Origin of the sequence: Bradyrhizobium monzae, from assembly GCF_021458635.1 — a bacterium.
GTDB lineage: Bacteria > Pseudomonadota > Alphaproteobacteria > Rhizobiales > Xanthobacteraceae > Bradyrhizobium.
This window is the reverse complement of sequence record NZ_JAIRDQ010000009.1, coordinates 1-55021: the sequence shown is the minus strand read 5'-3', so window position 1 is coordinate 55021 and position 55021 is coordinate 1. Positions and strand designations below refer to the sequence as shown.

The following is a 55021-nucleotide window of genomic DNA, read 5'->3' as shown; positions in this document are numbered from 1 at the left end:
GACTTTCGCCCGCGATATCACCTCTCGCGATCCGAACTGGAAGCTGGTTGGCACCGGAAGCGCGAATTAAGAGTTTCCTGAAGAACAGCGCGACGGCGCTTTGCGCAGGTGTCGTCGTGCTGGCTTCGTTTTCGCTTGGCGCCGAGGCTGCGCGGCGCCACTACCGCAGCCATTCTCATCGCCTTCCCGAATTGGCTGCGATCCCCCCCCGCGCGCTTCCCTACCCGCAGCTCCCTCTCCCGTTCGAGATTCCCGGCGCGCAATATCTGCCGCTGGCCTGGTCCGACGTGAAGGGCTGGAGCGACGACGATCATCTCGCGGCCTACAAGACCTTTCGCAGCAGCTGCCGCTCGATCAATGCGCAGACCGGCGCTCCGGACCAGAAGGCACTGGGCGGCTCGTTGGGCGAACCGTGCCGGGCCGCCAAATCGCTCGAGCAGGCCGACGACGCCCAGGCGAAGACGTTCTTCGAGGACAATTTTTCGCCGCTGCGCATTTCGCGCCTCGGCGAGCCCGACGGTTTCGTCACCGGCTATTACGAGCCGGTGCTGGAGGGATCGCGTACGCAGACCGAAGTCTACAACGTTCCGGTCTATCGCCGGCCCTCTAACCTGTTCGTGCGCGGCTACAATCAGGCCTCCGTCAGCCTGCCCAACAAGGGATCGGTCTACCGCAAGATCGGCCGTCGCAAGCTCGTGCCCTATTACGATCGTGGCGAGATCGAAGACGGCAAGATCGCCGGACGCGGGCTGGAGGTTGCCTGGCTGAAAGACCCGACCGATCTGCTGTTCGCCCAGATCCAGGGCTCGGCGCGAATCAAGTTCGACGACGGCAGCACCCTCCGACTCAACTACGATTCCTACAACGGCTATCCCTACACCGCCGTCGGGCGCGTCCTGATCGAGCGCGGCATCATTCCGAAGGAAGAGATGTCGATGCAGAAGATCAGGGAGTGGATGGCCCAAAACCCCGACGGCGCCAAGGAGCTGCGGCGCCAGAACCGCTCGTACATTTTCTTCCGTGAGGTCAATCTGTCCGACAAGGACGAGGCGGTGGGTGCGCAGGGCATCCCGCTGACCGCGGGCCGCTCGATCGCGGTGGACAAATCGCTCCATGTCTACGGCACGCCGTTCTTCATCGAGGGCGAGCTGCCGATCGAGTCCGACCGCGCCAAGACGCCGTTCCATCGCCTCATGATCGCGCAGGATACCGGCTCCGCCATTATCGGGCCGGCCCGCGCGGATCTCTATTTTGGCGCGGGCGCGGATGCCGGCCGCGTCTCGGGCCGGCTGCGCCACCCCATGCATTTCGTGATGCTGGTGCCGAAGAGCCTCGATCCCGGCCTGCGCGCCGTGCGGCTGCCGGTGCCGGATCCACGGCCGTCGGAGAAGATCGCAAAGCTGTTTCCGCAGACCGATCCGAAGAACCCGGCGAAGGGCGAGACTGTCGCAATTGCCGGCCCGGTGCCACTGCCGGCGCCGCGTCCTGTGATAGAACCGGTCCGCGAACCGCGCAGGCACATCAAAAGTCGTCCCCACCAGCAATGAAGCGATCGTCCCGTCCGCCGGTGCTGGATCCGCCGCGTCCCTCGCAGCGCCGTCGCGTGCTCAGCGAGGAAGATCGCGAGCTGTGGGAGCTGGTCGCAAAGCAGGTCAAGCCGCTGCGAAAGCATCGCGCGACGAAGGTGCACACCGAACCGCGCGCCAAGCCAGCGCCTGCAGCGCATGTTGGCAAGCCCGCGCTGTCGCCGCGGCCATTGGCTGCCACGGCGGCCCCGCGCCCTTCAAAACCGGCAATGCCGCCGCTGGCCCCGCTCGGCAAGCGCGAGCGCACAAAACTGTCGCGCGGCCGCAGCGAGATCGAGGCGCGGCTTGATCTGCACGGCATGACCCAGATGCGCGCGCACCGTGCCTTGACCGGCTTCCTGCACCGCGCCCATCACGACGGCATGACCTTTGTGCTGGTCATCACCGGCAAGGGAAGAAGCGGCGGCGAAAGCGGCGTGCTGCGCCGCCAGGTGCCGGAATGGCTGAGCCTGCCGGAGTTTCGCAGCTTCGTCGTCGGATTCGAGGAAGCCGGCATCGGCCATGGCGGCGAGGGCGCGCTTTACGTGCGGATCAGGCGCGCGCGATTTTAGTGGCTCTACACCTCTCCCGCTTGCGGGAGAGGTCGTCGCGCGAAGCGCGGCGGGTGAGGGCTCTCTCCTCTTGGGGAATCTCTCTGCGGAGACACCCCCCACCCCAGCCCTCCCCCGCAAGCGGGAGAGGGAGCGCACCGTCTTCGTAGTCGGACTGAATCCTCTCAGAACGGCCGGACGATTCCGACGCGCGGGATCAAGGTGATGATCAGGCCGAAGATGTTGGTCTTCTGGTCCTCGGCCGGGATCAACAGCATCTCCTTGCTGGCCGGCAGCATCTTCACCGCATGCAGGATCAGGAACATGCAGACCGCCCAGTTCGAGATCCAGCGCGAATAGTCGAACACCATCGCAAACATCACGAGATAAGCGAGGCTGACGCCGATCAGCGCCGCGATCACGAGACGACGGTGCGCCTCGTTCGCGAGCCCGCTGATCAGGTTCGCGAAGAAGCGCCATAGCGGCGTGTGCAGCCAGATCAGCAGCGCGAACACGGGAATGCCGAGGCTGTTGTGCGGCAGCCGGCCCCAGGTATCCGAAATCTCCTTCGCCAGCGGCTGGTACCAGATGTAGCTGAATTGCAGGAGATCGGCGCGGGATGGATCGACCATCCGGGTCGTCAGATAGGCGACGAAATCCGCTTCCGGAATCGGCATCGTTCCGAGGAACTGCGCGGCGAAGAACAGTGCGACGACCGTGGCGAGGGCGACGAGGCCGAACGCGACATTGCGGCGCTTAAGGCCGTCAGCGAGATAGTGCCTGGTCACGACGACGGTGATGATCGTCGGCACATACATCAGGAGATGAATGTGATGGATCAGCACGAGAACGATCGAGAACAGCGCCGCCGTCGCCACGAACAGCAATGAGCGCGCGGGCATCAGCAGCAGGATGATCGCCAGCGCACAGCCATAGATGTCGAAATGGCCGAGCGTGTGCATGAAATTCTTCAGGAAGAACGGCGAGCCCGCGATGAAGACGAACAGCGGCAGCGTCTTCGCGGTGAAGCCGAACGTCTTCTGAAACAGTTTTGCGTAGAGCCCCAGCGTCACCAGCCACGTCACCCCGCCGAGTGCGTACACCAGCCACACCGGCACCTTGTCCGTGAACAGCGCGACGATCGCCCCGATCAGCGCGCGCTTGATGAAGCCGAAATGGTAGTCGACGAGGAGGTGGATGTAGGGGACGTAAGGCGGCAGCTGGATCTTGTGAACGAACACGCCGACGATCATTGCGGCGTTGATCGCGAGCAGGAGGCGCCAGGGATTTTGCAGGATGCGTGCGGTCACGCGGCACCAATAGCGCGACCGCGCGGAATCACAAAATAAACCGGCTCAAATCCGCGTTCTTGGCGAGGTCGCCGACGTGCTTCTGCACGAAATCGGCGTCGACCCGGACGGTCTCGCCATTGCGGTCGGGGGCGGTGAAGGAGATTTCGTCCAGCACCCGCTCCATCACGGTCTGGAGCCTGCGTGCGCCGATGTTCTCGACGGTGGAATTGACGGCGACCGCGACATCGGCGAGCGCGTCGATGGCGTCGTCGGTGATGTCGAGCGTGACGCCTTCCGTCAGCATTAGGGCGACATATTGCTTGATCAGCGAGGCCTCGGGCTCGGTCAGGATGCGGCGCATGTCGTCGCGGGTCAGTGCCTGCAGCTCGACGCGGATCGGCAGGCGGCCCTGCAATTCCGGTAACAGGTCGGACGGCTTTGCCACGTGGAAGGCGCCGGAGGCGATGAACAGGATGTGGTCGGTCTTCACCGCGCCGTGCTTGGTCGAGACCGTGGTGCCCTCGATCAGCGGCAGCAGATCGCGCTGCACGCCTTCGCGCGAGACGTCGCCGCCGACGCGGCCGTCGCGGGCGCAGATCTTGTCGATCTCATCCAGGAATACGATGCCGTTGTTCTCGACCGCGCTGATCGCCTCCAGCGTCAGCTGGTCGGTATCCAGCAGCTTGTCGGACTCTTCGTTGACGAGGATCTCGTGCGAGCCCTCGACCGTCAGCCGCCGCGTCTTGCTGCGGCCGCCCATCTTGCCAAAGATGTCGCCGATCGAGATCGCGCCCATCTGCGCGCCCGGCATCCCCGGGATTTCGAACATCGGCATGCCGCTGCCGGACGACTGCGTCTCGATCTCGATTTCCTTGTCGTTGAGCTCGCCCGCCCGCAGCCTCTTGCGGAAGGATTCGCGGGTTGCGGCGCTGGCATTGGCGCCGACCAGCGCATCGAGCACGCGCTCTTCCGCGGCAAGCTGGGCGCGCGCGTGCACGTCCTTGCGCTTCTTCTCACGGACCTGGGCAATCGCGACCTCGACGAGATCACGCACGATCTGCTCGACGTCGCGGCCGACATAGCCGACCTCGGTGAATTTCGTTGCTTCCACCTTCAGGAACGGCGCGTTCGCGAGTTTTGCCAATCGCCGCGCGATTTCCGTTTTGCCGACGCCGGTCGGGCCGATCATCAGGATGTTCTTCGGCAGCACTTCCTCACGCAAGGAACCGGTGAGCTGCTGCCGCCGCCAGCGGTTGCGCAGCGCGATCGAGACGGCGCGCTTGGCGTCGGCCTGGCCGACGATGAAACGGTCGAGTTCGGAAACGATTTCGCGGGGAGAGAAGTCTGTCATGGGACCTTAGCTAGGATTAGAAGCCGGCGGCGACAAGCCGCTTTTTTGACCGTCAGATGATCGGCGGACCGGATTGCCATTGCTTCACGGCCTCGATCGGATGGATCAGCATCAGGACGTTGAGCGTCAGATTGTCGCGAATGTGCAGCGCCAGCATGATCTCGAAGGCGAGCCCGAGGACGATTGTTGCGGGGATCGGCAGCACGCGCGCGATGAGGAACCCCAGCATCATGAACAACGTGTCCGAGACCGAGTTGACGATGCTGTCGCCAAAATAATCCAGCGAGATCGTGCCGGCGCGGTAGCGCTCGATGATGAACGGCGAGTTCTCGACGATCTCCCAGGCGCCCTCGATCAGCATCGCGATGATCAGCCGCGCCGGCCAGATGAGGCGCCGTGAGACCAAGAGCCATGTCAGTCCATAGAACAGGAAGCCGTGCAGCACGTGCGAGAAACTGTACCAGTCGGCGATATGCTGGGAGTTCTCCGAGCTGTTCACCACGCCATGCCAGAGCTTGACGTAGCCGCAGGTGCAGATCGGCACCCGCCCCATCGCAAACAGGATCGAGGCCTGCAGCGCCAGTAACAGCAGCGCGATGCCGACCCAATAGATCGCGGGGATCGCTGTCCTGGTGCTCTTGGCGGGCGGGAATGTCATGCCCAAGCGGCGGTCCGCTCCCTCTCCCGCTTGCGGGAGAGGGTGTCTCCGTTGGCGAGAACCCCCAAGGGGCGAGAGCCCTCACCCGCGCCTTCGGCGCGACCTCTCCCGCAAGCGGGAGAGGTTACAGTCAGTCCTGACCTCCGCTGTTCAGCCACAGATGAATCCTCAGCCGGCCGTCAGCGCTTCGATGGTGACGTTGCGGTTGGTGTAAACGCAGATGTCGGCGGCGATATCGAGCGAGCGGCGGACGATGGTCTCGGCGTCCTTGTCGGTGTCGATCAGGGCGCGGGCGGCAGCCAGCGCGTAATTGCCACCGGAGCCGATCGCCATGACGCCGGCCTCGGGCTCGAGCACGTCGCCGGTCCCGGTCAGGACCAGGGAGACGTCCTTGTCGGCCACGATCATCATGGCCTCCAGCCGCCGGAGGTAGCGGTCGGTGCGCCAGTCCTTGGCGAGCTCCACGGCGGCCCGAGTCAATTGCCCCGGATATTGCTCGAGCTTGCTCTCGAGTCGCTCGAACAGGGTGAAGGCGTCGGCCGTCGCACCGGCAAATCCGCCGATGACGTCGCCCTTGCCGAGTTTCCGGACCTTTTTGGCGTTGGACTTGATCACGGTCTGGCCGATCGAGACCTGGCCGTCGCCGCCGACCACCACCTTGCCGCCCTTGCGGACCGTCAAAATCGTGGTGCCGTGCCAGACCGGCGAGCTGTTCTGGGAATCCTGCATAATAACCCTCATTGTCCGGGCTGATTTAGGCGGTCGGGGGCAAAGGGACAACTGGCGCACAACGGGCCGTTCCGGCCTCAAATTCGCTCACCATAGGCAGAAGTAGAGGCCGGCCAGCCGTTCCCGCAGTAGCGAAGGCGGCATTTGGCTGTTAATAGACTGGCGTTTTCGGCCCTCAAGCCAGGATGGAAACCAACTTTCAATGCGCACCGCGACGATCAAGCGCAAGACCAAGGAAACCGACATCGAGGTCACCGTGAACCTCGATGGCACCGGCGTGGCCAATATCGCGACCGGCATCGGCTTTTTCGACCATATGCTCGATCTCCTCGCCCGCCATTCCCGCATCGACCTCACGGTCAAGGCGGTCGGCGACCTGCACATTGACCATCACCATACCACCGAAGACACCGGCATCGCACTCGGCCAGGCGGTCAAGCAGGCGCTCGGCAACATGGCGGGCATCACCCGCTATGCCGGCGTGCACATGCCCATGGACGAGACGCTGTCGCGCGTGGTCATCGACATTTCGGGCCGCCCGTTCCTGGTGTTCAAGGCCGACTTCCCCCGCGACAAGATCGGTGAGTTCGACACCGAGCTGGTGCGCGAGTGGTTCCAGGCCTTCGCCATGAATGCCGGCGTGACTCTCCACGTCGAGACCCTATATGGCGATAACAGCCACCATATCGCCGAGTCCTGCTTCAAGGGCCTGGCGCGGGCGCTGCGCACTGCCGTTGCGATCGATCCCAAGACGGCGGGCGAGATCCCGTCCACCAAGGGCTCGCTTGGTGGCTGACGTCTCCGTCTCGGTGGCCGAAGCGCTGCCGGCGGCACCTACTCAATTCTCGAGAACGGGGCATCGAAAATGCCTGTCTACACAGTTCATGCTCCCACCCCAGGCGGGGCCGACCTGCGCGCGACCGACAGATTCGTGTTCGTGCGCGACGGCTTCCATTTCTGGGCGATGGTGCTCGGCCCGTTCTGGCTGGCCTGGAACAGGCTTTGGCTGGCCCTGATCGGCTGGATCGTCTTCCTCGCGGCGTTCGATGCCGGGCTGCACAGCCTCGGCGTCGGCCGCAGCGCGATCTTCTTTGCCAACACCATCGTCGCGCTGCTGATGGGCTTCGAAGCCTCGAGCCTGCGGCGCTGGACATTGTCGCGCGGCAAATGGCGGCAGCTCGACGTCGTCGTCGCTGACGACGAAGACACCGCCGAGCGCCGCTTCTTCGAGCGCTGGAGCCAGAAGCAGCGCGGCATCGTCAACGATCAATGGGCTGTCGATCGCGGCGGGCCGCCGCCGACCCGCAATCTGCCGGGTCAGCAGTTTTCCAACCCGCCGCCGCTTCCGGCCGGCGGCATCATTGGATTGTTTCCAGAACCGGGAGGGTCAAGATGAGCGTCGCCATCATCGATTACGGTTCCGGGAATCTGCATTCCGCCGCCAAGGCTTTTGAGCGCGCTGCGCGCAGCATGGAGAATCCGCAAAAGGTCTTCGTGACCAGCGATCCGGACCAGGCCTACAGCGCCGACCGTTTGGTGCTGCCGGGCGTCGGCGCGTTCGCCGATTGCCGGCGCGGCCTGGACGCCGTTAACGGCATGGTCGAGGCGATCAACGAGGCCGTTCGCGTTAAGGCGCGGCCCTTCTTCGGCATTTGTGTCGGCATGCAGCTGATGGCGAGCCGCGGCAAGGAGCATGTCATCACCGAGGGCCTGAACTGGATCGGCGGCGATGTCGAAAAGATCACGCCACGCGATGAAAGCCTGAAGATCCCGCATATGGGCTGGAATACGCTCGATGTGCTGCAAGAGCATCCGGTGCTGAACAAGCTGCCGCTCGGCCCCAAGGGCCAGCACGCCTATTTCGTGCACTCCTACCACCTCAACGCCGCCAACGAAGCGGACGTGCTCGCGCGCGCCGACTATGGCGGGCCTGTCACCGCGATCGTCGGCAAGGACACCGCCATCGGCACGCAGTTTCACCCCGAGAAGAGCCAGCGTTTTGGCTTGGCCCTGATCTCGAACTTCTTGCGATGGAAACCGTGATGGTCGCTTCGCTCTCTCTTGTTACCTCCCCCCTTGTGGGGGAGGTCGAACGCGCAGCGTTCGGGAGGGGGGTAGCCCCAACGGCGGTGCCCGTGGCTTACCCCTCTCCCCAACCCTCCCCCACAAGGGGGGAGGGAGCGCACCGTGTGCGTGGAAAGATCCTGGCTCAATCATGATTCTCTTTCCTGCCATCGACCTCAAGAACGGCCAGTGCGTACGCCTCGAGCAAGGCGACATGGCGCGCGCGACCGTGTTCAATCTCGATCCTGCCGCGCAAGCCGAGAGCTTCGTCACGCAGGGCTTTGAGTATCTCCACGTCGTCGATCTCGACGGTGCCTTTGCCGGCAAGCCGGTGAACGCGCAGGCGGTTGAAGGGATGCTGAAGACCATCAATATCCCGGTGCAGCTCGGCGGCGGCATTCGTGATCTCGCGACCGTCGAAGCCTGGCTCGAGAAGGGTATCACCCGCGTCATCATCGGCACGGCTGCGGTGCGCGATCCGGAGCTGGTGAAGGCGGCCGCGAAAAAATTCCCCGGCCGCGTCGCAGTCGGGCTCGACGCGCGCGACGGCAAGGTCGCGGTCGAAGGTTGGGCCGAGACCTCGCAGGTCACGGTGCTGGAGATCGCGCAGCGTTTCGAGGATGCCGGCGTTGCCGCCATCATCTTCACCGACATCGCGCGCGACGGCCTGCTCAAGGGCTTGAACCTCGATGCGACCATTGCGCTCGCAGACGCCATCTCGATTCCCGTGATCGCCTCCGGCGGCCTCGCCTCGATCGAGGACGTCAAGGCGATGCTGACGCCGCGCGCGAAAAAGCTCGCCGGCGCGATCGCCGGCCGCGCGCTCTATGACGGCCGGCTCGATCCCGCCGCCGCCCTCACCTTGATCCGCAACGCGCCGCCCAGGAGCTGACACATGTTCAAGGTGCGCGTGATCCCCTGCCTCGACGTCAAGGACGGCCGCGTCGTCAAGGGCGTCAACTTCGTCGATTTGCGCGATGCCGGCGATCCCGTCGAGGCCGCGATCGCCTATGACGCCGCTGGCGCCGACGAGCTCACGTTTCTTGACATCACCGCGACCCATGAGAACCGCGGTATCATGCTGGACGTGGTCCGGCGCACGGCGGAAGCCTGCTTCATGCCGGTCACCGTCGGCGGCGGCGTCCGCAAGGTGGACGACATCAAGACGCTGCTGCGTGCCGGCGCCGACAAGGTCTCGATCAACAGCGCCGCGGTGTCGCGGCGCGAGTTCGTCAGGGAAGCCGCCGAAAAATTCGGCGAGCAGTGCGTCGTGGTCGCGATCGACGCCAAGCGGGTCAAGCGCGCGGGCGGCGGCGAGCGCTGGGAAATCTTCACCCATGGCGGCCGCAACTCGACCGGCATCGACGCCATCGAATATGCCCAGGAAGTGGTCTCGCTCGGCGCTGGTGAAATTCTGCTCACCTCGATGGATCGAGACGGCACCAGGCAGGGCTTTGATATCCCGCTGACCCGGGCCATCGCCGACAGTGTTGCCGTTCCCGTGATCGCCTCCGGCGGCGTCGGCAATCTCGACCACCTCGTCGATGGTATCCGCGATGGGCGTGCCACCGCCGTGCTGGCCGCCTCGATCTTCCACTTCGGGGAATTCACCATCCGCGAAGCCAAGGAGCACATGGCCCGGCGCGGACTACCCATGCGCCTGGATGCCTGACGACTCCCGTTCATAAAAGTGCTACATCAACGGCGGGGACTGGCCCACCCGGCCAGACGCGCGTTTCGAGTATTCAGTATGCCGCGTTTCACGATCCACGATCTCGCCGTCACCATCGACGCCCGCGCGGCCTCTGGTGGCGAGGGCTCCTATACCCGCAAGCTGCTCGACAAGGGCGCCGAACATTGCGCCAAGAAGTTCGGTGAGGAAGCAGTCGAAACCGTAATCGCAGCAGTCGAAAACGATCGCGATCATCTGATCGCCGAGAGCGCAGACCTGCTCTATCACTTCCTTGTGCTGCTCAAGGCGCGCGGGATAAAGCTGGAAGAGGTCGAAGCCACGCTGGACAAGCGGACGAATATGTCCGGGCTGGAAGAGAAGGCTTCGCGTAAGGGCTAGTAGATCCCAACGGAGAAGGTCGCGTCATGGATATCCGCGCACCCGAGCAGCAGTATAATCCGTACCGCGTCTATACGCGCGAAGAGTGGGCGCGGTTGCGCGACGATACGCCGATGACGCTGGAGCCGGGCGAGTTCGACCGGTTGCGTTCGCTGCACGACCGCCTCGATCTCAAGGAAGTCGAGGACATTTACCTGCCGCTGTCGCGCCTGCTCTCGATCTATGTCGATGCGATGCAGCGCCTGTATTACGCCGAGCGCCAGTTCCTCAATATCCGTGATCGCAAAGTCCCATACATCATCGGCGTTGCCGGCTCGGTCGCGGTTGGAAAGTCCACCACGGCCCGTGTGCTTCAGGCGCTGCTGGCGCGCTGGTCGCCGCGTCCGAAAGTCGAGCTGATCACCACCGACGGATTCCTCTACCCGAAGGCCCTGCTCGAGCAGCAAGGCATTTTGCAGAAGAAGGGCTTTCCGGAGAGCTACGACCTGCCGCTGCTGCTCAACTTCCTCTCCGACATCAAGGCGGGCCGCCGCCATGTGCGCTCGCCGGTCTATTCGCATTTGACCTACGACATCGTGCCGAACGAATGGGCCGAGGTCGACCAGCCCGACATTTTGATCGTCGAGGGCGTCAACGTGCTGCAGACCGGCAAGCTGCCGCGCGACGGCAAGGCGGTGCCGGTGGTTTCCGACTTCTTCGATTTCTCGGTCTATATCGACGCCGACGAGGCGGCGCTGCGGCGCTGGTACATCAAGCGCTTCCTGGCGCTGCGCGACACCGCGTTCACCAATCCAAAATCCTATTTCAACCGCTATGCGCTGCTGTCGGACGAGGAGGCCACCGCCACGGCCACCGCGATCTGGGAGCGCACCAACCTCGCCAACCTCGAGGACAACATTTTGCCGACCCGCCCGCGTGCGACGCTGATCCTGAAGAAGGCCGCGGATCATGCGGTGGAGAGCGTGGCGCTGCGAAGGCTGTAGTCCGCGGGGTCTCCCCGTCATTGCGAGCGTAGCGAAGCAATCCAGAGTCTTTCCGCGGAGGGATTCTGGATTGCTTCGTCGCAAGGACTCCTCGCAATGACGGAGGAGAGAACTTCCTACACCGCCAGCTGCCGCGCAGCGTTTTGTTGCTTACGCCGCGTAGGCCGCAACCCTCGTTGATGCGCATCGCCGGCACGTGACTCACCTGCCGGTCTTCATGGTCCAATCCACAGGCTTGAGACGCCCCGCAAAGATCGCGGCACCAGAGCCTTTGGCCTGATAAATGAAGGCCTCCCCTTCCTGCACGTCCCCAGCGTCCTTGCCGAAGGCATCGGCGAAGTTGGTCTTGTGGGTGACCAGGACCGTGTTCGTGCCTGGCTTCGGAGGCGCATCGACGAGCTGACGCATGGCCTGTCCGGCCTTTGCATTTGCACCGGCCGGGTTTGCCATCCCCGAGGCGCTGGCGTTGCTGCTGTCCGTCAACGCATCGACGGGTTGGACGTCGCGGCCGGAGATAAGCTTGCCGGCTTCGACCGCGCGATTCAGCCGGCTCGTGAAGACATCGCCGATCGGTATCGCGAATGTCTTGACCGCGGCGCCGATCTGGCGCGCCATGTCCCGGCCCTTTTCACTGAGCTGACGCTGAGCGCTCATGTCGTCGAACTTGAAAGGGTAGACGTCCTTTTGACTGTCATCGGTCGCGGTGTGCCGGAAAACCAGGACGTAGCCACCTTGCTTGAGCGACGCGATGAGCTGCGCCGGATCAGCCGCGGCGGATTGGGACGCTCCAGCGAGAAGGGCAATGAATGCGAGCCGGCAAAGCGCGTTCATACGCGAAATCCTCTTGCAAATGCCCCAGAGGATGGTGGCCCGCAATGCGGGCGGATTCAATCGTCGATTGTCGGTTCCCGTGAAGTTCTGAATCAGACCGCCAGCTGCCGCGCCGCGGCCAGCCCGGCCAGCGCCTCGTCCAGCTTCTCCCGATTGAGCGGCTTGATCAAAAATCCGTTCATGCCGGCCTCGAAGCAGGCGTAGCGATCTTCCACCAGCGTGTTCGCCGTGAGCGCGAGGATTGGTGTGTGGCGCCCGCCCGTGGAAGCTTCATGGGCGCGGATGCGTTTTGTTGCCTCGATGCCGTCGAGCTGCGGCATCTGGATGTCCATCACGACCAGATCATAGGGCGTGCCGGCGGAGCTCGCCGCGAGCCAGGATTCCAGCGCGGCCTCGCCATGGACCGCGATGACGACGCGGTGCCCGAGCTTTGTGAGGAGCGACCGCATCAAGAGCGCGTTGATCTCGTTGTCTTCGGCGACGAGGATCGAAAGACCTTTCGCGGGCGTTCCGACTGCGGCGGGCTCGACAGGCTCGGGCGCGAGATCGGGCGAGGCGACTTCCGGCGTCAGCGCGAGACGAGCGGCGAGGGAGGCCGCGCGCAACGGCTTGACCAGGAAGCCGGTGAAGGCCGGCGAAAGCTTGTCATGACGGGAGCTCGGCGTCAGCAGCACGAGCCGCTGCGTCGCGTGGGCGCGGGCGACTTCGCCCAGGCGGTCGGTGACTAACGGACCGAGGGCGCGATCGACCAACACCGCATGCCATGGGCGTTCCGGCAGCAGCGCCTCGGCCACGGCTGCGTCGGCGACCAGGCAGGTCTGGCCGCCCCAGCGTTCCAGCCGCCGCGCGATCAGCGACGCTTCGATGCCGTCGGCCACCAGCAGGATCGATTTGCCGGCGAGGTCCGGACTCGGAAACGCGGTTTGTCCGGCATCACCGTGCGATGGCGCGAGTGGGATTGCGACCTCGAAGGTCGAGCCCTGAGCCGGGGCGCTCTCCAAGGTGATCCGACCGCCCATCCGCTTGACGATGCGCTCGCTGATGGCGAGGCCAAGCCCGGTGCCGCCATAGGTGCGGGCGACGCGGTCGTCGGCCTGCTCGAATTCGCGGAAGATGCGCTGCTGCGCGTCGGGCGCGATGCCAATGCCGGTATCGCGGACCAGGAAGCTGATTTCGTTCGGCCAGATGCCGGGCTCGACGATCAGCGCCACGCCGCCGCTTGCCGTGAATTTGATGGCGTTGCCGGCGAGGTTGAGCAGCACTTGGCGCAGCCGTGCGGCATCGCCCACGACTTCCAGCGGAAGGCGCTCGTCGACATAGGCCGCGATCTCGAGGTTTTTCGCCTGCGCGCGCGGCGCCAGGAGCTCCGTGACCTCCTCGATCAAGGTCGAGAGCGCAAAGGGACGCTGGTCGAGATCGAGCTTGCCGGCTTCGATCTTGGAATAGTCGAGCAGCTCCTCGATCAGCGCCATCAGCGCTTCGCCCGAGGTTTTCACCGCCCTGGCGTAAGTCGTCTGCTCCGGCGTCAGCGCAGTGTCGAGCAGGAGCCCACCCATGCCGATGATGCCGTTCAGGGGGGTGCGGATCTCGTGCGAGGCCATCGCAAGGAAGCGCGATTTGGCGCGGTTGGCGGCGTCGGCCTGGTCGCGCGCATCCGACAGCGCGCGTTCGCTTTCGGTGCGGTCGGTGACGTCGCGGCCGACACTCTGCAGTTCGGCGGGCTGGCCGGCGTCGTGCCGCACAAACCCTTCGCGCCAGGCGATCCAGCGCGCGCCGAGCGGGGTGGAAATCCTCTGGTCGTGGATGCGCGTGCCGTTGCTCTCGCGCGCGCTGTCGCCCTGCTCCATCACGTCGAAGTCGAATCGCGTGCCGACCAGCGCGCTGCGCGTCTGCCCGGCTAGCGCGCAATAGGCGTCGTTGGCAAAAGTGATGCGACCCTCATGGTCGCGCAGCACGATCAGGTCGCTCTGCGATTCGAACAGGCTGCGGGCGCGCTCTTCGGCTTCCTTCAGCTCCCAATTGCGATCGATCAGCGCCTCGTTGTGGGCGGCGAGCTTCTTCATCCGCTTGTTGATGAAACGCAGCCGCATGCTGAGCGTCGCCAACCCAAGGCAGGCCAGCGCAAACAGGAAGCTCGCGCCGATCGCAAAATTGTTGGGATCGTAGCCTGAATTCGGCGCGCGGCTGCCGGTGACGAAGCCATAGGCGCCGCCGAACGTCGCCGAGAAAATCATGAAGGAGCGGATCGCGAAGGCAATTCGGGGGTGCTGTCGCCTGAAGCGGCGCATGCGCACCTTGATCCGGAACGTCCGACCCATTGCCACCGACCCCGACTCTTATCCGAAACCCGCCACCGCCGTTTGCGACGATGTCTCGCCGACCTTGCGAACAGCTTGAGGCTTTGCGGCGGCTTCGAAACAGGGTTGACGAGGTGTTAACGCCCTAAAGCATGATCCGGAAAAGTGTGTAGCGGTTTTCCCTCGCGACAAACGCGGAACGCGTTTGCGCGGAGATCATGCTCAAACAACAACCTGAAGGGCGATCGCGCTTCAGAGCGAGGCGGCCTGAAGGGGGAGCGGACGGTTGCCGCGGGCGCCGACGATCAGGGCTGCCGCTTCCTTCTGCGAGAATGTCTTCGAGCGCACATAGATGCGGTAATCAGCCGGGCCATCAGTGGAGAGATAGATCACCGGACCGCCATCGATCGGCTGCGAGGCAATCGTAATGAGGCGGGTCGACGGATTGCCCTGGCAGGCGCCCGGCTCGTCGCTTGCGCCATCGTCGACGACTGCGAAGTCAGCAGCATCGGCATCGTCGGTGATCTGAACCCGCACCGTGGCCCGCTCCGGATCTTCGGTGAAGGCGACGTGGACGCCGGCCGTCCAGAACAGGGATGTCAGCTCGACCGAGGTCTCGCCGAGGGCGATGCAGGGATGCGAGACCGATCCGATCTCGTTGCGGGCGAACACCGCAGCCGCCAACAGGGGAACCACCGAGGCCAGGATCTTGAAACGCAACATGACACGCTACTCGCCGGGCCCGAATGGAACTGATGGGCCGTATGGTTTGCAGAGCGTAAAGGAAACTCGTTACCGTCGGGTTGATGCGCTGGATGATCAGGCCATCTGGCGCACATCCTCCGCGAGTGCGCGGTAGGACAGCGCTTCGGCGAGATGCAGCCGGCCGATCCTGTCGGCACCGTCGAGGTCGGCGAGCGTGCGCGCCACCCGCAGCACGCGGTGATAGCCGCGCGCCGACAGCCGCATGGTCTCGGCGGCATCGCGCAGCAGCTTCTGTCCCTGCGCATCCGGCTTGGCGATGTCCTCCAGCACCGACGCCGGCGCCTCGGCATTGGTGCGGACCTGCGGCAGGCCGGCATCGGCGTAGCGCGCGAGCTGGATGTCGCGCGCGGCTGCCACGCGCGCGGCGACTTCGGCGGAGCCTTCCGCCGGCGGCGGCAGGATCAGATCGGCCGCGGTTACAGCCGGGACCTCGATGCGCAGGTCGATGCGGTCCATTAGCGGTCCGGAGATGCGTGCCTGGTAGTCGCCGGCGCAGCGGTCGATGCGGCCGCGCTTGCAGGCATAGCCCGGCTCGAACGCATTGCCGCAGCGGCACGGATTCATCGCTGCGATCAGCATGAAGCGCGCGGGGTAAGTCACGCGGTGATTGGCGCGGGAGACCGAGACCTCGCCGTTTTCCAGCGGCTGGCGCAGCGAATCCAGCACGCGCGGATCGAACTCGGGCAGCTCGTCGAGGAACAGCACGCCCTGATGCGCCAGCGATATCTCGCCGGGCCTTGCGCGCGCGCCGCCGCCGGTGAGCGCGGCCATGCTGGCGGAATGATGCGGCGAACGAAACGGCCGCCGCGATGTCAACGCGCCACCCTCGATCTCGCCGGCGACGGAGGCGATCATCGAGACCTCGAGCAACTCGCCCGGCGACAGCGGCGGCAGGATCGAGGGCAGGCGCGCCGCCAGCATCGATTTGCCGGCACCAGGCGCGCCGATCATCAGCAAATGATGTCCGCCCGCGGCCGCGATCTCCAGCGCGCGCTTGGCGCTCTCCTGGCCCTTGATGTCGCGCAGATCGAGCGGCGAGGTGGCTGCCTCGTGCACCTTCGGCACGGGCCGTGACAGCACTTGCGTGCCCTTGAAATGGTTGGCGATCTGAATCAGCGAATGCGCGGCGACGATCTGGATATCCGGGCTCGCCCATGCCGCTTCCGAGCCGCAGGCCGCCGGGCAGATCAGGCCTTCCTCGCGCACATTGGCGCCGATCGCGGCGGGCAGAACGCCGGCCACAGGCGCGATCGAGCCGTCGAGGCCGAGTTCGCCGAGCACGGTGAAGCCGGTCAGCGCATCGGGCGGGATCGCGCCGATCGCCGCCATCAGCCCGAGCGCAATCGGCAGGTCGTAATGGCTGCCTTCCTTGGGCAGGTCGGCCGGTGCGAGATTGACGATGATCCGCCGCGCCGGCAGCGCCAGCCCCGAGGCGATCAGCGCCGAGCGGACCCGCTCGCGCGCCTCCGACACCGCCTTGTCGGGAAGGCCGACGATGGCAAACGCCGGCAGGCCCGGCGCGACCTGCACCTGCACGTCGACCGCGCGGGCCTCGATCCCCTCAAAGGCGACTGTCGAAACCCGCTGAACCATGCTGCTCCCCTCGCACAATTAGGGGTAGCAGAGCCGGGCCGGCCTGACAAGAACAATACGGGAACAAAGTCGAGGGCGCCGCGAAGACCTAACCAATCGTAAACGGGGTCCCGAGACTACGCCTCGAATGCGACCGGCTCTCCTCAGCACATTCCAACGAATGTCCGCTACTCCTAGGGCTGCGGGATGGGCCGTGATCTAACGGGTGAACAATTCAAATGCTTGCAAATCGCCGCAGAAGCGAACGTCGGGTGTGCACGCGGCTCGCCAAGATCCATCTTGGTGCTGGCTCGCTGCCGCGGGACTGCACGATCACGGATATCTCGGATGGCGGCGTGAAGGTCGTGGCCGAATTCCTGGAAGTGCCGCCGCAATTCACCATCATTTTCGCACCCGACTATTCCCGCCAATGCCGCCTGCGCTGGCGCATCGGTTGCGAATTCGGTGCGGAATTCACCGATTAAGCCCAACAGGCACGCGTCCTTAACGGGAATTTAGCGTTAATCGGCAAAGCATCTCTGATCAGTCCGCCGGCGGTGATCAGAGTATGTCCAAGCGTTCGTGCCTTGCCTCTCCCCCGGCGAGATTCCTGCTTCCCGCGCTTCTGCTGCTTGCCCTCGGTGGCTGCCAGACCACGAGCCTGGAGGATGTGACCGGCGCGCTTGGCGTCGGTGGCAAGTCGGAGCCTGCCACTACGGCGGACGCCAAGCCTGACATGAATGGCTTGCGCGAGCGCTATCGCGCCAAGCCCAGCGACGCCAAAATCGCGCTCGACTACGGCATGGCATTGCGCGAGACCGGTCAGCGCGCCCAGGCGGTCGCGGTGATGGAGCAGGCCGTGCTCGCCCATCCCAGCAATAAGGCGCTGCTCGCCGGCTATGGCCGCGCGCTCGCCGACAATGGCAATTTCCAGCAGGCTTTCGATGTGCTCGGCCGTGCGCACACGCCCGAGGATCCGGACTGGCGCATCCTGTCGGCGCAGGGCGCGGCGCTCGATCAGCTCGGCCGCAACGAGGAAGCGCAGCAATATTATGCCGCCGCGCTGAAGATCGTGCCACACGAGCCGACCGTGCTGTCCAATCTGGGCCTATCCTACATGCTGCAAAACAATCTGGCGAAGGCCGAACAGGTGCTCGGCCGCGCTTATCAGCGCAATCAAAACGATGCGCGGGTCCGCGCCAATTTTGCGCTCGTGCTGGGATTGCAGGGCCGCGAGGCCGAGGCCGAGACCATCGTGAAGGCCGATCTGCCGCCGGATCAGGCGGCGGCAAAGGTCACGGCGCTGCGCCAGCTGCTGTCGAAGAAGCAGCAGCAGCGGGCGGAGAAGTAATCCGCCGCTGCTGAGAGTCCCGCTCGCGCGAAAACGCGCTCGCGTTACGACGCCTTGCGATGCGGAGCGTGTGCGCGTCCGGTCCTGCCCTTCAGCTTCTTCAAGAGCGGTCCGAGCAGCGAACGCTTCGGCTTCTTCACCTCGCCGCGTCCAGCGAGGCGGTTGGCCATGTTCTGGAACAGCTCGGTGGTGCGGTGGCTCTTGGAGACCTCGGCGATCATCTGGCCGTTGTTCGCGGCGGTCGAGAACAGCTTTGAATCGAACGGGATCACCGCGAGCGGCTGGCTCTCCATGGTCTTGGCGAACGATTTGACGTCGATCTCGGCGCGCTTGTGCATGCCGACCTGGTTGATGCAGTAGAGCGGCGGCCGGTCGTTCGGCCGCGCCGCCTTGAGCACGGTCAGCATGTTCTTGGTGTTGCGCAGGTTCGCGAGATCCGGCTCGGTCACGATGACGATGTCGTCGGCGTTGACCAGCGCGCGCTTGGTCCAGGCCGACCATTGATGCGGCACGTCGAGCACGATGCAGGGCGTGGTCATGCGCAGCGTGTCGAAGATCGCATCGAAGGCTTCCGCGCCGAAATCATAGACGCGATCAAGGGTGGCGGGTGCAGCAAGCAGGCTGAGGCGTTCGGTGCATTTGGCGAGCAGGCGCTCCATCAGCGCGGTGTCCGGCCGGTCCTGCGACAGCACCGCGTTGGCGATGCCCTGCGCCGGGTCCTGGTTGTAGTCGAGGCCGGCGGTGCCGAAGGCGAGATCGAGATCGATCACGACGGAATCGAGCGCGAGGTCGCGCGCGATGGTCCAGGCCACGTTATGCGCGACGGTGGAGGCGCCGACGCCGCCCTTGGCGCCGACCACCGCGATGACGCGGCCGGTGATGATGGCCTCGGACGCCGAGAACAGGCTGCAGATCGAGCGCACGACGTCGAGGGTTTCGACCGGCCCGACCACGTAATCGTTGACGCCGCGACGCACCAGCTCGCGATAGGGGGCGGTGTCGTTGGGATTGCCGATCACGACCACGCGGGTGCCGGGGTCGCAGACGCCGGCGAGGTCGTCGAGCCCTTCGAGGATGTCACGCGTGCCGTCGGACTCGATCACGATGACGTTCGGCGTCGGCATCGTGTCATAGACTTCGATCGCCGCGGCGAGGCCGCCGCTCTTGGCGGTGAGATGCGCCTTGGCGAGACGGCGGTCCTGGCCGGCCGCGGTCACCGCGGCGAGCGTCTGCTCGGTCTCGCAAAAGGCCTGCACCGAGATCCGGGGGACCGGCGCAATGTGTTCCTCGGGGTGCTGCGGATCGTCCGCCTCGTCGTCGTGGAAGTCCGTCATTTGCCTGTATCGCTGAGTTTGGCCTTGTCAGCCTCGGGATATGCGGTCGCCGTGGCCGTGCCCTTGCGGTAGCGGTCGAAGGCGATGTCGCGCCGTGCGGTATAGGCTGGCGTCTCCGCGCGCGGCTGCTCGAGGTCGGCGGGGTTGTCGATCATCGCGGCAAGATTGCGCTGGGTGGCGCAGCCGAGATTGAAATAGGGCTGGTTCTCGTTGTAGCCGGGGTCGAGGATCGACGGTCCCACGTCCTCGGGCCACAGCCCGCAGGGGCCGGCGACCGCGGCGATCTTGGAATAGCTCAGCCGGATGGTCGGCAGCAGGGCGGGATCTTCGGGCCGATAGGGATGCTGGACGATGGCGCGCGACGGCACGCCGCCCGAGCCCAGCACGGCGCGGATCTCGCGATAGGTCGCAGCAGCCGCGCGCGAATTCGCGGTGTCGATGGGCACGTCGACGACGACGGAGCCGGTGCCTTCGCGCACCCAGTCCTGGGCAATGCCCATCACGTCGGCGTGCTGCGCGGCCGAGAGTCCGCCGCGCGCCTTGCCGACGAAGATCACGATCGAGCGCTTGCCTTCCTGCACCGCGATCGGGTGACGCATGCGGTAATCGGTCGGCACCGTCTGGGTGGTGACGACGTCGCCCGTGGTGTTGCAGGCTCCCAGCATGACGGAGAGCCCCGCCAGCGCGAGCGCGATGCGCAAATTGCGACGTCGATCATTTGTCTTCGTCATCGCGTGGTCCCCTCTTGCCCGAATCTTGCCCCGGTCCCCAAACCGTTGGTGTCAGTCGATGATGAAGCCGAAATCACCGGCATTGCCGTCGATCGGATCGACCCGGCGTGCGATGCCGTAGAGGCGGTTCATGCGGCCGAGCAGCGCGGACTGCGCATCCGAGGACGGCGCGAAGCCGTCATCGGGCCGCGACAATTCCTTCTGGGCCACCGCGCGCACCACATAGGGTGTCACGATCACCATCAGCTCGGTCTCGTTGTTGACGAAGTCCTGGCTGCGGAACAGCGCGCCGAGGATCGGCACCTGGTCGAGGCCGGGCAGGCCGTTGACGGCCTGCTTGGTCTGCTGCTGGATCAGGCCGGCCATCGCCATCGAGCCGCCCGAGGGAATTTCCAGCGTCGTCTCGGCGCGACGGGTCTGGACCGAGGGGATGGTGATCGAGTTGGTCGTGCTCGCGGACAGCGCCTGCGACACCGTGATGGCGTTCTGGTTCGATAGCTCGGAGACCTCTGTCATCACCCGCAGGCTGATCCGGCCTTCGCTCAGCACGACCGGGGTGAAGTTCAGGGAGATGCCGAACTTCTTGTAGACGATCTGGGTGGTACAGACATGCGTGGTCGGATCGCAGGAATAGCCCCCGGGAATTGGAAATTCGCCGCCGGCGATGAAGGTCGCCGATTCACCGGAGATCGCCGTCAGGCTCGGCTCGGCCAGGGTGCGCATCACGCCGGCGGTTTCCATCGCGCGCATCGTGGCGCTGACGGTGGCAACGCCCTTGGCGAGGCCGGCAACCCCGAGCCCGTTGCCGCTGACCAGCGGTCCGCCGCTGGCCGAGAACGGGTTGGAATTGTTGAAATTCACCACCGCGGTGCCGGCATTCAGGCTGGCGCTGAGATCGACGCCCAATTGCTTGACGATGTCGCGGCGGACTTCGCCGACGACGACCTTCAGCATCACCTGGTCGCGGCCGCGCACGACGATGTTGTTGACGACCTTGTCGGCGCCGCCGACGAGCTTGGCGGCGACGTCGCCGGCCTGCTGGGCCTCGACCGGGCTCGACACCGAGCCGGTGAGCATCACGCTGTCGCCGACGCCCTCGATCTGCACACCCGGCAGCGATGAGCGCAGCGCCGTGCGCATGCCGTTGAGGTCGCGCTTGACCGCGATGTCGTAGGACGCAACTTGCTGGCCGTCGGCGGTGAAGAACACCACGTTGGTCTGGCCGACCTGGCCGCCGATGATGTAGGCGCGCTGCGCCGAGCGGATCACCGCATTGGCGATCTTGGGATCTGCCACCAGCACGTCCTTGACCTCGCGCGGCAGGTCGATGACGACCGACTTGCCGACGCCGAGCGACAGCGAACGCGTCCGCGCCGGCGCGATGGTCGCGACCGGCGACACGCCGAGATCCGGCGCCTGCATCGGCGCCTGGTCTCCGACCGGCGCATCCGCAGCGCGGACGAGATCGGGGGCTGCGACCAGCCCCAGTATCAGCATTGCCCCTGCCCAGAACGAGCCGGCGCGCTTCCCCCGAATGCGCAGGCCCATCCGATTGCCCCCGTAGTTCATCATGTCCCCATCACTTCTGTGACGTCATTTGTCGCGTTTGCACGCCGTAGCGGATCACGTTCACGCCGCTGCTCTGCCGCTGCTTGAGCGCCTGGTCCTCCGGCCCACCGTCGGAGGCGCTGGCATCGGCGATGCTGCGCAGTGCGAGTGTCAGCGAGCCGCCCTGGCGCGAGGCCGAGAGCGTCGCGACCTGATCGGGCCTGAGCTCGAGCGTGACTGTCTTGCCGACCACGGCGTTCTGGCCGTCCTTTTCCTTCGGCGCCTGGTCGATGGCGAGCACGCGGATATTGGTCAGGATGACCTCTGACAGGATCAGGTCATTGCCGCCGGTCGAGCCGTTGGCGCCGTCGGGATTCTTCAGGCGTCGCGTCAGGACGATGTCGACGTGGTCGTTCGGCAGGATGAAGCCGCCGGCGGCGGTCTCGGCCGAGATCTCGGTGGACACGGCGCGCATGCCGGACGGCAGGATCGCGGCCATGAAGCCGGAGCCGTCCGCCCTTACCAGCTTCTGCTCGCGGATCGGCTCGCCCTGCATCAGGGGTACGCGCGCGATCGAGCCGGCGATCTGGGTCTGTGCGTCGGGCCTGCTGTCGCGGCGGATAAAGGCGCTGCTTGCAGTCGATTGCGGCCAGGTCTGCCATTGCAGATCTTCGGCCTTCACGGCCTGGCCGAGCTGAATGTCGGATTTGGCGACGAGCACCTCGACCGTCGGCAGCTTCTCGGCCACCGGGAGCGCGGGCGCGGACTTGTTGTCGTAGCCGCTCGCCAGATACGCAGCGACGCCGCCGGCGCCCAGCGCGATGACGAGAACGACAATGCGTGCGGTGTTCATACGCTTCTACTCTTACGCGGGGCACTCGAACCGCACGTGGCGGGTTCCCCCGCATCGATGAGTAGGGAGTAAAGGTATAAGGGGTGTTGCGAGGCCGAGTGTGATGGTCAGTGACGGCGCGCGTTTTGGGCAGATGGTGAATGCCGCGTTAGCCGCGCGGCCGGTGAGCCCGTAGATTCACGCACGCGCGCTCATGCGTTCGCATGAGGCGCGCGGCGTCATGGTGAATGGGTGGTTAGTGGCGCGCGGGACGTTAGGAGCGCCGTCCGAAACGATGTTGGTGGCCCGTCATCCTGAGGTGCGAGCTCCTGCGAGCCTCGAAGGATGCACGGCCCCGATGCCTCGACGTCGCCACCAGCCGGGCCGTCGCCCTTCGAGGGCCGCTGAAGAAGCGGCCACCTCCAGCGACAGCGGCTTCGCCGTTGCGCGGGGGTGACGGTTATAGATTGGTGCGCCGAGCTGCGAAGACTACTTCGCCCGCTTCTGTTCGATCACGTCCCAGATTTTGGCCGCAACGTCCGGGCCGCCGAGCCGTGCGATGGCACGGATGCCGGTGGGCGAGGTCACGTTGATCTCGGTGAGGTTGCCGTTGATGACGTCGATGCCGACGAACAGCAGGCCGCGCTCGCGCAGTGCCGGGCCGACGGTGGCGCAGATCTCGCGCTCGCGCGGGGTCAGCTCGGTCTCCTTTGCCGCGCCGCCGCGCACCATGTTGGAGCGGAGGTCGTCGGCGGCCGGCACGCGGTTCACGGCGCCTGCGAACTCGCCATTGACCAGGATGATGCGCTTGTCGCCGAGCTTCACCTCGGGGATGAACTGCTGGATCACCCAGGCCTCCTTGAAGGTGACCGAGAACATGTCGAACAGCGAGCCGAAATTCATGTCCTGCGGCATCACGCGGAATACCGCGGCGCCGCCATGGCCGTGCAGCGGCTTCATCACGACGGCACCGTGCTTGTCGCGGAATGCGTTGATCTCATCCAGGTCGCGCGAGATCAGGGTCGGCGGCATCAGCTGCGGAAAATTCATCACGAACAGCTTCTCGGGCGCGTTGCGCACCGCAGCGGGATCGTTGACGACCAGCGTCTTCGGGTGAATGCGCTCGAGCAGATGCGTCGAAGTGATGTAGGCAAGATCGAACGGCGGATCCTGGCGCAGCAGCACCACGTCGAAGCCGTTCAGCGCCTCGCGCCTGGGCTCGCCGAGGGTGAAATGATCGCCGGGCTCGTCGCGCACGGTCAGGAGCTGGACCGGCGCGACGATCTCGTCGCCGACCATCGAGAGCTTGTCGGGCGTGTAATAGGACAGGCCGTGGCCGCGCTTCTGTGCCTCCAGAAGCAGCGCAAAGGTGGAGTCGCCCTTGATGTTGATGCGGGCGATGGGGTCCATCTGGACGGCGACGTTCAGTTTCATGGTCTGCCTTTCAGGTCGAGGCGTCGAATGCCGCCAACACATGGCGTGGAAGTGATCGCGGCGCAATCAGCATCGCGTCGAATCGCAATTCGAATTCCGCATGCTCGGGATGCGTGGCCAGCCAGCCCTGCGCGGCGTCGATGATGCGCCGCTGCTGGCGCTGCGTCACCGCGTAGGCGGCCTCATCGAGGCTGGCACGCGCCTTGACCTCGACGAATGCGATCAGGTTGCGACGCCGCGCCACCAGATCGATCTCGCCATGCGGTGTGCGGTAGCGCTTGGCCAGAATGCGATAGCCCTTCGCTATCAGGAAAGCCGCGGCGCGGCTCTCGGCCGAGATGCCGGTGCGGAACGCGGCGACGCGCTCGGGCGAGGCGATCTTCGGTTCCTGTTGCGGTTCTGGCTTGGGTTCCTGGACGCCCTTAGTCTTCGCCATCGCCGCCCCGCAAATCTTTTGCGAGCTCGAGCGCGCGGGCATAGACCTCGCGGCGGGGCCGGCCGGAGAGCGCGACCGCATGCGCGACGGCGTCCTTGACGCTGTGCGAGGCGAGCTGATCGCGCAGGAGATCGTCCAGCGCATCCGCTGTCAGCACGTCTGCATCCGCGGCAGGCGGAGCGATCACCAGCACGAATTCGCCGCGTGTCTCCAGCGTGTCTGCCTCGCGCGCCAGCTCGTCGAGCTTCGCGCGCGAAATCTCCTCATGCAGTTTTGTCAGCTCGCGGCAGATTGCGGCCTCGCGCGTGCCCATGATCTCGGCGAGCTCGGCAAGTGTGTCCTGCACCCGGTTGCCGGATTCGAACATCACCAGCGTCGCATCGATGCGGGCGAGCTCGGCCAGGCGCGACCGCCGCGCGGCGGATTTCGCCGGCAAAAAGCCCTCGAAGAAGAAGCGGTCGGTCGGCAGTGCCGCAACCGACAGCGCCGCCAGCACGGAGGACGGGCCCGGCAGTGCATAGACCGCATGGCCGGCGGCGCAGACCTCGCGCACCAGCTTGTAACCGGGATCTGAGATCAGCGGCGTGCCGGCGTCCGATACCAGCGCGACCGAACCGCCTGCGGCAAGCGCCTCCAGGATCTTTGGGCGGGCGGCCTCGGCATTGTGCTCATGATATTGCTTGAGCTGCGCCGAGATGTCGTAGCGTTCGGTCAGGCGCCGCGTGATGCGGGTGTCCTCGCAGGCGATGACGTCGACCCCGGCCAGCGTCTGCAGCGCGCGCAGGGTGATGTCGCCGAGATTGCCGATCGGGGTCGCGACCAGATAGAGGCCGGCCGCCGGCTTCGGCACCGCGAACCGATGGGCGTCGATCGAGAAACCGCGCGGGGCGGCGTCCGTAGCTTCAGTCGTATTTATCGGGGCCGGCTTTGCGCGCATAATGAATCGAACTTAGGCATGATCCCTGGGGCTGGGAACCGGTCCCTTGAAAAAGATCGTACCGGGGGGAAGGGGCGAGGAAGGACTGGAATGTGATCCATCCGGCATCACATTCTTTAGGGAAGTAAGCGTCAGCGCCATATTCGCGGCGGAAACACCGCCTTGATGCTCGAGTGACGGACGGTGGACAGCCAACCATGACGTGAAGGGTAGCTGCGTTAAGTGGTCGTTATCCTTTTGTTTTGGTTAACTATTTACCGACAATATGCCTGAATCCGCGGCTTCTGTCGCGGCAAGATTTGCTGTGATCGGCCGGCAACGGAAGATCAGAAGAAGAGTTGCCATGGTCGGCCCTCGTGATCCGAAGTCTCCCGTACAGGGCCCCCGATTAACAAGGGCGACCCGGCGGAGTGCGCTTGGTCTGCTGCTCGGCACGCCCTTGCTGTCGGCCTGCGCCGGCGTGCAGCAGAGCCTCAGCCAGTTTTCCAATCCGTTCTCAAGTTCCTCACCGACCCCGGCCCAGCCGGCCGGCCCGCCGCAGCAGGCGACCACCGCCGGCACCGGCGGCGTGAAGGTTGCCGTGATCCTGCCGCTCTCGGCCGCCGGCAATGCCGGGCTCGCCGCGCAATCCATGCGCAACGCCGCCGAGATGGCGCTGGCCGAGTTCCAGAACCCGAACATCCAGCTGCTGATCAAGGACGACAATGGCAGCCCGCAGGGCGCGCAAGCCGGCGCGCAGCAGGCGGTCGACGAAGGCGCCGAGATCATTCTGGGGCCGCTGTTCGCGCAGTCGGTCCCGGCCGTGGCCCAGGTCGCGCGGACGCGCGGCATCTCGGTGATGGCGTTCTCGACCGATTCGAGCATCGCCGGCCGCGGTGTCTACCTGCTGAGCTTCCTGCCGGAGTCCGACGTCAATCGTATCGTCGAATATTCCGCCAGCATCGGAAAACGCTCCGTCGCCGTGCTCGTGCCTGACAATGCATACGGCAATGTCGTCGAAGCCGCGGTGAAGGCCGCGGTGCCCCGGCGCGGCGGACGCATCGTCGCGTTCGAGAAATACGGCGCCGACCGCGCGACGGCGGCGCGCAACGTAGCGCAGCAACTCGGCAGTGCGGATGCGCTGTTCATTGCCGATGACGGCGATGCCGTCGTCTCGGTCGCGGATGCGTTGACCGCAGCGGGCGCGAATTTGCGCAACATCCAGCTGCTCGGCACTGGCCTGTGGGACAGCCCGCGTGTCTATGCCAGCCCAAGCTTGCAAGGCGGCCTCTATGCCGCGCCGGATCCAGCCGGCTTCCGCGCCTTCTCCGGCCGTTACCGCACCAAATACGGCGCCGATCCGATCCGCACCGCAACGCTCGCCTATGACGCAGTCGCGCTCGTGGCAGCGCTCGCGCGCACGCAGGGCACCACGCGCTTCTCGTCGGACGTGCTCACCAACCCGTCGGGCTTCGCCGGCATCGACGGCCTGTTCCGCTTCCGCGCCGACGGCACCAATGAACGCGGGCTCGCGGTGATGAAGGTCACGACGGGTGGCGGTGTCGCGGTGGCGGGTTCGCCGAAGAGCTTTGGCGCGTAACGAGTTCTCGTTACGCCGCGAGATCTGCGACTACGGCATCGAGCACCGGGAATCCGCTGCTCGTCACGCGCAAACGGCCTGTTGCATCCACCGTGATCGCGCCTTCCTCACGCAAGAGCGTGATGCGCTTGGGGTCGAGCGAGCGGCCCGACAGCGCCCTGTAGCGCTCGGGGTCGATACCTTCGGCCAAGCGCAGTCCCATCAGCAAAAATTCGTCGGCGCGCTCTTCGCTGTTGAGGAGATCGTCGGTGACCACGCCGTGGCCGCTGCTTTCGACGCGCATCAGCCAGGCTTCGGGGCGCTTCTCGGTGGCGGTGGCATGGCGCACGCCGTCGATGTCGAGGCGGCCATGCGCGCCGGGGCCGATGCCGGCATATTCTTCGCCGCGCCAGTAGACCAGATTGTGCCGGCACTCGGCACCGTGCCGCGCGTGGTTGGAAATCTCGTAAGCGGGCAGGCCAAGCTTGTCGCAGGTCTCCTGCGTCACGTCGTAAAGCGCGCGCGCGACGGCTTCGTCCGGCGTCTTCAGTTTCCCGGCCTGGTGCAGGCCGAAGAACGGCGTGCCTTCTTCGATCGTCAATTGATAGAGCGACAGATGCTCCGCCGCTTCGTCGATTGCGAGACGCAGTTCATCGGCCCACATCGCCGGCGTCTGGTCGGGACGGGCATAGATCAGGTCGAACGAGTAGCGGTCGAATGAGCGGCGCGCGATCGCGACGGCGTCGAGCGCCTCGCGCGCGCTGTGCATGCGGCCCAGCGCTTTCAGCGAGGCATCGTCGAGCGCCTGCACGCCGAGCGAGACGCGGTTGACGCCGGCGGTGCGATAACCGGCGAAGCGCGTAGCTTCGACACTGGTCGGATTTGCCTCGAGCGTCACTTCGACGTCGCTGGCAACTTTCCAGTGCTTGCCGATCGCGTCGAGCACGGCGCCAACGGTTGCCGGCTGCATCAGCGACGGCGTGCCGCCGCCGAGGAAGATCGAGGTGACCTCGCGGCCGGGCGAGCGCTGGGCCGTCGTTTCGATCTCGCGGGCGAAGGCGGATGCAAAGCGCGCCTCGTCGATCGCGGCGTGGCGGACATGGCTGTTGAAGTCGCAATAGGGGCACTTCGACAGGCAGAACGGCCAGTGCACGTAGACGCCAAAGGCTTCCTTAGCGCGGCTCAAGGCAGATCTCCGCCAGTTTCACGAAGGCGCGGGCGCGGTGCGACAGGCCGAGGCCAAGCGGCGGCAGGCCGTGCTTCTCGATGCTTTCCATCTCGCCGAAGGTGCGGTCGTATCCATCCGGCAGGAACATCGGATCGTAGCCGAAGCCGGCGGTGCCGCGCGGCGGCCAGACCAGCGTGCCGTCGACGCGCGCCTCGACCTCGTCGAGATGGCCGTCGGGCCAGGCGACGCAGAGCGCCGAGACGAAATGCGATTTACGTTTGTCGGGCGTGGTGGCGCCGCGCTCCTGCAACAGACGCTCGATCTGCGCCATCGCGGCAGCGAAGTCTTTGCTCGGACCAGCCCAGCGTGCGGAGAAAATGCCGGGCGCGCCGTCGAGCGCGTCGACCACGATGCCGGAATCATCGGCGAAAGCGGGAAGCCTGGTCGCCTGCGCCGCAGCGATCGCCTTGATCGCGGCGTTGCTGCGGAAATCGTTGCCGGTCTCGTCCGGCTCGGACAGGCCGAGCTCACCGGCCGACACCACCTCGATGCCGTGAGGCGCGAGCAGCTCCTTCATCTCGGCGAGCTTGCCGGGATTATGGGTCGCGATGACGAGCTTTCCGGTGATTCGGCGGTGCATGGGCCTATTGACTACGCGACAGCCAGTTTCTGCAAGTCCACGAGACGCGCGATGCCCTTTTGCGCCAGGGCGATCAGCGCCAGGAACTCGTCCTGCGTAAAGGGCTCGCGTTCCGCCGTGCCCTGCACCTCGATGATGCGGCCATCGCCGGTCATGACGAAATTGGCGTCGGTCTCGGCTTCCGAATCCTCGGCATAGTCGAGATCGAGCACCGGCTTGCCCTGATAGATGCCGCAGGAGATCGCGGCGACGTTGTCGCGCATCACGTTGGCCTTGATCATGTTGCGCGTCTTCATCCAGTTGATGCAGTCGGCGAGCGCGACCCAGGCACCGGTGATCGAGGCGGTGCGGGTGCCGCCGTCGGCCTGGAGCACGTCGCAATCGACCGTGATCTGGCGCTCGCCGAGCGCTTCGAGATCGACGATGGTGCGCAACGAGCGCCCGATCAGGCGCTGGATCTCGACGGTGCGGCCGCTCTGCTTGCCGGCGGCGGCTTCACGGCGGGTGCGTTCGGAGGTCGCGCGCGGCAGCATGCCGTATTCGGCGGTGACCCAGCCGCGGCCCTGGCCCTTCAGCCAGGGCGGCAAGCGGTCTTCCAGCGTGGCGGTGACCAGCACATGGGTGTCGCCGAATTTCACGAGGCAGGAGCCTTCCGCATATTTGACCACGCCACGCTCAAGCGTCACGGGGCGCAATTCGTCGGGCGCACGGCGGCTTGGCCGCATGGGGAATCCTCCAAAACTCTCGGAAAAGGGCTATTCGCGGTGCTTGTAGGTGGGGTGAGGGTGGGCGGCAAGGGGAAAGGACAAGGCTTTTTCACCCCCGTTTTTCCACCCCGCAAACGCCACGCTTGTCAGAACCCTCGGGGATGGACAAATTATGAGTATCTGAGAGGAGTTACCGTCTGTGGCCCATCACGATCCGATCCATCTGATCGCGCCGCGCGCAGGCCTCGCCCAGCTCAACGAGCGTTCTCGCGACATCTTTCGTCAAATTGTCGAAAGTTACCTCGCGACCGGCGAGCCGGTGGGCTCGCGCAACATCTCGCGGCTGATTGCGATGCCGCTGTCGCCGGCCTCGGTCCGCAATGTCATGGCCGATCTGGAACATCTCGGCCTGATCTACGCGCCGCACACCTCCGCCGGCCGGCTGCCGACGGAACTCGGTCTGCGCTTCTTTGTCGACGCGTTGATGCAGGTCGGCGACCTCAACGAGGCCGAGCGGCAGTCGATCCAGAGCCAGCTGACCTCCGTCGGCCAGGCCCAATCGGTCGAGGCGGCGCTCGATCAGGCGCTGACGCGGCTGTCGGGTCTCACCCGCACCGCGGCGGTGGTTTTGACGCCGAAATCAAACACCCGGCTGAAGCACATCGAGTTCGTCCGGCTGGAACCCGAGAAGGCGCTGGTGATCCTGGTCGGCGAGGACGGCCAGGTCGAAAACCGCGTGCTGACGCTGCCGCCGGGAGTTCCCTCCTCGGCCATCACCGAAGCCGGCAATTTCCTCAATTCGCGGATTCGCGGCCGGACGCTCGCCGAGGCGCGGCTCGAGCTGGAAACCGCGCTCGGCGAGGCCCGTGCCGAGCTCGATCAATTGACCCAAAAGGTGATCGCGGCCGGAATTGCGAGCTGGTCCGGTGGCGAGAATGAGGACCGCCAGCTGATCGTTCGTGGCCACGCCAATCTGCTGGAAGATCTGCACGCGCTGGAGGATCTCGAGCGGGTGCGGCTGCTGTTCGACGATCTCGAGACCAAGCGCGGCGTGATCGACCTGTTGGGGCGTGCGGAAACCGCCGAGGGCGTGAGGATTTTCATCGGTTCGGAGAACAAGCTGTTTTCACTGTCGGGCTCCTCCACCATCATCTCGCCCTATCAGGATGCCACCGGCCGCATTGTCGGTGTTTTGGGCGTGATTGGGCCGACGCGGCTGAATTACGCCCGCGTGATCCCGACCGTGGACTACGCCGCCCGCATCGTCAGTCGGCTCCTGGGGGGCTGACCGGCATTTGAGCCGATCACGGGCGCTTGATTTTCAGCGCCCGAAGCACGATATCCGGGCCAGCAAAATCCCGAAGACCGAAAAGAGAGCCGATGACCGATCGAGACCGGCAACCCGAAGACACGACTGCCGCGGCCGACGAGCCGGTGGTGTCAAAACCCTACATCATGCCCGACGATCCGGAGCCGGGTTCGGTGGAATTGCTGCAGAAGGAAGTCGCCGAGGCGCGCGACCGCATGCTGCGGACGCTGGCGGAGATGGAAAATCTGCGCAAGCGCACCGCCAAGGAGGTCGCGGACTCCAAGCTCTACGGCGTCACCGGCTTTGCCCGCGACGTGCTCGACATCGCCGACAACCTTCAGCGCGCCCTCGATGCCGTTCCGGCCGAAGCCCGTGCCGCGGCGGATCCCGGCCTGACCGCGCTGATCGAGGGCGTCGAGCTGACCGAGCGTTCGCTGCTCAACGCGCTGGAAAAGCACGGCGTCAAGAAGTTCGATCCGCAGGGCCAGAAGTTCGATCCGAACTTCCAGCAGGCGATGTACGAGGTGCCGGACGCGTCGGTGCCCGCAGGCACCGTCGTGCAGGTCATGCAGGCCGGCTATACCATCGGCGAGCGCGTGCTGCGCCCGGCGCTGGTCGGTGTTGCCAAGGGTGGCGCCAAGCCTGCGCCCGCCGCGAACAGCAACGAAGCGAACTGATCGATCCTCAGTCGCGAGGAGCGCGCTCGCGCGTCTCCTCGCCTTGAGGGTTTGGTCGAGATGCGCGCCTTACGCGCTGACCGCGATATCGGCAGACTGAATCCGCTTCACGCCGGCCTTGGCCATATCGGCCCACGCCTTGGCGAGCGAGCCCTGATTGTCGATGCCGCGGCAGGCGTCTTCCACGACATAGACCTCAAAGCCCGCCTTGCGCGCATCGAGCGCGGTCCAGGCGACGCAGAAATCCGTCGCGAGACCCGCAACGAAGACGCGCTTGATCTTGCGGCCTTTCAGATAGCCGGCAAGTCCGGTCGAGGTCTTGCCGTCGGCTTCGAGGAACGCCGAATAGCTGTCGACGTCCTTGTGAAAGCCCTTGCGGATGATGAGCTCGGCCTGCGGGATCGAGAGATCCTTCGACAGCGACGCACCGTCGGTGCCCTGCACGCAATGGTCGGGCCACAGCACCTGCTTGCCGTAAGGCAGCTCGATGGTCTCGAACGGTTTCTTGCCGGAATGCACTGACGCGAACGAAACGTGGCCGGGCGTGTGCCAGTCCTGCGTCATCACCACGTTCGAAAACGCTTTCGCCATCTTGTTGATGACGGGCACGACCTGCTCGCCTTCCTTCACCGCGAGGCTGCCGCCGGGCAGGAAGCAGTTTTGGACGTCGATCACGAGCAGCGCGGATGTGTCGTCCGGCTTGATCGTGGCCGCCGCGAAAAGTGCGGTTGGAGCAAGGCTCGCGAGCGCCGTGGTCCCCAGCGCCGCCAAGATTTGTCGTCGATCCAGCATCGTCCGCCTCCCCTCGAGGTTGATCCAATGAAGGGAAGCCTAATTCCGTTCGTGTACGAACAGAAGCCCGAAAATGCAGCCGGTTTTGGCTAGCGGTTGGGCTGCTAACCCGAGGTTTTTAACCTCAGGTTCTAACCCCGGGTTTCTAACCCTTCGGCTGGATGCCGTCGCGCACGGCGCGGAAGCGGGTGAAGGCGTCCGACCACTGGTCGCGCGGCGCGCTGGCGATGATGCGCAGCGAAGTGCCACCGGACGCGAAGCGGATCCACTGCACCACGGTCACCGGCGTCTTGTCCTTGCCACTGACGCCGTCGATCCGGGTCTCAAAGCCCGGCTGGCCGTTGATGCGGATCGGCTCGGACATGGTGACGCGGGACTCGCGCACGCCGGGGATCTGGAGCGCGGCTTCCTGGGCGAAGCGGGCGCGGTCGTCGGCCTGCTGCGGGGTCGCGCCGATCAGGCCGAGGATCATGAACGGCTTCGATTCATAACCCGAGCTCTCGTTGCCGTCGGCCAGGATGATGCTCGCGCCCGGCACCAGCGTGCGGATGTCCTTGAAGCTGGCGAGATCTGTGATCTTGAACGGCATCAGCCCGATCTGCTCGTCGGCCGAGACCTCCTTGCGGGTTACGGCGGTCGCAAACATCTGCCGCACCGCCTCGTCGGTGTAGATCTTCGACGCGTTCTCGGGGACCTGCACCGCGACGTAGCCGGAGAAGCCGGTGCCCGGCACGATCATCGAATAGCGCTTCACCAGGGTCGTGCCGGCCTTGCCGCTCTCGGTGGTGAAATAGGCGAGGCCCGCTTGCGTCTCGATCTTGTCCGGCTTGACGCCGTTAGAGCCATTCGGATTGGCGCTGAGGGCGCCCACGACCTCGCCGTAAGCCGCCGGCGGCAGCTCGGTGATCAGCACCTTGACGCTGCCGTCCTCGCTCTCGAAACCGGGAAAGGTTTTTGCCGTGTTCAGCCCGACCAGCGGCACCATGCCGAGGCGCAAGCCGGGCGGGTAGACGGCATCTGCGGCGAGCGCCGGAAATGCCGTGGCAACGAGGAGGGCGAGCGCGGCGAGGGGGCGGGTCAGCTTCATGGGCACTCTGATTGGTTCACATTGAGGCCGTTCGATGGTCGGCGACTGGGCCGCTTTGTCGCGCGAAGCAGCCCCATGACGAGGCTGTCCGGCCGCCGCCTTTTAGCGGGTTTGGTTTGCCGGTAACAGGGCAGGGCAGCTCACGGTGGCGGGGCCGGCTGAGGCCTGAACCTGTTAATAATTCATCACCTGCAAGGGCGGTTCAGCCCGGATATGTTCTTCCAAAACCCAATGTTTTCACGGTCGAAACTTGCGGTCGGTCCTTGCGGGGCCCACCCCCCCTCCTATATGAGCCTTCAATCATCGCAATATCGCGGATGTTTGATCTTAGGGGGTTCGGTTCGGGTGCCTTCTGGGCCCAGCCAACCTGCCGCAAAAACAAGGATATCAGGACCATGGGAAAGGTCATTGGGATCGACCTCGGCACCACGAATTCGTGCGTCGCCGTGATGGATGGCAAGAACGCCAAAGTTATCGAGAATTCCGAAGGCATGCGCACGACGCCTTCGATCGTCGCCGTAACGGACGACGGTGAGCGCCTCGTCGGCCAGCCTGCCAAGCGCCAGGCCGTGACCAATCCAGAGCGTACGTTCTTCGCAGTGAAGCGCCTCATCGGCCGCCGCTATGACGACCCGATGGTCGAGAAGGACAAGAAGCTCGTTCCGTACAAGATCGTGAAGGCCTCCAACGGCGACGCCTGGGTCGAGGCCGACGGCCAGAGCTACTCGCCCTCGCAGGTCTCGGCGTTCATCTTGCAGAAGATGAAGGAGACCGCGGAAGCCCATCTCGGCCAGAAGGTCGACCAGGCGGTCATCACCGTTCCCGCCTACTTCAACGACGCCCAGCGCCAGGCCACCAAGGACGCCGGCAAGATCGCGGGCCTTGAAGTGCTGCGCATCATCAACGAGCCGACCGCGGCTGCGCTGGCCTATGGTCTGGACAAGACCAAGACCGGCACGATCGCCGTGTACGATCTCGGCGGCGGCACGTTCGATATCTCCATTCTCGAAATCGGCGACGGCGTGTTCGAGGTGAAGTCGACCAACGGCGACACCTTCCTCGGCGGCGAAGACTTCGACATGCGCCTCGTTGGCTATCTGGCCGACGAGTTCCAGAAGGAGCAGGGCATCAACCTGCGCAACGACAAGCTCGCGTTGCAGCGCCTGAAGGAAGCCGCTGAAAAGGCCAAGATCGAGCTGTCGTCGACGACGCAGACCGAGATCAACCTGCCCTTCATCACCGCGGACCAGACCGGCCCGAAGCATCTGACGATGAAGCTCACCCGCGCCAAGTTCGAAGCGCTGGTCGACGACCTCGTGCAGAAGACCGTCGAGCCCTGCCGCAAGGCCCTGAAGGACGCCGGCGTCACTGCCGGTGAGATCGGCGAAGTCGTTCTGGTCGGCGGCATGTCGCGCATGCCGAAGGTCCAGGAAGTCGTGAAGCAGCTGTTCGGCAAGGAGCCGCACAAGGGCGTCAACCCGGACGAAGTCGTGGCGATCGGTGCCGCGATTCAGGCCGGCGTGCTCCAGGGCGACGTCAAGGACGTGCTGCTGCTCGACGTGACCCCGCTGTCGCTGGGCATCGAGACGCTGGGCGGCGTGTTCACCCGCATCATCGACCGCAACACCACGATCCCGACCAAGAAGAGCCAGGTGTTCTCGACCGCCGAGGATAACCAGAACGCGGTTACCATCCGCGTCTTCCAGGGCGAGCGTGAAATGGCGGCCGACAACAAGATGCTCGGTCAGTTCGACCTGATGGGCATTCCGCCGGCCCCGCGCGGCATGCCGCAGATCGAGGTGACCTTCGACATCGACGCCAACGGCATCGTCAACGTCTCGGCCAAGGACAAGGCGACCGCCAAGGAACAGCAGATCCGCATCCAGGCCTCCGGCGGCCTGTCGGAAGCCGACATCGACAAGATGGTCAAGGACGCCGAGGCCAATGCCGCGGCCGACAAGCAGCGCCGCGAGGCGGTCGACGCCAAGAACCACGCCGATGCGCTGGTGCATTCCACCGAGAAGGCACTGGCCGAGCATGGTTCGAAGGTCGGTGAGACCGAGCGTCGTGCCATCGAGGACGCCGTCAGCGACCTCAAGGAAGCGCTGAAGGGCAGCGATGCCGAGGCGATCAAGGCCAAGACCACCACGTTGGCCCAGGCTTCGATGAAGCTCGGTGAGGCCATGTACACGCAGCAGGCCGAGGCTGACGCCAAGAGGGATGCGGCCAAGGACGACGTCGTCGACGCTGAGTTCACCGAGGTCGACGACGACAAGAACAACAAGAAGTCTGCATAAGCCCCGAGAGGGTATGATGCGGACGGCTTGGACCCCACACGCTCAGTCGGCCTCCCCCTTCAGGGGGGAGGCTGTCGTGTCGGGTTTGATGGGCGGGATGCCCGTTACGATCGATCAATTCCCAGACGCTATGCTCAACGCTGCCATGCAGCCCTCTGCCGCTGGGCGGAAGGCTGCCTATATCGTTGCGTGGCGACGTTGTTTCGCTCCGACTTGAATCGCGATTGGATAGACCGAGTTGAACATGTCCACGTCCGCCAAGCGCTGCTATTACGAAACCCTCGAAGTCGAACGCTCTGCCGACGATTCCGTCCTGAAATCGTCCTTCCGCAAGCTTGCGATGAAGTTTCACCCCGACCGCAATCCCGGGGACGACACCAGCGAGGTCAAGTTCAAGGAAATCAACGAGGCCTACGAGGTCCTGAAGGACAAGGACAAGCGCGCGGCCTATGACCGTTTCGGCCATGCCGCGTTCGAGCAGGGCGGTCCCGGCGGCGGCGCCGGCTTCGGAGCGGGCTTCGCCTCCTCCTTCTCCGACATCTTCGAAGATCTGTTCGGGATGGCCGGCCAGCGTGGCCGCGGCGGCCGCGAGCGTGGCGCGGACCTGCGCTACAACATGGAAATCACCCTCGAGGAAGCCTTTGGCGGCAAGACCGCGCAGATCGAGATTCCCGTCTCGGTCACCTGCGAGGCCTGCTCGGGCATCGGTGCCAAGGCCGGCACCAAACCCAAGACCTGCTCGATCTGCGGCGGCGCCGGCCGCGTGCGGCAGTCACAGGGCTTCTTCACGCTCGAGCGCACCTGCCACGGCTGCCAGGGCCGCGGCCAGATGATCGAGGACGCCTGCCCGTCCTGCTCGGGCCAGGGTCGCGTGACCCGCGAGCGGAATCTGTCTGTCAATATTCCCCAGGGCGTCGAGGACGGCACCCGGATCAGGCTCGCCGGCGAAGGCGAGGCCGGCGTCCGCGGCGGCCCGCCCGGCGACCTCTACATCTTCCTGTCGCTGGCCCAGCACCAGTTCTTCCAGCGCGACGGCGCCGATCTGCATTGCCGTGTGCCGATCTCGATGGTGACCGCCGCGCTCGGCGGCGAATTCGAGGTGCCGACCATCGACAAGGCCAAGGCCAAGGTGAAGGTCCCGGCCGGAACCCAGTCCGCCCGCCGATTCCGCATTGCATCAAAGGGCATGCCGGTGCTGCGCTCGCGCCAGACGGGCGACATGTACGTCCAGGTCGTGGTCGAGACCCCGCAGAACCTCACCAAGAAGCAGCAGGAATTGCTGGCCGAGTTCGATAAGCTCTCCTCCGGCAATACCCAGCCGGAATCCGAGGGCTTCTTTACCAAGGTCAAGGATTTCTTCGGTAATCGGGCGAACTGACTCGTCTTGACCGTGCCGCCTTCGGCCTATACGTCTTTATGACCATTTTCTGACACGCCGCGGTCACGCGGTCTCGTCCCGTCCGGTCCAGACATGCCATTGCCGTCGTCCGCGCGTGCGTTGAAGAAGCCCCGTCTTGATGACGAGGTGCGCTTTCTCAGATCGTGGATCGAAAAGCCCCTCCACATGGGCGCGGTGATGCCGTCGGGCAAGCTGCTGGCCCGGACCATGGCTCATTACGTCGACGTCGATTCGGATGCTCCGGTGGTCGAGCTTGGACCCGGCACAGGTGCCATCACCTCGGCGCTGGTCGAGCGCGGCGTCGATCAGAAGCGTCTCGTCCTCGTCGAGTACAATCCCGGCTTCTGCGCGCTTTTGCGCGACCGCTATCCGCAGGCCAAGGTGGTGCAGGGCGATGCCTATCGCCTGCGCGACACGCTCTGGAACGTCTTGAGCGCACCGGCTAGCGCGGTGGTCTCCGGCCTGCCGCTGGTCACAAAGCCGATGCTGACGCGGCTGCGGCTCATTCGCGATGCCTTCACGGCGCTCGCGCCCGGCGCGCCCTTCGTCCAGTTCACCTATGCGGTGGTGCCGCCGATCCCGAAATCGCTGCCCGGCGTGTCCACAGAGGCCTCGGAACGGATCTGGATGAACCTTCCGCCGGCCCGCGTCTGGGTGTATCGCAAGGACTAATTCCGCCGGCTTCCTCCGATGCGCGGCGGGCTCGTTTCGCCGAACGTATTGGATTGGATGTCAGCCCCGAAAATCCTGGTCATTCCTGGCTCGCTGCGCACCGGCTCGCACAACGTGAAGCTGGCGGCGGTCGCCGCGTATGAATTCGCGCAGGCCGGCGTTGACGTCACCCGCATCTCGCTCGCCGATTTTCCGCTGCCGATTTACGACGGCGATCTCCAGGCCAAGTCCGGCGTGCCCAAGCACGCGATCAATCTCAAGCGCATGATCGGCGCGCATCATGGCGTGCTGTTCGTCTCGCCCGAGTACAACGCCTCGGTGCCGCCGCTGCTGAAGAATGCGATCGACTGGGTCAGCCGCGTGCAGGATCCGCACGAGGCGCGCGGCGACGTTTTCCGCAACCGCGCCTTCGCGCTTGCCGGTGCTTCGCAGAGCCGGCTCGGCGCGGCTCGCGCGCTGCAGGCGTTGCGGCTGATCCTGACCTCCTGCCACGCCAATGTGATCGCCAGCCAGTTCACGCTCGCCTTTGCCGACCAGGCCTATGACGATATGGACAGGCTCAAGACCCAGCCCGATCGCGACGGGCTGAAAGAGATGGCGCGGCAGTTGATCGACTTTTCCCAACGCATGATGTGAGGTGACATGACGCCAGCCGAAATCGCCCCGAAGGACCGCCTGATCGTTGCGCTCGATTTGCCCAGCGTCGATGCCGCGGAGGCGATGATCGCAAGGCTCGGCGACAGCGTCGCCTTCTACAAGATCGGCTATCGCCTCGCTTATGCCGGCGGCTTGCCGCTGGTCGCCAAGCTCGCCGACAAGGGCAAGAAGGTCTTTCTCGACCTCAAGCTGCACGACATCGGCAACACCGTAGCGCAAGGCGTCGAGAGCATCACGAAGCTGGGCGCCACCTTCCTCACGGTGCATGCCTATCCGCAGACCATGAAGGGCGCCGTCGAGGGCCGCGGCAGCTCGAAGCTGAAGATCCTCGCCGTCACGGTGCTGACCTCCTACAACGAAGACGATCTGCACGCGGCAGGTTTCCGGCTCGGCGTCTCCGAGCTCGTCGAAGCGCGCGCGCAGCAGGCGCAGGTGCTCGGCGTCGATGGGCTCGTGTCCTCGCCCGAGGAAGTGGGAAGCCTGCGCAAGATCGTCGGCCACCAGATGCATCTCGTCACGCCCGGCATTCGCCCGGCGGGTTCGGCAACCGGTGATCAGAAACGCATCATGACGCCCGGTCGTGCGATTGTCGCGGGCGCGGATTATCTCGTCGTGGGGCGGCCGGTGGTGGAGGCCGCTGACCCCAAGGCAATCGCAGAGGCCATTCAAGTCGAGATTGCGCAAGCACTCGGCTGAGGAACAACCAAGGAGAAGAACAATGGCAAAGGGCTACTGGATCGGGCGCGTCGATGTGAGCAGTGACGAGGGTTACAAGCCCTACGCCGTCGCCAACGGGCCGATCTTCAAGAAATGGGGTGGCCGCTTCGTCGTCCGCGCCGGCAAGTTCACCACTGTCGAAGGTGCAAGCCGCACCCGTAACGTCGTGATCGAATTTCCGGACTACCAGACCGCGATCGCCTGCTACAATTCCCCGGAATACCAGGCCAATATCAAGGTGCGCCAGCCGCACTCGATCGCCGACCTCATCATCATCGAGGGCTATGACGGCCCGCAGCCGTCGGACGGTTGACTCCGTCATGGTCGGGCATAGCCGTCCGAAGGACGGCGTCGCTTCACTCCGCCTATGACCCGGCCATCCACGTCTTTGTGCCCTCATGCTTGGTCTTTCGTGGATGCCCGGGCCTTTGCCTCGCAGAAGCGGCTTCGGCCGCGCAGGCGGGACAAGCCCGGGCATGACGGCGGAGTTTGTCCCCCTCGGTTGCCGGAACTGCGTCCCGCCGCTACAACGGCGCCTTGAGAGGATCGCACCATGTCAGACATGCGCTTGATTGTTGCTGGAGCCGGCGGCCGGATGGGCCGCGCCCTGACACGGGCGATTGCCGACAGCAAAGGCGCGGTGCTGGCTGGCGCCCTGGAGGCGCCGGGCTCGGAGCTGCTCGGCAAGGATGCGGGCGCGCTCGCAGGCCTGCCGGCCAATGGCATCAAGCTGTCCGCCGACCTCTGGACGATGTCGAAAGAAGCCGACGGCATTCTCGATTTCACCGTTCCGGCCGCGACCATCGCCAATGTCGCGATCGCGGCCGAGCGCGGCATCGTGCACGTCGTCGGCACCACTGGCCTGTCGGCCTCCGACAACGCCGTGATCAAGAGCGTCACCAATCGCGCCATCGTCGTGCAATCAGGCAATATGAGTCTGGGCGTCAATCTGCTCGCCGCCGTGGTCAAGCGCGTCGCCAAGGCGCTCGACGAGAGTTTCGACATCGAGATCGTCGAAGCCCATCACCGCATGAAGGTCGATGCGCCTTCCGGCACCGCGCTGATGCTGGGCCAGGCTGCCGCCGCCGGCCGCGGCATCTCGCTCGAGGACAATTCGGAACGCGGCCGTGACGGCATCACCGGCGCACGCAAGCCGGGCGCGATCGGCTTTGCCTCCTTGCGCGGCGGCACCGTCGCCGGCGAGCACAGCGTGACCTTCCTCGGCCCGTTCGAGCGGTTGACGCTGTCGCATCTCGCCGAGGATCGCATGCTGTTCGCGCACGGCGCGCTGAAGGCGGCGCTGTGGGCGCATGGCAAGAAGCCGGGGCACTACTCCATGGCCGACGTGCTCGGCCTTGCCGATATCTGATCAAAGCAAGCAACGGAAAGCAGTCAATGAGCGAACGTCTTCTCGTGCTGGTGCGGCACGGCCAGAGCGAATGGAACCTGAAGAACCTGTTCACCGGCTGGAAGGATCCTGATCTCACCGAGCTCGGCGTGAAGGAGGCCTCGGAAGCCGGCCGCAAGTTGAAGGCAGAAGGCCTCGTGTTCGACGTCGCCTACACTTCGGTGCTCACGCGCGCGCAGCACACGCTCGACCTCATTCTCGGCGAACTCGGACAGAAGGGCCTGCCGACCTCGAAGGACCTCGCGCTGAACGAGCGCGACTACGGCGATCTCTCCGGCCTCAACAAGGACGACGCGCGCAAGAAGTGGGGCGAGGACCAGGTGCTGATCTGGCGCCGCTCCTACGACGTGCCGCCGCCCGGCGGCGAAAGCCTGAAGGATACGCTCGCGCGCGCACTGCCCTACTACGTGCAGGAAATCCTGCCCGGCGTGCTCAACGGCAAGCGCACGCTGGTTGCCGCCCACGGCAACTCACTGCGCGCGCTGATCATGGTGCTGGAGAAGCTGTCGCCCGAAGGCATCTTGAAGCGCGAGCTTGCGACGGGTGTGCCGATCATCTACCGGCTCAACGCGGATTCGACCGTGGCGTCGAAGCTGGATCTGGCGGGTTAGCTACGGTCTCGTAGGGTGGGCAAAGGCGCGGAGCGCCGTGCCCACCATTCTTCCGCGATCGCTAATGCATGGTGGGCGCGCTACGCTTTGCCCACCCTACGGCAGTGTGCTCGGAGTGCCCTACTGCACCCCGAGCTGCCCGGCCTCCCAGCCCAGCATCGCCTGCTTGCGGGTGATGCCCCAGTGATAGCCAGTCAGCGTGCCGCTCTTGCCGAGCGCGCGATGGCAGGGCACGACGAAGGAGACGGGGTTTTTCCCGATGGCGGCACCGACGGCGCGCGAGGCCTTCGGATTGTCGATGTTGCAGGCGATGTCGGAATAAGACACCGCGCGTCCCATCGGGATCTTCAACAGCGTCTCCCATACCCGCACCTCGAAATCGGTGCCGATCATCACCACCCGCAACGGCTGGTCCGGCCGCCAGAGTTTTGTGTCGAAGATGCGTTGCGCCAGCGGCGCGGTGCCTTCGTGATCCTCGATGTAGGTCGCGTTCGGCCAGCGCCGCGTCATATCGGCCAACGAAGCGGTTTCCTCGCCGGGATCGGCGAAGGCGAGACCCGAGAGCCCACGATCGGTCGCGATCACGATCGCGGTGCCGAATGGCGAGGGATGGAAGCCGTAGCGCAAGGTCAAGCCCGCGCCGCCGTTCTTCCATTCACCCGGCGACATCGCCTCGTGCGTGACGAAGAGATCATGCAGCCGGCCCGGGCCCGAGAGGCCCGAGTCGAGCGCGGCGTCGAGGATGCTCGCGGAGTCCCGCAGCAACCCCTTGGCGTGGTCGAGCGTCAATGCCTGCATAAAGGCCTTCGGCGTGATCGAGGCCCAGCGGCGAAACAGATGGTGCAGCTCATCCGGCGTGACGCCGGCCGCATCGGCCATCGCCTCGATGGTCGGCTGCGCGCGCCAGTTCTCCGAAATGAACGCGATGGCCCGGCGCACGGAATCATAGTCGCGCAGCGCGGCGTTCTGGGTGCCCGGCTTGGCCAGGCGCTGGTCATGTATGGCGAGTGTCATCATGACCGGAAATGTAGGAGAGGGCAGGCTTCGAAACCACCCGATTTCTGACTGCGCCTTAGGTCACCGGGTTGAAGGTCGGGCCGCGCTTGGCGGCATTGAGCGCCTCAATCAAGCCTTTGTAAAAGCTTGCCTTTTCATCCGGTCCCAAAAAGCGGGCGATCTGGATCTGGTGCCCCCGCGAGATCAGATAGAGATGCTCGATGCCAAAATCCTCGTCGACTTCCATGTCGAGGCGGACCCAGAGCGGATTAAAGCTCCATTCGGCGACCTGGCCGCGATGGCTGACGCGCCGCACGCGCAATTCGGTGGTCGTGACCGTGATCTCCTCGCGCGCCCGTGCGCTGCGGAAATTGGCCTTGAAGGCCCACCAGATCACCAGGATGTCGAGGCCGAAAAAGCCGAACACCGGCCAGGCGCCCTTCATCAGGAAGACAATGCCGGTGACGAAGCTGACGACGCTCAGGAACAGCATCACGGCGAGAAAGCCGCTGCGGTTCAGCGAGCGGTGTGGCGTCAGCTGCGCGGAAAAGATCTGCACTTCGCTGTCGCGCTCAATTTCGTTGCCTGTGCTCATCGTCCCTCAGTATATCCCGATCATGGCGAAAATCACCCGCAAGCCGGCCCCGCGCAAAGCGGCGATGCCGAAGAAAAAGGCAAAGGCGGCCGTCGCGAAGCCCAAGGCTGCGAAGAAATCGGCGCCCGCGAAGAAATCGCTCAAGGCTATCAAACCCTGGACGCCGGCCGAAGTTCATGAGGTCTTCAGCCGCTTCCGCAAGGCCAACCCCGAGCCGAAAGGCGAGCTCGAGCACGTCAATCCGTTCACGTTGCTGGTCGCCGTCGTGCTGTCGGCGCAGGCGACCGATGCCGGGGTCAACAAGGCGACACGCGCATTGTTCGCGGTCGCGGACACGCCGCAGAAGATGCTCGATCTCGGCGAAGAACGCCTGCGCGAGTACATCAAGACCATCGGCCTCTATCGCACCAAGGCCAGGAACGTGATCGCGTTGTCCGCAAAAGTGCTCAGTGATTTCGGCGGCGAGGTGCCGCGCATGCGCGCCGAGATCGAGTCGCTGCCGGGCGCGGGCCGCAAGACCGCCAACGTCGTGCTCAACATGGCCTTCGGCGAGCACACCATGGCGGTCGACACGCATGTTTTCCGCGTCGGCAATCGCACGGGACTCGCGCCCGGCAAGACGCCGCTCGAGGTCGAGCTTGGTCTCGAAAAGGTGATCCCGGCCGAGTTCATGCTGCACGCCCATCATTGGCTGATCCTGCACGGCCGCTATACTTGCCTCGCGCGCAAGCCGCGCTGCGAGGTTTGCCTGATCAACGATCTCTGCCGGTGGCCGGAGAAGACGGTTTGAGCGTGGCGTTCGTGCAAAGTGGTTTTGGGGGCATTGGTTGAGTCAGCAGGAACAAGTCTCGTCACCGCCGCCCGCGGCCACACCGGCTCCATCGCCGAAGCCGACGCAGCGGCCGGCGAGCTCGCTCTGGAGCCGGCTCGCGATCCCGCTGTTCGCCGTGGTCGTCGCGCTCGCCTTCGTCGCATTGGCAACGTTGCGGTTCGACGAATGGGTCGGCAATGCCGTGGTCCAGACCACCAATGACGCCTATGTGCGCGCCGAGTTGACGCGGCTTGCGAGCCGCGTCTCCGGCGAGGTGCTGACGGTCGCCGTGACCGACTTCCAGCGCGTCAAGGCCGGCGATCTTCTGATCCAGATCGATCCCGCAGATTACGAGGCCCAGGTCGCGCAGTCCGAGGCGGCGGTGGCTGCCGCGCAAGCCCAGCTGGACAATCTCGCCAACCAGATCGAGCTGCAATATGCGACCATCGCGCAGGCCGAGGCTTCGCGTTTGTCGGCGGAAGCGCTGGAAGTCGAAGCCAAGCAGGAGCAGGAGCGTCAGCAATCGCTGACGCAGACTGAGGCCGGCACGCGGCAGCGGCTCGAGCAGGCGGTCGCGGGCCTCGCCAAGGCGCAGGCCGACGTGCGCGCGAGCCGCGCCGTGATCGCCGCCCAGCAGCATCAGCTCGAGGTTTTGCAAGGCACCAAGAAGCAGCGCGCTGCGGATCTCGATGCGACCAAGGCGACGCTGGCGAGTGACAAGCTCAAGCTCGGCTACACCAGGATCACCGCGCCGTTCGACGGCGTCGTTGGCGAGCGTCAGGTTCAGCCCGGCGATTACGTCAATATCGGCACTAACCTCATCAACGTCGTGCCGCTGCCAAAGGTCTATGTGATCGCGAACTACAAGGAGACCCAGCTCACGCACGTCGCACCCGGGCAACCGGTCGAGATCACCGTCGACAGTTTTTCGCGCGAGAAGCTGCGTGGCAAAGTCGAGCGCATCGCGCCCGCGACCGGTGCGCAGGTGGCGCTGCTGCCGCCTGACAATGCGACCGGCAATTTCACCAAGGTCGTGCAGCGCATTCCCGTGCGCATCCAGTTCGACGACAACCAGCCGCTGCTGGCGCGGCTGGTGCCGGGCATGTCGGTCGTCACCAGCATCGACACGAAGGGCGCGGATGGCGGAAAATGACGACGCCAGTCGTGGCCCCGTCTCGCGCGGCGGCTTGGCGCCACAGCCGTTGTTTGCGGTCGCCGCCGTCCTGCTCGGCTCATTTCTCACCAATGTCGACAGTCGCCTGACCACGGTCGGCCTGCCGGATCTGCGCGGCGCGTTCTCTCTCTCGTTCGACGAGGGCGCGTGGCTCTCGACCGCCGGAATCGGCTCGCAAATCCTTATCGCGCCGGCGGTGCCGTGGCTTGCGACCGTGTTCGGCCTGCGGCGTGTGCTCGGCATCCCGAGCCTCGTCTATGCGATCATCTCGCTGATCATCCCGTTCGTGCACGATTATCAGACACTGATGGTTCTCAGCGTCATCCACGGCCTGTTGCTCGGCACCTTCGTGCCGGCGACGCTGATGATCGTGTTCCGCAATCTGCCGATCCGCTGGTGGCTGCCGGCGATCGCGCTCTATTCGATCCGCGTCGGCTTTGCGCTCGACACATCGAGCTCGCTGGTCGGCTTCTATGTCGACCATCTCGGTTGGCAATGGGTGTACTGGCAGAGCGTCGTGATCGCGCCCTTGATGGGCCTGATGGTCTATCTCGGTACCCCGAACGAGCCGGTCAACCGCGTGCTGCTGCGCGAGGCCGATTGGGGCGGCATGCTGCTGCTCGGTGCCGCGGTCTCGATGATCTATGCCGGCCTCGATCAGGGCAATCGGCTGGACTGGCTCGGCTCCGGTACGGTGATGGCGCTGCTCGTCGGAGGTGCGGTGCTGTTCGCGGGCTTCATCGTCAATGAGTCGCTGGTGCGACAGCCCTGGGCGCATGTGAACGTGCTGTTCTCGCGCAACATCGGATTGGGGTTGATCCTGATCCTGCTGTACACGCTGACTAGCCTGTCCAATGCGTCGCTGGTGCCGAATTTCCTCGCGGTCATCGCTCTGCTCAGACCCGAGCAGAGCGGCCTGCTGCTGCTTACCTATGGCGCGCTGCCGATGTTCGTGCTGGTGCCGATCTCGATCTGGCTGCTACGGCATTTCGATGCGCGGGCCGTGGTGGTCGTCGGATTTGCCTGCTTTGCCGCAGCCAATCTCTGGGGCACCCAGCTCAGCCACGACTGGGCCCGCGACGACTTCATCGGCATCGTCCTGCTCCAGGCGATCGGGCAGTCGCTGACCTTGCTGCCGCTCATCATCACGCTGCTGTCGAACTCCGATCCGAGCCGTGCGACAGCTTTTGCCGCCTATATCCAGATCATGCGGCTCGGCGGTGCCGAGGTCGGCGTCGCGCTGATGGGAACGTGGCTGCGCGTTCGCGAGCAGGTCCATTCCTTCTATATCGGCCAGAACCTCGAAGTCGGCGACGTCAATGTGGTGCGCGCGCTGAAGCAGCTCGCCGATCACTTTGCCGCCCACGGCGCCGGCTCGGCGGAGGCACGCGCGATCGGCACGCTCGCGAGCTTCGTCGCGCGCGAGGCTAACGTGCTCGCCTATATCGACGGCTTCTGGCTCTGTTTCTGGCTGGCGATATCAGCGCTCGGCTTTACCGCCCTGATCACCCGCGCGCCGCCGGGACCGTTCACGCCCGCGCCGTTCGGCTTCGCCAAGATGCTGCTGCGAAAGTGCGGGGTGGCGGTGACGTAGTCGAGGTCACCGCATCTGCCGCGCCGGCTCGATCAGCTCGGGCCGCGATCCTGACAGACGTTTGTGCATGTGGACCATGAAGGCCATGCCGAAGATCGGCGTTGCCAGGTTGACGATCGGGATCGAGACGAAGGCCGCGATGAAGAGGCCCGCGGTGAAGATGATCGCGGCATTGTCGCGACGCATCGCCTTGGCCTCTTCCGGCGAGCGGAAGCGCATCGCGGCGAGCTCGAAATATTCGCGCCCCAACAGCCATGCGGCGGCAAGGAAGAAGATCAGGAAACCGGCGCCGGCCAGGAACACGAACGGCAGCGCGATCAGATAGACCACGATGGTCAGAAGCGCGGTCTTGATGCCTTCGAAGATCGCCTGGTTGAACGGCAGCGCCGTGCCCGGCCGCTCGGCCGGGTAATATTCGCGTTCGACGATGTCGGCGACGTCGTCGACGAACAGGCTCGCCACCAGCGAGGTGATCGCCGGCATCAGGAACACGCTGCCGAACACGACGCCGAAACCGGCCGCAATCGAGATGATCCAGGCGAGCACCTCCAGCGACGAATGCCAGCTCGGCCCGAGCAGGCCCTCCAGCCAGACCTCGCCATGGGTCGCGAACCAGCTCAGCAGCCGCTGCAACCCGATCGCGAGCACGACGATCAGCACCAGCGCAAGCCCGATCGATCGCCACAGGATCGAACGCATCGGCGGCGACATCATTTGCGACAGCGCCTTGACGGCGGCATCCAGCATGGGAACCTCTCGCGAAACCACCCGCGAGAGGTAGACACCCCGGGCCGCTTCGGCAAGGGAGGCTGACCCTTGGGCCGATGCGGCTTATGGCTCCGCCACAATGCTGGCCCAGCAGGTGATGGCGCTGCAGACCGTGCTCCAGCGGCCAAATCCCTTGTAGATCTGGGCGGCGACCTGTTCCTGCTGCTTCAGCGTGCCCTCGGCCTTGATCTGCGGGTCGGAGACGTTGCGGATCGCGAGCCAGCGCGGCGCCTTGGCGCCCATCTCCAGGGCGACCAGGCCCAGGATGGCGTCGCCCATTTCGGAGACGTCGCCGAGCCCCTGCAGATGGAAGTGATCGTCCGAGGTGTCGAAGCCGAAGAAATCGGTGGTCACCACGGACGACGACAACGCGCTCGGCTTGGCCACGAAGATCTTCGGAGCGCGGGTGTTGGTCTTCGGCAGCTGTCCGGCATTGGCCTTGAACAGCGTCCTGGCCGTTGCGAACTTCGTCGTCTTGGCTGATTTGCTCGAAAAATGCTCCTGCGCGAACGGCTGCTTCTTGAATTTCGAGAGGCAGTCGAAGCGCACGATTGGGCTGACGATGACGTCGCCGACCTCGACCTGCTTGCCGATGCCACCGGCGGTGCCCGTGGTGATCACGAGCGTCGGCTGCACCTCGGTGATGATCTGGCGCCAGACGTCGATGTTGGGCAGCTGCGGACCGTCCTGCGACATGTGCGAATCGGATTTGAAGACCACGACCTTCTTCTTGCCGATCGTCGCGGTCCAGAAGGCGCCGAGCCGCTTCAGCTCCTTGGCCGGGCAGCCATTGCGCATCTTCTTGGAGATGGTCGCGTAATTGTGCGTGTAGGGGACGTAGTCGTTGTGCGAGTCCTTGCCCGGCGTCAGCACGCGGCTGGTTGCGTGCCCTTCGTCGACGGTCCAGGTCACGACCAGCACGTCGGCGCGGGGCAGCGGGCCCTTGCCGTTGCCCGCCGGCTTCGGCCCGGTCTGCGGCGCCAGCCCCTTGGGCCAGGGAATGTCGGTGAAGCGCGACAGCCCGGTCGCGGTCGAGAAGGCCATGAACGCGCGGCCTTCGGTCGATTCGGAATCGAAATCGATGATCTCGCGCTGAAAATCCTCGGGCGCGACCTTCGCGGCCTTCTTCGCGGCGGCATCCGCGATGCGCTTGACCACGAAGGTCTCGCGCGGCGGCGGTGTGGTGATCGGATCGAACCCGAGATTTTTCTCAACCCATTTGCGATCAGCAGGCATCACGCGGTCTCCGCCAATTGTTTTTGACAAGGGTCTGTTGTCGACAAGCGTCTTTCATTGGTCGGCCAGGGCGGCCAACGGTTGCAATCTGAGGTCGAAAAAGCAGGCGCGAATAGTCCGCACTATTGACCGATTTCGTGCCGATTTGAAGAAACAGAGAATTGACTCTGCAAAACAAGGCTAGTTTTGAAAAAATCGCTCAATCACCTGAACCAATTTGCGCTTGAGATTACACCTATAGTTGAGGTGCGACAATCTGCCTTCCAATCACAAACGGAGGAAGTCATGGCAAGCTCGACCAATAAAGTCGCGTTGGTGAACAGCGCCCGGAAATTGCCGAAGGGAGCCAAGCTCGTCGGCGCGGCCGATCCCAAGCAGGAAATCGAGATCAGCGTTCGCCTGCGTGCCAGGCGCGCCGACGATGAGCAGGTGATGGCGCTCGGCGCGCAACCGCCGCGTGAGCGGGAGTATCTTTCCCGCACCGAGTTCGCCGAGCAGATGGGCGCGGATACCGCCGACGTCGCCAAGATCGACGATTTCGCGCATCTCCACGAGCTCAACGTCAAGAGCGTGCACCTGGCCTCCCGCACGGTAAAACTGACCGGCACGGTGAAGGCGATGAGCGCCGCCTTCGGCGTCAAGCTCAACAAGGTCAGGCATGACGGCGCGACCTATCGCATGCGCAAGGGCAATGTGCAGATTCCAGCCGAGCTCGAAGGCATCGTGGTCGGCGTGCACGGCCTGGACAACCGGCCGGTGGCGCAGCCGCATTTCCGGCGCAAGCCGGCGAAAAAGGGTGCGACCGCGCGCGCGGGCCAGGGCGGCAGCTTCTCGGTCGAGCAGATCGCGCAGCTCTACAATTTCCCAGGCGGTGAGACCGGCGCCGGCCAGTGCATCGCCATCATCGAACTCAACGACATCGACACCAAGGGCCATCCCACCGGAGCCGGCTACAAGACCTCGGACCTAAAGACCTTCTTCAAGAAGGCGGGCATCAAGATGCCGCAGATCGCACCGGCAAGCGTCGACGGCGGCGCCAACAAGCCCGGCCATTCCGAGGCCGACGGTGAGGTCGTGCTCGACATCGAGGTGGCCGGCGCGATCGCCCCCGGCGCCAGGATCGTGGTCTACTTTGCGCCCAACACCACCAATGGCTTCATCGACGCGGTGAAAGCCGCCGTCCACGACACCGCGCGAAAACCCTCGGTGATTTCGATCAGCTGGGGCGGACCGGAAGATCCGGCCGGCTCGCAGCAATTCGTCGACGGCCTCAACGAGGCGATCCGTGATGCCGCCGCGATGGGCGTCACCGTCTGTGTCGCGTCCGGCGACAACGGCTCCGCCGACATGGCGCAGGGCTGGGACGGCAAGCCGCACGCCGATTTCCCGGCCTCCAGCCCGTTTGCGCTGGCCTGCGGCGGGACCAATTTGCGGGCGTCGAACGGCACGATCACCGAAACGGTCTGGAACGGAGGCCCCCAGGACGGCGCGGGCGGTGGCGGCGTCAGCATCGTATTCCCCAGGCCGCACTACCAGGCCAACGCGCATGTGCCGAAATCGCCGTCGCATTCGGTCGGCCGCGGCGTGCCCGACGTTTCCGGCGATGCGGATCCTGCGACCGGTTACCAGATCTTCCTCAACGGCGTCATGACCACGATCGGCGGCACCAGCGCAGTGGCGCCGCTGATGGCCGGACTGATCGCGCGCATCAACGAGGCCACGACCAAGAAGTTCGGCAAGACGGTGGGCTTCATCAACCCGCTGATTTACGCCTCGCACGCGCATGGCGTGTTCCGCGACATCACGATCGGCAATAACGACATCACCGGCTCGCTGCACGGCATGTACAAGGCCGGCCCGGGCTGGGACGCCTGCTCCGGCCTCGGCGTCCCCAACGGCGCGGCGTTGCAGAATTTGCTGGCGGCGTGAGCGCGTAGACGCTCTCTCCTCGTCATTGCGAGGAGCTCTTGCGACGAAGCAATCCAGAATCTCTCCGCAGAGGCAGACTGGATTGCTTCGTTGCGCTCGCAATGACGAACTCAGCTACACCGTATCCAGCGCCTTGCCGCGCACGTTCGGGCCGAACAGCGCCATCGCGATCACCACGATCAGCATGGCCACGGTGATCAGGCCGAACACGCCGGTGACGCCGGCCTCCTTCAGCATGTAGGCGACGATGAATCCGGAGAACGTCGCGGAGAGCCGGCTCATGGAATAGACGAGGCCGGACGCCTGCGCGCGGATCTGGGTCGGAAACACCTCGGTCTGGTAGGCGTGATAGGCGTAGGACATCGTCGTGTTGCAGGCCGTCAGCAGCACGCCGCAGACGATCAACAGTCCGGGCTCGGTCAATTGCGCGAACGCCATGCCGAACACGATGATGGCGATGCAGGCGCCGGCGATGATCCAGCGGCGCTCGAATTTGTCGGCGAAGCTTGCGGCCAGCAGCGGCGCGATCGGATAGGCGAAGGCGACGATGAAGGAATATTGCAGGCTCTTGGTGACGGTGATGCCCTTCTCGACCAGCAGCATCGGCACCCAATTGGCGAAGCCATAGAAGCCGAAGGCCTGGCAGAGGTTGAACACCATGAACAGGATCACGAGCGAGACATAGGGCGGACGGAACAGGTCGGCAAAGCCGATGCGCGCGATTGTTTGCGCCGCTGGCCGCGCGAGTGAAGCTGAGGGGCCGGGCGCTGCGGCCCCGCCGCGGGCTTCGAGCGCTGCGAGGATGCGAAACGCCTCCTCGGTGCGGCCATGACGCGCCAGCCAGAGCGGGCTCTCGGGCAGGAACAGCCTGAGCACCCAGATGATCATGCTGGCGGCAGCACCTGCCAGCACCACCCAGCGCCAGCCCTCGACGCCATAAGGCGCGAGCGGCACCAGCCACCAGGCGAGGAAGGCGACGATGGGCACGGCGATGAACATGATCGACTGGTTCACCGCAAAGGCGCGTCCGCGAATCCGGCTCGGCACCAGCTCGGTGATGTAGGCATCGATGGTGATAACCTCGACACCGATGCCGATTCCGGCGAGGAAGCGCCAGAACAGAAGACCTTCGGAGGAGGTCTGGCAGGCCATGATCACCGACGCTGCGGTGTAGCCAAGCAGCGCAGTGGTGAAGATCGCGCGGCGGCCAAAACGGTCGGCGAGGAAGCCGAGGAAGAAAGTGCCGACGAACAGGCCGGCAAAGGTCGCGGCGACGAAGGCGCCGATGCCGGAGAAGCCGAAGAAGGCCGTTGTCGTCGTGGAGAGCAATCCGCTGCGGCTCAGCCCCGGCGCAATGTAGCCGGTCAGAAACAGATCGTAGATCTCGAAACAGCCGCCGAGCGAGAGCAGCATGACGAGGCGCCAGACATAGCCCGTCGCCGGCATCGCCTCGAGCCGCCGCGAGATCTCGTCCGGTCCGGATGGTGCAGCGCCGAGCTCAAAGCCTGTGTCGATGCCGACAACGCTCATGATGTCCTCCCCGTGGCGCGCAGATCGCGCGCGTTTCCCGGCGGCTCATCTCGGTGGTTTTCGCAAGCTCTGCCGGGCCGCGCCATGTTGGCTTCTGCCAGCCGGAAATCCAGACGAACATATCGATCGAAGCGTTCGAGATTTTCGAACGAACCTCTCAGCGCGTCATTGCGAGCTCGCAATGACGGCTCACCCCACCAGCTCCGCCTGCCAGCCGCCGCTGCGCACCTGCTCGGCGATCAGCGCCAGCATCAGGCGGCGCATCTCTTCCATCGCGTAGGTCATTGGGCGGTTGCGCAGGCGGCAGAGATAGAGCGTGCGGGTGAGTTTTGGGGCGATCACTTCGCGCGCGACCAGGCGGCCGGCGGCGAGCTCCTCCCGCGCGAACAGCTTTGTCGCGATGGTGCAGCCGAGCCCCTCCACCAGCGCGCCGGTCATGCCCGTGATCGAGTTGGCATGCAGGATGGCGCTGCCCTCCAGCCGCTTGAGCAGGACGGGATCGTCCAGCAGCGCGCGCGAGGACAGGCCGAGGCCGTAACGCAGCAGGATCAGCGGCAGCCGGCTCAGCTCTTCGAAGCGGATCGGGGTTTTGCTCTTGCCCACCAGTTTTGGAATGCCGACCAGGAACATCTCCTCTTCAAGCACGGCTTCCGTGATCAGCTCCTTCTCCGACGGCGGATTGTAGACCAGCGCGAGGTCGACATTGGAGATCATCAGATGCATCAGCGTCGCGCCCGACAGGCTCTCGGTGAGCGACAGCTTGAGCTTGGGATATTTGGTTAGCACCGTACGCATCAGCTCGACGCCGATGGCCTTGACGCCGGAATTGGCCATGCCGATCGAAATCTCGCCGGCAATGACGCGGGCGCCCTCGCGCACCTCGGTCTCGGCCTCCGCCATCGCGCGCAGGATGATGCGGGCGTGCTCATAGAGCCGCTCGCCGGCCGCGGTCGGGTCCATGCCGCGCGACTTGCGTTCGAACAGCGGCGTTGCGAACTCGGCCTCCAGATTCGAGATATGATGGCTGAGCGCGGATTGGGCGACATTCACCTGGTCGGCCGCGCGCGACAGGTTCCGCTGCTCGTAGACGGCGATGAAATAGCGGAGCTGGCGCGAATCCATGTCGGTGAAGCGTTCTATAAGCGCGAAGGCAATCTTCGACAGATTATATTTTTAAGAAGGCTTGTGAAGGCCTAGTCTTCAGGCCGAACGGACAGGGAGTGACGGATGGCTGAGACCGGATTGCCGCTCGAAGGCGTGCGGGTCGTCGAGATGACCCACATGGTGATGGGCCCGACCTGCGGCATGATCCTCGCGCAACTCGGCGCCGAGGTGATCAAGGTCGAACCGCCCGCCGGCGACAAGACGCGGAGCCTCGGCGGCATGGGCACGGCGTTTTTCCCGCTGTTCAACCGCGGCAAGCGCAGCGTGGTGCTGGACCTCGAGAAGGCCAGGGATCGCGACACCATGCACCGGCTGCTTGAAACGGCCGACGTGTTCCTTGAGAATTTTCGCGATGGCCTGCTCGAGAAGCAGGGGTTAGGTGCCGAGGAACTGCGCCGCCGCCATCCGCATCTGATCATCGCCGGCCACAAGGGCTTTCTCTCCGGCCCCTATGAGCACCGTCCCGCGCTCGACGAGGTCGTGCAGATGATGTCGGGGCTCGCCGCCATGACCGGCACGAAAGAGAAGCCGCAGCGGGTCGGCTCCTCCGCCAATGACATCATGGGCGGCATGTTCGGCGTGATCGCGATCCTTGCCGCGCTCTACCAGAAGCGCGGGGGCAAACGCGATGGCGCCGACATCCGCATCGGCCTGTTCGAGAACTGCCTGTTCCTGGTCGCGCAGCACATGGTCGAGTACGAGATGACCGGCAACAAGCCGCGCTCGATGCCGGAGCGTGAGCACGCCTGGCCGATCTACGACATTTTCGATGCCGCCGGCGACGGTCGCATTTTCATCGGCGTCGTCACCGAGGGGCACTGGCAGAGCTTTTGCCGCGAGTTCGGGCTCGCCGAGTTTCTCGATGATCCCACCTTGCGCACCACCACCGATCGCATTCTGGCGCGGCCGCGGATCCTGCCGCGCGTCGCCGAGATCATCCGGCAGCGGGACGTGGCGGAGCTGTCCAAAAAGCTCGACGCGCTCAACATCTGCTTCTCGCCGATCAACCGGCCCGAGGATCTCCTCACCGACCCGCATGTGCTGCGGCCGGGTGGCCTCGTCACCAACATCACCGCCGACGGCAAACCGTTCCATGTGCCGACGCTGCCGCTCGAATGGAACGGCAACCACTTTGGCGAAGGCCTGAAGGTCGCACCGCTGGGTGCCGACACGTCGGCGGTCCGCGCCGAGATCGACAACAACGACGTCACGTCAAAAGCCGCTGGGAGGCGCGCATGAGCCGGATCGAGACCATCTACCCCGCGGACCGCATTGCCTTGCGCGAGGTCGGCTTGCGCGACGGACTGCAGCTCGTGAAGAAGTTTCCGTCAACAGCCGCTAAGCAGCGCTGGGTGCGCGAGGAATATGCCGCTGGCGTGCGTCATTTCGAGGTCGGTTCGTTCCTGCCGGCAAAGACCTTTCCGCAATTCGTTGATGTCTGCGATGTCATCGCAACGGTGGCGAGCCTGTCCGGCGCGCATGGTGTTGCGCTCGCGCTCAACGAGCGAGGCGTGAACGAGGCGCTGGAATCCGGCGTCGGCGAGATCGCCTCGGTGGTCTCTGCGACCGAAGAGCACAGCCAAGCCAACGCGCATCGCTCGCGCGAGTCCGCAATTGCCAACGTGAAGCGCCTCTGCGAGATGCGCGATGCGAGCGCCCACAAGCCGCTGGTGAACGCTGCGATCTCGATGGCGCTGGGCTGCTCGATCACCGGCGCGGTCGATCCGAAAGAGGTGTTGCGGCTCGTCGACAGATGCCTCGAGGCCGGCGTCGATTTCGTAGGGATCGCCGACACGGTCGGCTATGCCGGACCAAAGCAGGTGGCCGAGCTGACCCGCGGCGCGGTCAAGCTCTCGGGATCGAAGCCGATCTGCATTCATCTTCACGACACCCGCGGCATGGGCATCGCCAATGCGTCCGCAGCGCTGGATGAAGGCGCGCGTATCCTCGACGGCTCTCTCGGTGGGCTCGGCGGCTGCCCCTTCGCGCCCGGCGCAACCGGCAATGTCGTGTTCGAAGACCTCGTGTTCCTCTGCGAGAGCAAGGGTTTTGCGACGGGCATCGATCTGGACAGGCTGATCGCCGTGCGCAAAATTTTGCGCGAGGAAATGCCGAACGAACAGCTCTACGGCGGCCTCGCGCGGGCAGGCCTGCCGGGTGGGAATGCGGCGAAGGCGGCGTGAGATACTCTTC

At 65.0% G+C, this 55021-nt stretch carries 55 protein-coding genes (1 of these 55 cut by a window edge); 29 read left to right on the top strand and 26 right to left on the bottom strand.

Features of this window, described 5'->3' with window-relative positions; translation table 11 throughout:
- The 3 genes in view from K3F49_RS28120 to K3F49_RS28110 are tightly spaced (each overlapping or abutting the next) and all read left to right on the top strand, a layout consistent with a single transcriptional unit that may run on beyond the window.
- A protein-coding gene (locus tag K3F49_RS28120; RefSeq protein WP_234684155.1) for a Tim44/TimA family putative adaptor protein crosses the window boundary here: on the top strand, positions 1 to 70 show its final stretch. Its footprint begins 635 nt before the window's first position; 70 of the gene's 705 nt are visible here — the last part of the coding sequence; its start codon lies beyond the left edge, outside the window; the stop codon is at positions 68 to 70.
- Positions 48 to 1547 (top strand): murein transglycosylase A, encoded by a 1500-nt coding sequence (gene mltA, locus K3F49_RS28115; RefSeq protein ID WP_234684154.1) that lies wholly within the window; start codon positions 48 to 50, stop codon positions 1545 to 1547. The genes K3F49_RS28120 and mltA overlap by 23 nt, the downstream gene beginning before the upstream one ends.
- A complete protein-coding gene (locus K3F49_RS28110) occupies positions 1544 to 2137 on the top strand; it encodes a Smr/MutS family protein (RefSeq protein ID WP_234684153.1) in 594 nt (197 codons plus the stop codon). Before mltA ends, K3F49_RS28110 begins: the two co-directional genes overlap by 4 nt.
- Before the next feature lie 164 nt (positions 2138 to 2301).
- Here K3F49_RS28110 and K3F49_RS28105 read toward each other — a convergent pair whose 3' ends face one another.
- From K3F49_RS28105 to hslV, 4 genes are all read right to left on the bottom strand, one after another.
- The gene (locus K3F49_RS28105; protein WP_234684152.1) at positions 2302 to 3426 is read right to left on the bottom strand and encodes a hypothetical protein; all 1125 of its coding nucleotides are present in this window, start codon (positions 3424 to 3426) and stop codon (positions 2302 to 2304) included.
- 28 nt (positions 3427 to 3454) lie between these two features.
- Positions 3455 to 4759, bottom strand: a complete 1305-nt coding sequence (gene hslU / locus K3F49_RS28100; RefSeq protein ID WP_234684151.1) for an ATP-dependent protease ATPase subunit HslU — start codon at positions 4757 to 4759, stop codon at positions 3455 to 3457.
- A 52-nt stretch (positions 4760 to 4811) separates the two neighbouring features.
- A complete protein-coding gene (locus K3F49_RS28095; protein ID WP_234684150.1) occupies positions 4812 to 5417 on the bottom strand; it encodes a DUF2585 domain-containing protein in 606 nt (201 codons plus the stop codon).
- Between the two features lie 168 nt (positions 5418 to 5585).
- A complete protein-coding gene (gene hslV / locus K3F49_RS28090) occupies positions 5586 to 6146 on the bottom strand; it encodes an ATP-dependent protease subunit HslV (protein WP_027534993.1) in 561 nt (186 codons plus the stop codon).
- Positions 6147 to 6348: 202 nt separating this feature from the next.
- Between hslV and hisB the strand changes: the two genes are divergently transcribed.
- The 7 genes from hisB to coaA all read left to right on the top strand — a co-directional run bounded on the left by hisB (position 6349) and on the right by coaA (position 11264).
- Positions 6349 to 6942, top strand: coding sequence for an imidazoleglycerol-phosphate dehydratase HisB (hisB, locus tag K3F49_RS28085; protein WP_234684149.1), 594 nt, complete (start codon positions 6349 to 6351; stop codon positions 6940 to 6942).
- Positions 6943 to 7011: 69 nt separating this feature from the next.
- Positions 7012 to 7542 carry a DUF2628 domain-containing protein gene (locus K3F49_RS28080; RefSeq protein ID WP_234684148.1) on the top strand — a complete coding sequence of 177 codons (531 nt, stop codon included), beginning with the start codon at positions 7012 to 7014 and terminating at the stop codon, positions 7540 to 7542.
- On the top strand, positions 7539 to 8189 hold the full coding sequence (gene hisH, locus K3F49_RS28075; RefSeq protein WP_234684147.1) for an imidazole glycerol phosphate synthase subunit HisH: 651 nt from the start codon (positions 7539 to 7541) through the stop codon (positions 8187 to 8189). Before K3F49_RS28080 ends, hisH begins: the two co-directional genes overlap by 4 nt.
- 172 nt (positions 8190 to 8361) lie before the next feature.
- The gene (gene hisA, locus K3F49_RS28070) at positions 8362 to 9102 is read left to right on the top strand and encodes a 1-(5-phosphoribosyl)-5-[(5-phosphoribosylamino)methylideneamino]imidazole-4-carboxamide isomerase (RefSeq protein WP_234684146.1); all 741 of its coding nucleotides are present in this window, start codon (positions 8362 to 8364) and stop codon (positions 9100 to 9102) included.
- Between the two features lie 3 nt (positions 9103 to 9105).
- Positions 9106 to 9882 carry an imidazole glycerol phosphate synthase subunit HisF gene (hisF, locus tag K3F49_RS28065; RefSeq protein WP_234684145.1) on the top strand — a complete coding sequence of 259 codons (777 nt, stop codon included), beginning with the start codon at positions 9106 to 9108 and terminating at the stop codon, positions 9880 to 9882.
- A 78-nt stretch (positions 9883 to 9960) separates the two neighbouring features.
- Positions 9961 to 10281: a phosphoribosyl-ATP diphosphatase gene (locus K3F49_RS28060; RefSeq protein ID WP_234684144.1), complete on the top strand. Its 321-nt coding sequence runs from the start codon at positions 9961 to 9963 to the stop codon at positions 10279 to 10281.
- Between the two features lie 26 nt (positions 10282 to 10307).
- Entirely contained in the window at positions 10308 to 11264 is a 957-nt protein-coding gene (gene coaA, locus K3F49_RS28055; RefSeq protein ID WP_234684143.1) for a type I pantothenate kinase, read from the top strand.
- A 201-nt stretch (positions 11265 to 11465) separates the two neighbouring features.
- Here the strand turns inward: coaA and K3F49_RS28050 are convergent, their stop codons facing one another.
- The 4 genes from K3F49_RS28050 to K3F49_RS28035 form a co-directional block, all read right to left on the bottom strand.
- Complete coding sequence (locus K3F49_RS28050) at positions 11466 to 12095, bottom strand: histidine phosphatase family protein (protein ID WP_234684142.1); 630 nt, start codon at positions 12093 to 12095, stop codon at positions 11466 to 11468.
- Between the two features lie 92 nt (positions 12096 to 12187).
- On the bottom strand, positions 12188 to 14413 hold the full coding sequence (locus K3F49_RS28045; protein WP_234684141.1) for a PAS domain-containing hybrid sensor histidine kinase/response regulator: 2226 nt from the start codon (positions 14411 to 14413) through the stop codon (positions 12188 to 12190).
- 231 nt (positions 14414 to 14644) lie between these two features.
- Complete coding sequence (locus K3F49_RS28040; RefSeq protein ID WP_234684140.1) at positions 14645 to 15115, bottom strand: hypothetical protein; 471 nt, start codon at positions 15113 to 15115, stop codon at positions 14645 to 14647.
- A gap of 96 nt (positions 15116 to 15211) precedes the next feature.
- On the bottom strand, positions 15212 to 16750 hold the full coding sequence (locus K3F49_RS28035) for a YifB family Mg chelatase-like AAA ATPase (RefSeq protein ID WP_234684139.1): 1539 nt from the start codon (positions 16748 to 16750) through the stop codon (positions 15212 to 15214).
- 218 nt (positions 16751 to 16968) lie between these two features.
- Here K3F49_RS28035 and K3F49_RS28030 point away from each other — a divergent pair, with 218 nt between their 5' ends.
- Together K3F49_RS28030 and K3F49_RS28025 are read left to right on the top strand one after the other, a co-directional pair.
- Positions 16969 to 17214 (top strand): PilZ domain-containing protein, encoded by a 246-nt coding sequence (locus K3F49_RS28030; protein ID WP_200297365.1) that lies wholly within the window; start codon positions 16969 to 16971, stop codon positions 17212 to 17214.
- A gap of 83 nt (positions 17215 to 17297) precedes the next feature.
- Positions 17298 to 18080 (top strand): tetratricopeptide repeat protein, encoded by a 783-nt coding sequence (locus K3F49_RS28025; RefSeq protein WP_234684138.1) that lies wholly within the window; start codon positions 17298 to 17300, stop codon positions 18078 to 18080.
- A gap of 44 nt (positions 18081 to 18124) precedes the next feature.
- Here the strand turns inward: K3F49_RS28025 and K3F49_RS28020 are convergent, their stop codons facing one another.
- The 7 genes from K3F49_RS28020 to rsmI form a co-directional block, all read right to left on the bottom strand.
- Positions 18125 to 19414, bottom strand: a complete 1290-nt coding sequence (locus K3F49_RS28020; protein ID WP_234684137.1) for an AAA family ATPase — start codon at positions 19412 to 19414, stop codon at positions 18125 to 18127.
- A complete protein-coding gene (locus tag K3F49_RS28015; RefSeq protein ID WP_234684136.1) occupies positions 19411 to 20145 on the bottom strand; it encodes a CpaD family pilus assembly protein in 735 nt (244 codons plus the stop codon). Before K3F49_RS28015 ends, K3F49_RS28020 begins: the two co-directional genes overlap by 4 nt.
- Before the next feature lie 51 nt (positions 20146 to 20196).
- Positions 20197 to 21714: a type II and III secretion system protein family protein gene (locus K3F49_RS28010; protein WP_234684372.1), complete on the bottom strand. Its 1518-nt coding sequence runs from the start codon at positions 21712 to 21714 to the stop codon at positions 20197 to 20199.
- A gap of 10 nt (positions 21715 to 21724) precedes the next feature.
- Positions 21725 to 22546, bottom strand: coding sequence for a Flp pilus assembly protein CpaB (gene cpaB / locus K3F49_RS28005; RefSeq protein WP_234684135.1), 822 nt, complete (start codon positions 22544 to 22546; stop codon positions 21725 to 21727).
- Positions 22547 to 23014: 468 nt separating this feature from the next.
- Positions 23015 to 23959 (bottom strand): glutathione synthase, encoded by a 945-nt coding sequence (gshB, locus tag K3F49_RS28000; protein WP_234684134.1) that lies wholly within the window; start codon positions 23957 to 23959, stop codon positions 23015 to 23017.
- A gap of 10 nt (positions 23960 to 23969) precedes the next feature.
- The gene (locus tag K3F49_RS27995; RefSeq protein ID WP_234684371.1) at positions 23970 to 24395 is read right to left on the bottom strand and encodes a YraN family protein; all 426 of its coding nucleotides are present in this window, start codon (positions 24393 to 24395) and stop codon (positions 23970 to 23972) included.
- Positions 24382 to 25332 (bottom strand): 16S rRNA (cytidine(1402)-2'-O)-methyltransferase, encoded by a 951-nt coding sequence (rsmI, locus tag K3F49_RS27990; RefSeq protein WP_234684133.1) that lies wholly within the window; start codon positions 25330 to 25332, stop codon positions 24382 to 24384. The genes K3F49_RS27995 and rsmI overlap by 14 nt, the downstream gene beginning before the upstream one ends.
- 343 nt (positions 25333 to 25675) lie before the next feature.
- On the opposite strand from rsmI, the gene K3F49_RS27985 reads away from it, so the two are divergent.
- Positions 25676 to 26911 carry a penicillin-binding protein activator gene (locus K3F49_RS27985; protein WP_234684132.1) on the top strand — a complete coding sequence of 412 codons (1236 nt, stop codon included), beginning with the start codon at positions 25676 to 25678 and terminating at the stop codon, positions 26909 to 26911.
- Positions 26912 to 26921: 10 nt separating this feature from the next.
- Here K3F49_RS27985 and hemW read toward each other — a convergent pair whose 3' ends face one another.
- From hemW to rph, 3 genes are read right to left on the bottom strand one after another with little or no spacing between them, the layout of a single operon-like run.
- Complete coding sequence (hemW, locus tag K3F49_RS27980; protein WP_234684131.1) at positions 26922 to 28076, bottom strand: radical SAM family heme chaperone HemW; 1155 nt, start codon at positions 28074 to 28076, stop codon at positions 26922 to 26924.
- On the bottom strand, positions 28063 to 28698 hold the full coding sequence (locus K3F49_RS27975) for a non-canonical purine NTP pyrophosphatase (RefSeq protein ID WP_234684130.1): 636 nt from the start codon (positions 28696 to 28698) through the stop codon (positions 28063 to 28065). The genes hemW and K3F49_RS27975 overlap by 14 nt, the downstream gene beginning before the upstream one ends.
- Positions 28699 to 28709: 11 nt before the next feature.
- Positions 28710 to 29423, bottom strand: a complete 714-nt coding sequence (gene rph / locus K3F49_RS27970) for a ribonuclease PH (RefSeq protein ID WP_148777231.1) — start codon at positions 29421 to 29423, stop codon at positions 28710 to 28712.
- A 181-nt stretch (positions 29424 to 29604) separates the two neighbouring features.
- On the opposite strand from rph, the gene hrcA reads away from it, so the two are divergent.
- On the top strand, positions 29605 to 30693 hold the full coding sequence (gene hrcA, locus K3F49_RS27965) for a heat-inducible transcriptional repressor HrcA (protein ID WP_234684129.1): 1089 nt from the start codon (positions 29605 to 29607) through the stop codon (positions 30691 to 30693).
- 92 nt (positions 30694 to 30785) lie between these two features.
- Positions 30786 to 31391, top strand: coding sequence for a nucleotide exchange factor GrpE (gene grpE, locus K3F49_RS27960; protein ID WP_234684128.1), 606 nt, complete (start codon positions 30786 to 30788; stop codon positions 31389 to 31391).
- Between the two features lie 69 nt (positions 31392 to 31460).
- On the opposite strand, the gene pncA is transcribed toward grpE, so the two are convergent.
- Both pncA and K3F49_RS27950 read right to left on the bottom strand, forming a co-directional pair.
- Complete coding sequence (gene pncA / locus K3F49_RS27955; protein ID WP_234684127.1) at positions 31461 to 32183, bottom strand: bifunctional nicotinamidase/pyrazinamidase; 723 nt, start codon at positions 32181 to 32183, stop codon at positions 31461 to 31463.
- 145 nt (positions 32184 to 32328) lie between these two features.
- Positions 32329 to 33270, bottom strand: coding sequence for a hypothetical protein (locus K3F49_RS27950; RefSeq protein ID WP_234684126.1), 942 nt, complete (start codon positions 33268 to 33270; stop codon positions 32329 to 32331).
- Between the two features lie 395 nt (positions 33271 to 33665).
- Between K3F49_RS27950 and dnaK the strand changes: the two genes are divergently transcribed.
- The 8 genes from dnaK to K3F49_RS27910 all read left to right on the top strand — a co-directional run bounded on the left by dnaK (position 33666) and on the right by K3F49_RS27910 (position 41031).
- The gene (gene dnaK / locus K3F49_RS27945; protein ID WP_234684125.1) at positions 33666 to 35567 is read left to right on the top strand and encodes a molecular chaperone DnaK; all 1902 of its coding nucleotides are present in this window, start codon (positions 33666 to 33668) and stop codon (positions 35565 to 35567) included.
- A 244-nt stretch (positions 35568 to 35811) separates the two neighbouring features.
- On the top strand, positions 35812 to 36945 hold the full coding sequence (dnaJ, locus tag K3F49_RS27940; protein ID WP_234684124.1) for a molecular chaperone DnaJ: 1134 nt from the start codon (positions 35812 to 35814) through the stop codon (positions 36943 to 36945).
- 93 nt (positions 36946 to 37038) lie between these two features.
- The gene (locus K3F49_RS27935) at positions 37039 to 37638 is read left to right on the top strand and encodes a class I SAM-dependent methyltransferase (protein ID WP_027534962.1); all 600 of its coding nucleotides are present in this window, start codon (positions 37039 to 37041) and stop codon (positions 37636 to 37638) included.
- A 57-nt stretch (positions 37639 to 37695) separates the two neighbouring features.
- The gene (locus K3F49_RS27930) at positions 37696 to 38274 is read left to right on the top strand and encodes an NADPH-dependent FMN reductase (RefSeq protein WP_234684123.1); all 579 of its coding nucleotides are present in this window, start codon (positions 37696 to 37698) and stop codon (positions 38272 to 38274) included.
- Between the two features lie 6 nt (positions 38275 to 38280).
- On the top strand, positions 38281 to 38991 hold the full coding sequence (pyrF, locus tag K3F49_RS27925) for an orotidine-5'-phosphate decarboxylase (protein ID WP_234684122.1): 711 nt from the start codon (positions 38281 to 38283) through the stop codon (positions 38989 to 38991).
- Positions 38992 to 39013: 22 nt separating this feature from the next.
- Positions 39014 to 39325, top strand: a complete 312-nt coding sequence (locus K3F49_RS27920) for a DUF1330 domain-containing protein (RefSeq protein ID WP_212301930.1) — start codon at positions 39014 to 39016, stop codon at positions 39323 to 39325.
- A 240-nt stretch (positions 39326 to 39565) separates the two neighbouring features.
- On the top strand, positions 39566 to 40381 hold the full coding sequence (gene dapB, locus K3F49_RS27915) for a 4-hydroxy-tetrahydrodipicolinate reductase (RefSeq protein ID WP_234684121.1): 816 nt from the start codon (positions 39566 to 39568) through the stop codon (positions 40379 to 40381).
- Positions 40382 to 40407: 26 nt separating this feature from the next.
- Positions 40408 to 41031 (top strand): 2,3-bisphosphoglycerate-dependent phosphoglycerate mutase, encoded by a 624-nt coding sequence (locus tag K3F49_RS27910; RefSeq protein ID WP_234684120.1) that lies wholly within the window; start codon positions 40408 to 40410, stop codon positions 41029 to 41031.
- Positions 41032 to 41151: 120 nt separating this feature from the next.
- Here K3F49_RS27910 and K3F49_RS27905 read toward each other — a convergent pair whose 3' ends face one another.
- The gene (locus K3F49_RS27905) at positions 41152 to 42048 is read right to left on the bottom strand and encodes a methylated-DNA--[protein]-cysteine S-methyltransferase (RefSeq protein WP_234684119.1); all 897 of its coding nucleotides are present in this window, start codon (positions 42046 to 42048) and stop codon (positions 41152 to 41154) included.
- A gap of 55 nt (positions 42049 to 42103) precedes the next feature.
- Entirely contained in the window at positions 42104 to 42622 is a 519-nt protein-coding gene (locus K3F49_RS27900; protein ID WP_234684118.1) for a DUF2244 domain-containing protein, read from the bottom strand.
- A 22-nt stretch (positions 42623 to 42644) separates the two neighbouring features.
- Here K3F49_RS27900 and nth point away from each other — a divergent pair, with 22 nt between their 5' ends.
- Genes nth through K3F49_RS27885 form a run of 3 tightly spaced genes read left to right on the top strand, consistent with a single transcriptional unit; the run spans position 42645 to position 46201 of the window.
- Positions 42645 to 43412, top strand: coding sequence for an endonuclease III (gene nth, locus K3F49_RS27895; RefSeq protein ID WP_234684117.1), 768 nt, complete (start codon positions 42645 to 42647; stop codon positions 43410 to 43412).
- A gap of 37 nt (positions 43413 to 43449) precedes the next feature.
- Entirely contained in the window at positions 43450 to 44586 is a 1137-nt protein-coding gene (locus K3F49_RS27890) for an HlyD family secretion protein (protein ID WP_234684116.1), read from the top strand.
- The gene (locus K3F49_RS27885) at positions 44573 to 46201 is read left to right on the top strand and encodes an MFS transporter (RefSeq protein ID WP_234684115.1); all 1629 of its coding nucleotides are present in this window, start codon (positions 44573 to 44575) and stop codon (positions 46199 to 46201) included. The genes K3F49_RS27890 and K3F49_RS27885 overlap by 14 nt, the downstream gene beginning before the upstream one ends.
- A 6-nt stretch (positions 46202 to 46207) precedes the next feature.
- Here K3F49_RS27885 and K3F49_RS27880 read toward each other — a convergent pair whose 3' ends face one another.
- A complete protein-coding gene (locus K3F49_RS27880) occupies positions 46208 to 46948 on the bottom strand; it encodes a sulfate transporter family protein (protein ID WP_234684114.1) in 741 nt (246 codons plus the stop codon).
- Between the two features lie 84 nt (positions 46949 to 47032).
- Positions 47033 to 48205 (bottom strand): phosphorylase family protein, encoded by a 1173-nt coding sequence (locus K3F49_RS27875; protein WP_234684113.1) that lies wholly within the window; start codon positions 48203 to 48205, stop codon positions 47033 to 47035.
- 285 nt (positions 48206 to 48490) lie between these two features.
- Here K3F49_RS27875 and K3F49_RS27870 point away from each other — a divergent pair, with 285 nt between their 5' ends.
- Positions 48491 to 50134, top strand: a complete 1644-nt coding sequence (locus K3F49_RS27870; protein WP_234684112.1) for a S53 family peptidase — start codon at positions 48491 to 48493, stop codon at positions 50132 to 50134.
- A 114-nt stretch (positions 50135 to 50248) separates the two neighbouring features.
- Here K3F49_RS27870 and K3F49_RS27865 read toward each other — a convergent pair whose 3' ends face one another.
- Positions 50249 to 51664, bottom strand: coding sequence for an MFS transporter (locus K3F49_RS27865; RefSeq protein WP_234684111.1), 1416 nt, complete (start codon positions 51662 to 51664; stop codon positions 50249 to 50251).
- Positions 51665 to 51853: 189 nt separating this feature from the next.
- Positions 51854 to 52786 (bottom strand): LysR family transcriptional regulator, encoded by a 933-nt coding sequence (locus tag K3F49_RS27860; RefSeq protein ID WP_234684110.1) that lies wholly within the window; start codon positions 52784 to 52786, stop codon positions 51854 to 51856.
- A gap of 105 nt (positions 52787 to 52891) precedes the next feature.
- Between K3F49_RS27860 and K3F49_RS27855 the strand changes: the two genes are divergently transcribed.
- Positions 52892 to 54067: a CoA transferase gene (locus K3F49_RS27855; RefSeq protein WP_234684109.1), complete on the top strand. Its 1176-nt coding sequence runs from the start codon at positions 52892 to 52894 to the stop codon at positions 54065 to 54067.
- Entirely contained in the window at positions 54064 to 55011 is a 948-nt protein-coding gene (locus K3F49_RS27850) for a beta/alpha barrel domain-containing protein (RefSeq protein ID WP_234684108.1), read from the top strand. The genes K3F49_RS27855 and K3F49_RS27850 overlap by 4 nt, the downstream gene beginning before the upstream one ends.
- Positions 55012 to 55021: the final 10 nt, after the last annotated feature.

What these genes read in the sequence shown, in the direction of transcription:
- K3F49_RS28110 (WP_234684153.1), top strand. Translation starts at nt 1,544, where the DNA reads ATGAAGCGATCGTCCCGTCCGCCGGTGCTGGATCCGCCGCGTCCCTCG.
- hslU (WP_234684151.1), bottom strand. Translation starts at nt 4,759, where the DNA reads ATGACAGACTTCTCTCCCCGCGAAATCGTTTCCGAACTCGACCGTTTC.
- K3F49_RS28095 (WP_234684150.1), bottom strand. Translation starts at nt 5,417, where the DNA reads ATGACATTCCCGCCCGCCAAGAGCACCAGGACAGCGATCCCCGCGATC.
- hslV (WP_027534993.1), bottom strand. Translation starts at nt 6,146, where the DNA reads ATGCAGGATTCCCAGAACAGCTCGCCGGTCTGGCACGGCACCACGATT.
- hisB (WP_234684149.1), top strand. Translation starts at nt 6,349, where the DNA reads ATGCGCACCGCGACGATCAAGCGCAAGACCAAGGAAACCGACATCGAG.
- K3F49_RS28080 (WP_234684148.1), top strand. Translation starts at nt 7,012, where the DNA reads ATGCCTGTCTACACAGTTCATGCTCCCACCCCAGGCGGGGCCGACCTG.
- hisH (WP_234684147.1), top strand. Translation starts at nt 7,539, where the DNA reads ATGAGCGTCGCCATCATCGATTACGGTTCCGGGAATCTGCATTCCGCC.
- hisA (WP_234684146.1), top strand. Translation starts at nt 8,362, where the DNA reads ATGATTCTCTTTCCTGCCATCGACCTCAAGAACGGCCAGTGCGTACGC.
- hisF (WP_234684145.1), top strand. Translation starts at nt 9,106, where the DNA reads ATGTTCAAGGTGCGCGTGATCCCCTGCCTCGACGTCAAGGACGGCCGC.
- K3F49_RS28060 (WP_234684144.1), top strand. Translation starts at nt 9,961, where the DNA reads ATGCCGCGTTTCACGATCCACGATCTCGCCGTCACCATCGACGCCCGC.
- coaA (WP_234684143.1), top strand. Translation starts at nt 10,308, where the DNA reads ATGGATATCCGCGCACCCGAGCAGCAGTATAATCCGTACCGCGTCTAT.
- K3F49_RS28050 (WP_234684142.1), bottom strand. Translation starts at nt 12,095, where the DNA reads ATGAACGCGCTTTGCCGGCTCGCATTCATTGCCCTTCTCGCTGGAGCG.
- K3F49_RS28045 (WP_234684141.1), bottom strand. Translation starts at nt 14,413, where the DNA reads ATGGGTCGGACGTTCCGGATCAAGGTGCGCATGCGCCGCTTCAGGCGA.
- K3F49_RS28040 (WP_234684140.1), bottom strand. Translation starts at nt 15,115, where the DNA reads ATGTTGCGTTTCAAGATCCTGGCCTCGGTGGTTCCCCTGTTGGCGGCT.
- K3F49_RS28035 (WP_234684139.1), bottom strand. Translation starts at nt 16,750, where the DNA reads ATGGTTCAGCGGGTTTCGACAGTCGCCTTTGAGGGGATCGAGGCCCGC.
- K3F49_RS28030 (WP_200297365.1), top strand. Translation starts at nt 16,969, where the DNA reads ATGCTTGCAAATCGCCGCAGAAGCGAACGTCGGGTGTGCACGCGGCTC.
- K3F49_RS28025 (WP_234684138.1), top strand. Translation starts at nt 17,298, where the DNA reads ATGTCCAAGCGTTCGTGCCTTGCCTCTCCCCCGGCGAGATTCCTGCTT.
- K3F49_RS28020 (WP_234684137.1), bottom strand. Translation starts at nt 19,414, where the DNA reads ATGACGGACTTCCACGACGACGAGGCGGACGATCCGCAGCACCCCGAG.
- K3F49_RS28015 (WP_234684136.1), bottom strand. Translation starts at nt 20,145, where the DNA reads ATGACGAAGACAAATGATCGACGTCGCAATTTGCGCATCGCGCTCGCG.
- K3F49_RS28010 (WP_234684372.1), bottom strand. Translation starts at nt 21,714, where the DNA reads ATGAACTACGGGGGCAATCGGATGGGCCTGCGCATTCGGGGGAAGCGC.
- cpaB (WP_234684135.1), bottom strand. Translation starts at nt 22,546, where the DNA reads ATGAACACCGCACGCATTGTCGTTCTCGTCATCGCGCTGGGCGCCGGC.
- gshB (WP_234684134.1), bottom strand. Translation starts at nt 23,959, where the DNA reads ATGAAACTGAACGTCGCCGTCCAGATGGACCCCATCGCCCGCATCAAC.
- K3F49_RS27995 (WP_234684371.1), bottom strand. Translation starts at nt 24,395, where the DNA reads ATGGCGAAGACTAAGGGCGTCCAGGAACCCAAGCCAGAACCGCAACAG.
- rsmI (WP_234684133.1), bottom strand. Translation starts at nt 25,332, where the DNA reads ATGCGCGCAAAGCCGGCCCCGATAAATACGACTGAAGCTACGGACGCC.
- K3F49_RS27985 (WP_234684132.1), top strand. Translation starts at nt 25,676, where the DNA reads ATGGTCGGCCCTCGTGATCCGAAGTCTCCCGTACAGGGCCCCCGATTA.
- K3F49_RS27975 (WP_234684130.1), bottom strand. Translation starts at nt 28,698, where the DNA reads ATGCACCGCCGAATCACCGGAAAGCTCGTCATCGCGACCCATAATCCC.
- rph (WP_148777231.1), bottom strand. Translation starts at nt 29,423, where the DNA reads ATGCGGCCAAGCCGCCGTGCGCCCGACGAATTGCGCCCCGTGACGCTT.
- grpE (WP_234684128.1), top strand. Translation starts at nt 30,786, where the DNA reads ATGACCGATCGAGACCGGCAACCCGAAGACACGACTGCCGCGGCCGAC.
- pncA (WP_234684127.1), bottom strand. Translation starts at nt 32,183, where the DNA reads ATGCTGGATCGACGACAAATCTTGGCGGCGCTGGGGACCACGGCGCTC.
- K3F49_RS27950 (WP_234684126.1), bottom strand. Translation starts at nt 33,270, where the DNA reads ATGAAGCTGACCCGCCCCCTCGCCGCGCTCGCCCTCCTCGTTGCCACG.
- dnaK (WP_234684125.1), top strand. Translation starts at nt 33,666, where the DNA reads ATGGGAAAGGTCATTGGGATCGACCTCGGCACCACGAATTCGTGCGTC.
- dnaJ (WP_234684124.1), top strand. Translation starts at nt 35,812, where the DNA reads ATGTCCACGTCCGCCAAGCGCTGCTATTACGAAACCCTCGAAGTCGAA.
- K3F49_RS27935 (WP_027534962.1), top strand. Translation starts at nt 37,039, where the DNA reads ATGCCATTGCCGTCGTCCGCGCGTGCGTTGAAGAAGCCCCGTCTTGAT.
- K3F49_RS27930 (WP_234684123.1), top strand. Translation starts at nt 37,696, where the DNA reads ATGTCAGCCCCGAAAATCCTGGTCATTCCTGGCTCGCTGCGCACCGGC.
- pyrF (WP_234684122.1), top strand. Translation starts at nt 38,281, where the DNA reads ATGACGCCAGCCGAAATCGCCCCGAAGGACCGCCTGATCGTTGCGCTC.
- K3F49_RS27920 (WP_212301930.1), top strand. Translation starts at nt 39,014, where the DNA reads ATGGCAAAGGGCTACTGGATCGGGCGCGTCGATGTGAGCAGTGACGAG.
- dapB (WP_234684121.1), top strand. Translation starts at nt 39,566, where the DNA reads ATGTCAGACATGCGCTTGATTGTTGCTGGAGCCGGCGGCCGGATGGGC.
- K3F49_RS27910 (WP_234684120.1), top strand. Translation starts at nt 40,408, where the DNA reads ATGAGCGAACGTCTTCTCGTGCTGGTGCGGCACGGCCAGAGCGAATGG.
- K3F49_RS27905 (WP_234684119.1), bottom strand. Translation starts at nt 42,048, where the DNA reads ATGATGACACTCGCCATACATGACCAGCGCCTGGCCAAGCCGGGCACC.
- K3F49_RS27900 (WP_234684118.1), bottom strand. Translation starts at nt 42,622, where the DNA reads ATGAGCACAGGCAACGAAATTGAGCGCGACAGCGAAGTGCAGATCTTT.
- nth (WP_234684117.1), top strand. Translation starts at nt 42,645, where the DNA reads ATGGCGAAAATCACCCGCAAGCCGGCCCCGCGCAAAGCGGCGATGCCG.
- K3F49_RS27885 (WP_234684115.1), top strand. Translation starts at nt 44,573, where the DNA reads ATGGCGGAAAATGACGACGCCAGTCGTGGCCCCGTCTCGCGCGGCGGC.
- K3F49_RS27880 (WP_234684114.1), bottom strand. Translation starts at nt 46,948, where the DNA reads ATGCTGGATGCCGCCGTCAAGGCGCTGTCGCAAATGATGTCGCCGCCG.
- K3F49_RS27875 (WP_234684113.1), bottom strand. Translation starts at nt 48,205, where the DNA reads ATGCCTGCTGATCGCAAATGGGTTGAGAAAAATCTCGGGTTCGATCCG.
- K3F49_RS27870 (WP_234684112.1), top strand. Translation starts at nt 48,491, where the DNA reads ATGGCAAGCTCGACCAATAAAGTCGCGTTGGTGAACAGCGCCCGGAAA.
- K3F49_RS27865 (WP_234684111.1), bottom strand. Translation starts at nt 51,664, where the DNA reads ATGAGCGTTGTCGGCATCGACACAGGCTTTGAGCTCGGCGCTGCACCA.
- K3F49_RS27860 (WP_234684110.1), bottom strand. Translation starts at nt 52,786, where the DNA reads ATGGATTCGCGCCAGCTCCGCTATTTCATCGCCGTCTACGAGCAGCGG.
- K3F49_RS27855 (WP_234684109.1), top strand. Translation starts at nt 52,892, where the DNA reads ATGGCTGAGACCGGATTGCCGCTCGAAGGCGTGCGGGTCGTCGAGATG.
- K3F49_RS27850 (WP_234684108.1), top strand. Translation starts at nt 54,064, where the DNA reads ATGAGCCGGATCGAGACCATCTACCCCGCGGACCGCATTGCCTTGCGC.